Below are 57671 nucleotides of genomic sequence, written 5' to 3'. Positions count from 1 at the left end.
CCGTCACCCGCTGGCTCAAGAGCATCGGCGACACCGTCGAGGTCGACGAGCCGCTGCTTGAGGTGTCCACCGACAAGGTCGATACCGAGATCCCGTCACCGGTCGCCGGCACCCTGCAGGAAATCCGTGTCGCCGAGGACGAAACGGCCGAGGTCGGATCTGTCCTCGCCGTGATTGGTTCCGGCGCGGCGGCCCCCGCGGCGGCTCCCGCCAAGGAAGCCCCGAAGGAAACGGCAGCAGCTCCGAAGCACGACGCTGCTCCGGCTGAGGCACCCAAGCAGGAGGCACCCAAGCAGGAGGCACCCAAGCAGGAGGCCCCCGCAGCGGCGAAGGAAGCCGCCCCGTCTGCGTCCGCTGCTGCTGCCCCGGCCGCCGCGCCCGCGGAGTCCGCGGAGTCCGGCTACGTCACCCCGCTCGTCCGCAAGCTGGCCAACCAGCATGGCGTGGACATCTCCACGCTGGCCGGCACGGGCGTCGGCGGCCGCATCCGCAAGCAGGACGTGCTGGCGGCGGCAGAGGCCAAGGCCGCTCCGGCGCCCGCCGCGGCTGCCCCGGCTCCGTCCGCTGCACCGGCCGCTGCACCGGCCGCACGTCCCTCCGCTGACCAGTCCTCGCTGCGCGGCACCGTGCAGAAGGCCCCGCGGATCCGCCAGGTCATTGCACGCCGGATGCGCGAGTCGCTGGACATCTCCGCCCAGCTGACCCAGGTGCACGAGGTCGACATGACCAAGGTCGCCAAGCTGCGCGCCAAGGCCAAGGACTCCTTCCAGGCACAGAACGGCTCCAAGCTGACCTTCCTGCCCTTCATCGCCAAGGCCGTGGCCGAGGCCCTCAAGCAGCACCCGAAGGTCAACGCCTCCTACGACGAGGACAAGCAGGAGATCACCTACCACAACGCCGAGCACCTGGCGATTGCGGTGGACACGGACAAGGGCCTGCTGGTTCCGGTCATTGCCGACGCCGGCAACCTCAACCTGGCCGGCCTGGCCGGCAGGATCGCCGACGTCGCGGACCGCACCCGCAAGGGCAAGATCGGCCCGGACGAGCTCTCCGGCGGAACCTTCAGCATCACCAACATCGGTTCCGTGGGTGCCCTGTTCGACACGCCGGTCATCAACCAGCCGCAGGTTGCCATCCTCGGCACCGGGGCGATCGTCAAGCGGGCCGTCGTGGTCCCGGACGAGAACGGCGATGACTCGCTGGCCATCCGCTCGATGATGTACCTCTCCATGACGTACGACCACCGGCTGGTCGACGGCGCGGACGCAGGACGCTTCCTGCAGACGCTGAAGGCACGCCTTGAGGAAGGCGCCTTCGAAGCCGACCTGGGGCTCTAGCCGCCAACGGCACAGAACACCGACGGCGACGGCGGTGCGGACACCGGTGGGAAACCACCGGAACCCGCACCGCCGTCGCCGTTTCGTTGGTTAGTGGGGCTCGTCCCCGGACCGGGCGGGTCTTACTACGGCACGTAGAATCTTCTGGCTAGACTGGGGCCATGCAAATTGTCTATAACATCGTGGTCTTCCTGCACATCGTCGGCGCCGCCATGATCGTGGGCATCTGGATCGGCCAGATGAAACAGCCCACCGTGCACCCCCGCCAGTTCGACGGTGCGATGCTCCAGCTCCTCACCGGCGTCGCCCTGATGGGGCTGATCCCGGCCCTTGACATCGATGCCGACTACGCCAAGCTCGGCGTCAAGCTTGCCGTGGCGTTAGCCGTGGGCGTCCTGGCCTTCATCGGCCGCCGCAAGTACAAGAAGGGCGAGGACGTCGGCGCGGGCCTCGCACACGCTGTCGGCGGGCTGGCCCTCCTCAACGTGGCCGTCGCCACCCTCTGGAAGTAGCCCTCCCTTAAGCGACGACGGCGACGCACCCCGCACGGGGTGCGTCGCCGTTCCCGTTCGGGCCCTGGTCACAATCCTCCGAGAGCGGACACCGGTGCGCCGGGGGCGCCGGATCCCTAGGATGGGACACGGCATGATCCGGCTTCGCCGGGTCTGCGGGATTTCAACAAACTTGAGGAGTGGACATGGCAGCTACACGCACCGCACACACTGTATGGAATGGCGACCTGATGACGGGCGCAGGCAACACAACGCTGGACAGCTCCGGCCTGGGCAACTTCGATGTCACCTGGAAGGCGCGGGCCGAGGCCTCCGAGGGCAAGACCAGCCCCGAAGAGCTCATCGCCGCAGCACACTCGGCCTGTTTCTCCATGGCTTTCAGCCTCGCCGTCGCCCAGGCCGGCCACACACCCGAGGAAGTCAACACCAAGGCCGATGTCACCTTCGTGCCCGGTACCGGCATCACGGACAGCCACCTGACAGTCAGCGCGCGGATCCCCGGGATCACGGAGGACGAATTCCAGCGGATCGCCGAGGAAGCCAAGGTGGGCTGCCCCGTCTCGGCCGCCCTGGCCGGCATCAAGATCACCCTGGACGCCACCCTGGCCTCCTAGCATCTGACGCGCCCACGGCGAAGGCCCCCGTTCCCTGAGCAAGGGAACGGGGGCCTTCGCCGTGGGCGGCCGCGCCGGGCGCTGCGGCCCAGGCCGGGCGCTGCGGCCTAGGTGGCCGGCTGGCGGGCCGGCAACGGGGCGGGCCGGACCTGGCGGTAGCCCTCGCGCAGGGGCGGCCGGTCGGTGGGCAGCTCCTGGATCATTTCCTTGAGGGCGCCGATGCCGTATTCCAGCTGCGGGTCGGTGCCGGCGGCGTACGCGTGCGGCGGGAAGGCCACTTCGATGTCCGGGGCGACGCCGAAGTTCTCGACCCCCCAGCCCACGCCGCCGGAGAACCAGGTGGCGTAGCGCGGCTGGGTCACGCCGGTCCCGTCGGCCAGGGCAAAGCGGTTGTCGATGCCAACGACGCCGCCCCACGTCCGGGTGCCGATGACCGGCCCGATCCCCCGCAGCTTGGAGACCTGGGTGATGATGTCCCCGTCGGATCCGGCGAATTCGTCGGTCAGGATGATGACGGGTCCGCGCGGCGCGTGGTGCGGGTATGTCCGCGGACGCTCCCCGCGCGGCATGCTCCAGCCGGTGACCTTGCGGCCGATGAGCTCCGCAACGAGCTGGGAGGTGTGTCCTCCCCGGTTGCGGCGGACGTCAACGATCAGACCGTCAAGGGCCGTTTCGGTGTCGAGGTCGCGGTGCAGCTGGGCCCAGCCGTTGGCCATCATGTCCGGGATGTGCAGGTAGCCGAAGGTTCCCGTCGAGGCCTGCCGGACAGTCCGGCGGTTCGCGGCCACCCATTCCTGGTACCGCAGCCGCTCCTCGTCCTTGACCGGGACCACGGCCACACGCCGCTGCTTCCCGGCCTGGCTTCCGTGCCCGGCACCGTTGCGCAGCGTGAGCTCGACGGCGCGTCCGGCGGCGCCGACCAGCTGCATGGCGGGCGTGCGCGCTTCGGTCAGCTCGACGCCGTCGATTGCCAGCAGCACGTCACCGGCCTTTGCGTCAGCGCCCGGACGGGTCAGCGGTGAGGTGGCGAGCGGGTCGGAGGACTCCCCCGCGAGGATCCGGGTGATCTCCCAGCCCCCGCCGGTGAAGACAAGATCCGCGCCGAGGCGGCCCTGGCCGTTGCTGCCGTTCTCGGTGACAGCAGCGGGACGGACGTAGGCGTGGGAGGTGCCCAGTTCGCCGTGGAGCTCCCACAGCAGGTCCACCAGGTCATCGTGCGAGCCGAGCCGGTCCACGATCGGACGGTAGCGTGCGTGCACCGAGTCCCAGTCCTGCCCGGCCATGTCCTCCGTCCAGAAGAAGTCGCGCTGGAGCCGCCAGGCCTCGTCGAAGGCCTGTCCCCAGACGCTGAGCGGATCGAGCTGCACGCGGATGCGGCTGAGGTCGACCTTGACCAGCTGCCCGGACTCCTCGTCCGCCTTGGCGCTGGCAGGCGAGACCCGGATCTGCCTGTCCTGCAGGACCACGACCTTCTCGCCGTCGCCGGAGAGCCGGTAGCTGTCCAGGGCGTCCACGATGGTCGTGGACTTGCGCCGGGCCAGGTCGAAACGGACCAGGCAGGGCGCCGCGTTCTTGTCCTCGAGGCTGGCACGGCCCTCGCCGGTGACGCCGAAAAGCTCGTGGTCGAGCCACAGCAGGGCCCCGTCGGTCGCGGTCAGGTCCGAGTAGTTGCCCTGCGGGACCGGCACGCTGATGACGCGGTGGGCCAGCCCTTCGGCGTCGACCCGGACCGAGGGCACCTGGTCCTGGCCGGCACCCTCGGCGGCGTCGCCGGTGCCTGCGCTGTCCTGCAGGTCAACGCTGGGGTCCTGCCGGTCAACGCTGGGGCCAAAGGGCGAGGGGGTGTCCGCGGCGAGAGCCACGAGGTAGGGCTTGATCGGGCTCGGGAAGGACAGGTCGAAGGAGTGACCGTCGTAGACCGGGTCGAAGCTGCGGTTGGAGAGGAACGCCAGGTACTTCCCGTCAGGAGTGAACGACGGCGATTCGTCGCGGAAGCGCCCGTCGGTGACGTCCATGATGGTGCGCAACCCGTCCGCTGCGGTGCCGGTGGCATCCACGCCGGTGATGCGCAGGCGGCTGCGGGAGCCGAAGGACGTGACCGGCTCGGACCAGCCCAGCCAGGCCGAGTCCGGGGACCAGCTGAAGCCTTCGATGCTGCCCTCGCCGATGCTGCTCACAAGGGACAGGGCACCGGTCCGGGTGTCGGCCAGGTAGATGTCGCCGAAGGCGGTGCCGACGGCGAGCCAGTTGCCGTCCGGGCTCGCCTCGATGGCGCTGGCCCTGGTCGGCTTGGGAAAATCGATCCTGGTCAGGCGGCCGGAGGGTTCCTGCTGTGCCGGGACATCGCCGTCCGCAGGCCCGGCGGTGTCGGCAGCGTCGCCGGCAGCGGTGGCCGGGATGGCCGGGCCCGCGGCCACCGCGCCCGGCCGGGTGAGGGCTGCCGCCGGGACCGGGCTGGGCAGGGCTGTGCCGGCGTCGGAATCCCCGCCCGGACGGGCTGCCCTCTGCTGCGCCGCATCCAGGGACCAGGTCTCCAGGGGTGCCGCGATCGCCTTCAGGTACAGGGCCTCGACGCCGTTATGATCGGCCACGTAGGCGATCCGGCCCGCGCCGAACGGGCGCGGCAGGCGGGCCCGGACGCCGGGGGTGGCTTCCAGAACGCGCGAGGGCCCGTCCTTGTGCCGCAGCCAGTGCAGGGTGCCGTGGGCCTCCACTGCGCTGGAGCCGCCGGTGCGGTCCGGAACCACATCGCCGAGGTGCCGCGAGGGCTTCAGCGGAACGCTGCGGCGGGCCTGGGACGCGGATCCCAGGGAAATGTCGAGTTTGACGGCCTCCGAGCCGAGGTCCGGCAGCAGCCACAGCTCACCGGCTGATTCGAAAATGACACGCTGGCCGTCGGTGGCGGCGTGCCGGACGTAGAAGTCCTCGTGGTCCGTGTGGCGGCGCAGTCCGGAGCCGTTGGGCTGCACGGAGTAGAGGTTGCCGTAGCCCTCGTGGTCGGAGAGGAAGACGATCCGGCCGTCCACCCACATCGGATCGGTCAGGTTGCCGTCCAGTTCGGCGGCGAGGCGTTCGAATTCGCCGTTTCCGTCGGCGTCGATCCAGAGCTTGCCGGCAGCGCCGCCCCGGTAGCGCTTCCACCACGCCGGTTCCCGGGAGAGCACACTGGCGAGGACCACGGGGCGTTCGTCTCCGACCACCGGTCCGAAGGCAACGGACTCCACCGGGCCCAGCGGGAGTTCGGCCGCCCAGCCGCCGGTGACGGGCAGGCTGTAGGCGTGCGTGTGGCGGCTGTCGGCCTGGCGGAAGGCGCTCGTGACCAGGACGTCGCCGCCGGGGGTGAAGCCCTTGACTTTGGTAGTGGCGTGGCCGAAGTAGCTCAACTGCCGGTAGCCGCCGCCGTCGACGTCCGCGGTGACAACTTCAGGGGCCGTACCCTGAACAACCGTCCACACCAGGCGCTTGCCGTCCGGGGTGAAGCGGGGGTTGCGGGCGGGCAGCTGCAGCGAGGAAACCCGCCAGGCGCGGCCTCCGGCAAGTGGCGCGATCCAGACGTCGTCCTCGGCCACGAAAGTGACCAGCTCGCCGTGCAGATGCGGGAAACGGAAGTAACTCGAAGAGGCCATCGTTAGATCATAGTCACGACGGGCCGTCCGCCCGGGAGGTATCCCAGCCGTGCCGGGCATGATGAGATGGACCATGCGAATCATTCTTGCCGGAGCCTCAGGGCCGATCGGAACCGCCATTTCCAGCACCCTGCGCAACGCCGGGCACGACGTCGGAACCCTGGTCAGGCGGGTGCCCGCCACTCCGTCCGAGTTCCAGTGGAACCCTGCGGAGGGCAGCATCGACGACACCGCACTGACGGGTGCCGACGCCGTCATCAACCTCTCCGGCGCCGGCATCGGAGACCGCCCCTGGACCCGCTCCCGCATTAACGAACTCCGCAGCTCGAGGCTCGGAGCGACTTCGACCCTGACGGCGGCGATGGGGCGCCTGGACACTCCACCGGCAGTCTTCCTGAGCCAGTCGGGCTCCGGCTACTACGGCAACGCCGGCACGGCTGTGCTCCGGGAGAACGCCCCCGCCGGCAGCGGTGTGCTCGCCCGGATCTGCGTCGAGTGGGAAGCGGCCGCACACGAGGCTCCGGCCGGCGTCCGGGTGGTCACGCCGCGCACCGGCGTCGTGCTGAGCCGATCGGGTGGCGCCTTGGGACGGCTCATGCCGCTGCTGCGCCTGGGCGTGGGCGGACCGCTGGGCAACGGCCGGCAGTACTGGCCGTGGGTCACGCTCCCTGATGTTGCCGGCGCCTTTGGTTTTCTGCTGACCAGCCCGCTGTCCGGGCCGGTGAACCTCTGTGCCCCGGAGGAAGCCGACGTGAACTCGCTGATCGCGGCGCTGGCCGCGGCCCTGCACCGACCGGCGGTGCTCCGCGTCCCCGCCCCGGTGCTGCGACTGGTGATGGGCAAGCTTGCCGATGAGTTGCTGCTCTCCAGCCAGCGGATGGAACCGGCTCTCCTGAGCGGGGCGGGCTTTCACTGGCAGCACCCTTCGCTCGCCGAGGCCGCTGCCTGGGTGGTGGAACGCGGCCCGACGTCCTGAGACCCCGGCGGCGGGGGCTTTCCTCGCGGCAGGGGCTCAGGCGGCGGGAAGGATGTCCTGGATCCGCCAGCGTCCCTCGACCGTCGCCAGGACGAGCCGCAGGTGCTGGTCCGGCGCGGACGCGGCGTCCGCCACCACCGCCCCGCTGGCGTCACGTTCCTGGTAGGCGGAGGTGCTCGCGGTGACGGCCACGACGGCCAGGGACGGGCCGCTGTCACCCGTCTGTGCCACGTCATGGGACACGCGGGTCAGGAGGGTTGTGAATCCCGCCAGCACCAGGCCCGAATCCTTAAGTCTGGCGCTGATCCGTCCGTCCGCCTCGGCTGCCGCCGACGCCGGGACGTTGACCTGATCCAGCAGGCCGAAGTCCCCCGAGCTGAACGCCAGGGAGCGGAGCCGGGCCAGTCCGTGGACCGCTTCACCGGGGTCCGGCGACGCGAGCTGTGCCTGCAGCCCGGGCGGAAGGGCCGCGGCAGCCGCGGCCGTGCCGCCAGGAGCCGGCGGCGCGGGCGCCGGGGCGGACTCCCTGACGGACCCGGCGTCGTTGACGGAAAATCCCGGGAACGACGCCGGGAACCCGGCCCGGGCGAACCCCCATGCGGCGGCAACGACAGCCATGAGGGCCAGGCCCCCGGCCACCGTTCGGATGCCCCGGCGGTAAGGCCGTACCGGGCGGGAGGCAGAAGGCCGGTCGGAACCGGTCCGGAAGGAGCGCCGGCCCGTGGTGCCCCCGCGGGAAGGGTGGCGCGCGGACAGGCCGGCTGCCCCGCGCCCGGCGCCCGGACGGCCGGAAAGGCGAACCCCGGCAGCAGGCGGTGCGGAGCCTGGCAGGGGGGCGTCCGCGCGCGGCTTGCGGAACCGGCCCGGCAGGGACCGGAGTTTCTCGACCCGGCGCTCCCGTGCCGTGCCGGGCAGGGTGCGCCGGGTCAGCAGCTGCGGAATGACCGTCGGGTGGACCGACACCGAGAGGTCCACCGGTGCAGCCCCTGCGCTGCGATGAACGGCGGAGGCCAGCTCGGCGGCAGAGGGCCGGAGCCTGCGGTCCTCGTGAAGTCCGGATTCCAGCGCTGCAGCCAGTTCAGGCGGAATCCCGGGAACCAGCAGCGGCAGCGGCGGCCGCTGCGCGCCCGGCTCGGGCGCGCGCCCGGTCAGGCAGTACCAGCCCAGGGCCGCCAGCGAATACACATCGCGTTCCGGTTGCAGCCCGGCCCGGACGGCGTCCACTGGCGCCGGATCCCGGAAGCCCTCGGTACCGGCGTCGGGCACCGCCGTGGCGTCAGCCACCATGCGGGCCACGCCCAGATCGGCCAGAAGCGGTTTGCCGTGGGCGGTGAACAGTACATTCCCGGGCGAGACGTCGCCGTGGGTGAAGCCGTGACCGTGCAGGTAGGCGAGGGCCTGGGCGATCGGCGTCAGGACGGTCACGGTTTCCCCCGGCCCCAGGCTCCCCCTGCCGGCCAGGAGCTGGCCCAGCGAGCCGCCCGCGGCGTAATCCATAATCAGCCCGAGGCTCCCGGCCCGCGGCCCGTCAAAGCCACCGTCGCGTTCGCCGCCACCGGTGCCGGTGCCGGTGGCGGCACGCCAGTGGCCTCCTGACAGGCGGAACACCGCGCGGGCCTGCACCAGATGGTCGTGGTCGAGCGTGGACAGGATCTGCACCTCGCGCCGGATCGCTTCCTCCGCTTCGCCGCGGTCGGTGCCGTCGCTTGCAACGAAACACTTCAAGGCGTACTCGCGGCCGGTCGACTGTTCGGTCACCAGCCAGACAGTGGCGCCGCCGCCGTACCCGAGGCAGCGGCCGACGTCGTATCCGGGAACCTCGGGCCCGGCGGTGCCGGAGGGTGCGTGATCATCCATAACCAAGGAATAGCGGATCCCACGGAATCCCGCAGAAGTTATCCACAGGCGGTGAGAGCTTTGCCACAGAATCAGCCGCTGCGACAGCCGGGGTCTAAGCTGGATGCCATGACTCTTGAGTTCTCCCGGCTGGGGTTCGACCCGGAATTCGTCGATTACACGCGCGGCTGGGATATCCAGCGCGGACTCCATAAGAGGGTCCTCGCCGGCGCCGCCCCCAGCACGGTCCTGCTGCTGGAACACGCCGCCGTCTACACGGCGGGCAAGCGCACCGAAGACCACGAACGCCCCTTTGACGGCACTCCCGTGGTCCCGGTGGACCGTGGCGGCAAGCTCACCTGGCACGGCCCCGGACAGCTGGTCGGCTACCCCATCATCAAGCTCAGGAACCCGGCGGGGATCCGCGACTACGTGGAGCGGCTGGAAGCCGTTATCATCGCTGTGCTGGCCGACTACGGCATCGAGGCGGTCCGGATCAAGGGCCGTGCCGGCGTCTGGATCGACCAGGACCAGAAGGGCCCGGCGCGCAAGATTGCCGCGATCGGCATCCGCGTCCACGAGGGCGTCACCATGCACGGCTTCGCGATCAACTGCAACAACGACCTTGGGCCGTACGCCCAGATCATCGCCTGCGGCATCACCGACGCCGGCGTCACCACCATCTCGCAGGAGACGGGCCGGGACGTCACCCCCGCCAACCTCGTGTCGCGGATTATTGAAGAACTGCGCAACAATGAAGAAGCGCTAGTTGCAACCCATGAAGGAGCTCTACTGTGACCCTGGCACCAGAAGGCCGGAAAATGCTGCGTATCGAGCAGCGCAATGCGGCCACCCCGGTGGAACGCAAGCCTGAATGGATCAAGGCGAAGGTCCAGATGGGTCCGGAGTTCGTGCAGCTCAAGAAACTCGTCAAAAAGGAAGGCCTCCACACCGTGTGTGAAGAGGCTGGCTGCCCCAATATTTTCGAATGCTGGGAAGACAAGGAAGCCACCTTCCTGATCGGCGGCTCCGAATGCACCCGGCGTTGCGATTTCTGCCAGATCGACACCGGCAAGCCCTCCCCCGTGGACGTCTTCGAACCCACGAAGGTGGCACGCTCGGTCCAGGCGATGCAGCTCCGTTACGCCACCGTCACCGGTGTGGCCCGCGATGACCTGGCCGACGAGGGTGTCTGGCTCTACGCCGAAACGGTCCGCAAGATCCACGAACTCAACCCGGGCACCGGCGTCGAGCTCCTGATTCCCGACTTCTCCGGCAAGCCGGAACACATCGAAGCGATCTGCGAATCCAAGCCTGAGGTGTTCGCGCACAACGTCGAGACCGTCCCGCGGATCTTCAAGCGCATCCGTCCGGCCTTCCGCTATGAGCGGTCGCTGGATGTCATCACGCAGGGCCGCAACCTCGGTATGGTCACGAAGTCCAACCTGATCCTGGGCATGGGCGAGACCCGCGAGGAAATCTCCGAGGCGCTCCGGGACCTGCACGACGCCGGCTGCGACCTGATCACCATCACCCAGTACCTGCGCCCGAGCGAGCGGCACCTGCCGGTTGACCGCTGGGTCAAGCCGCAGGAGTTCGTGGACCTGCAGCACGAAGCCGACGAGATCGGTTTCCTCGGTGTCATGAGCGGTCCGCTGGTGCGTTCGTCCTACCGCGCGGGCCGGCTCTGGGCCACCGCGATGCGCAAGAAAGGCTGGGAAATCCCCGCCCAGCTCGCCCACATCGAAAGCTCGGGCAGCACGCGCCAGGAAGCCAGTTCGCTGCTCGCGGCGCGCTCCTGAACCCCGTTGTAACGATTGCCGCGAAGGGCCGGCACCGGAGGAATCCGGCGTCCGGCCCTTCGCGGTCCATCACGTAGAATTAAGGCACTATGGCGAATTCCCCTGATTCCAGCAACTCCACTCCGGCTTCTGACGCTCCGAAGCGCGGTCTCTTTTCCCGAAAGCCCAAGGTGGCCAAGGTCAAGAAGCCGAGCCGTCTGAAGCAGATCCGCGAAGTCTTCCAGATGACCCGCCGGCACGATCCGATGGTCCCCTGGCTTATGCTGCTGGCGTTCCTCGGTGTCGTGGCTGTCAGCTTCGTCATCGGATTCCTGCTGGATAACTGGATCACGGGCCTGATCATCGGTCTCCCGCTGGGTGTTCTCGCGGCCACGCTGATTCTGTCCCGCCGCGCCGAGCGGGCCGCCTTCGCCCGGATTGAGAACCAGCCCGGAGCCTCGGGCGCTGCGCTGGGCACACTCAAGCGCGGCTGGATCGTCGAAGAGCAGCCCGTCGCGGTAAACCCCCGCACCCAGGACGCCGTTTTCCGTGCCATCGGCCGTCCCGGCGTTGTCCTGGTCAGCGAGGGCCCCAGCCACCGGGTGAAGCCGCTGCTCGACGCCGAACGCAAGCGGCTCGCCCGCATCCTGCCGAACGTCACCATCCACGTGATTGAAAGCGGCCGGGGCGAGGGACAGGTTCCCATCAGCCAGGTCTCCAAGAAGATGACCAAAATGAAGAACGAACTGACCAAGCTCGAGGTCAGCACGGTTTCCAAGCGCATCTCCTCGCTCGGAAGCCGCCTCCCCATCCCCAAGGGCATCGATCCCTACAAGGCCCGCCCGGACCGCAAGGCGGCCCGCGGACGCTAGGCCACACGCCTGACCGCAGGAACGCCCCGGCACCCGCCTTTCAGGCCGCAGCCGGGGCGTTTCCTTTGCCCAGCTCATATCGTCCCCTCGGGACAGAACCCGGAGACTCCGCCATGAAACTCCCATCCACTTCTGCCGTGATCCGCATCTTCCGGGTCCTGGCCATCGCCGAGGGCTTCAGCTGGGCCGCCCTCTTGGTCGGAATGTTCCTCAAGTGGGTCACCCGGACCACGGAGCTCGGGGTGGAGATCGCGGGCCCGATCCACGGCGCGTTGTTCATCGGCTACGGGATAGCAGCACTGAGCTTGTGGGGCATGCAGCGCTGGCCGTTCCGGGTGGCCCTGTTCGCGGGGATTTCGGCGGTCTTCCCGTTCGCCACGGTCTGGTTTGAGCGCTGGGCAGGCCGCCACGGCTACCTGACGGCCAAGGACGGACAGTATGCTGCGCAGCCTGCGCAGGAGCCGGCCGGCGAGACCGCCGGGGTCTAGCACCGGTTACGCTCGGGGTTCCGCCCCGCGAGGTGCACAAGAACCGGCACGGCGTCCACCGGGGTGACGCAAATGGCCGCTGTACCGGGAGGTTTAGCGGCCATCCGTGGCAAACGGACGAGGTTGCGGCGCATCCTGGCAGCCGGGCTGGCCACGGCTGCCGTCATGCGGAAGCTACATGCGGATCAGGACGGTGTTCATCGCCTTGTCGTGGAGCCCGCGGTGGTCCGGATCGAAGATGACGGCGGGGATGACGAGGCACAGCAGGAGGCTGCGGACCAGTGCCGGCACGGGGCCGGCGGGGCCGCCGCCGAGCCGGACGACGTGGATCCCCACAATGCGGTGGCCGATGCTGTAGCCGAGGGTGCCGACCAGCAGCGCCTGCTCGGCCGCGAACACGGCCAGGGTCGCCCAGGGATCGCCGGCGAAGGCGTAGTTGCTGATCATCAGCGCGATGGCCCAGTCCACGCAGATGGCGACGATGCGCCGGCCGGCACGGGCAATGGATCCCGGTCCGGACTCGGGCAGGCCAAGCCGCTCCCCCGGGTACTTCGAAATGCCGGACGTGTCCGGCCCGCTGAGCCATGAACCTATGTCTTTACGATCAACCACCCTCCAAGACTATCGGCAATGGATGCCTCCCGGCGCTGTTCAGAGTGTGGACATTCCGGGGCCACACTCTGGTCACGGATAGGCCACGTTGTGGACAGCGACTACCGTTTACCTGTCAGGGCGTTCTGTAACCTGCCGGAAACAAAGCGGACACAGCGGGGAAATCCCGTGTCCCTAGGGTGGTAACAGTTGCTAGCGGCATAGGAGTGGGGAGACCTTTGTGTTTTCTCCGCTGCCGGACTGCGCTGGACCACACGGCCTGACGGCCAGATCTTTCATATGTATAAGGAGCCTAGATGTTCAAGACTGCGGACGAAGTCCTCAAGTTCATCAAAGACGAAGACGTTAAGTTCGTCGATATTCGCTTCACCGATCTCCCTGGCATTCAGCAGCACTTCAACGTGCCCGCCAAGAGCGTTGACGCGGACTTCTTCGTCAACGGCCAACTCTTCGACGGATCGTCGATCCGGGGTTTCCAGGGCATCGCCGAGTCGGACATGCAGCTCATTCCGGACGTCACGACGGCGTTCCTCGACACGTTCCGCATGGAGAAGACCCTCGCGCTGAACTTCTCGATCGTGAACCCGCGCACCGGTGACCCGTACCACCGCGATCCGCGCGGCGTGGCCGAGAAGGCCGAGGCCTACCTGGCGTCCACCGGCATCGCCGACACGGCATTCTTTGCATCCGAGGCCGAGTTCTTCGTCTTCGACAACGTGCAGTACCAGTCCTCCCCGCAGGGCAGCTTCTACAAGATCGATTCCGAGGAAGCGCACTGGAACACCGGCCGCGAAGAAGAGGGCGGAAACCTCGGCTACAAGACCCCGGTCAAGGGCGGCTACTTCCCGGTCTCCCCCACCGACAAGCAGGCGGACCTGCGCGACGCCATGTGCGTCGCTTTGGACGAGGCCGGCCTTGAGGTCGAGCGCAGCCACCACGAAGTCGGTTCCGCCGGCCAGGCTGAGATCAACTACAAGTTCACCACGCTGACCCACGCGGCTGATGACCTGCAGAAGTTCAAGTATGTCGTCAAGAACACCGCCGATGCCTGGGGCAAGTCGGTCACCTTCATGCCGAAGCCGGTCTTCGGTGACAACGGCTCGGGCATGCACTGCCACCAGTCGCTGTGGAACGGTGGCGAGCCGCTGTTCTACGACGAAAAGGGCTACGCGGGGCTGTCCGACCTGGCACGCTGGTACATCGGGGGCCTGCTGAAGCACTCCTCCGCCGTGCTGGCGTTCACCAACCCGACGGTGAACTCTTACCGCCGCCTGGTCAAGGGCTTCGAAGCTCCGGTCAACATGGTCTACTCGCAGGGCAACCGCTCCGCCGGTATCCGCATCCCCATCACGGGTTCCAACCCGAAGGCCAAGCGCCTTGAGTTCCGCGCTCCGGACCCCTCCTCCAACCCGTACCTGGCCTTCGCTGCCCAGCTGATGGCCGGCATTGACGGCATCCGCAACCGCATCGAACCGCCCGCTCCGATCGACAAGGACCTCTACGAGCTCCCCGCCGAGGAAGCCAAGGACATCCCCAAGGCTCCCGGCACGCTCGAAGAGGCCCTGGATGCCCTGGCCGAGGACAACGAGTTCCTCCAGGCCGGCGGCGTCTTCACCCAGGACCTGATCGACACCTGGATCGAGTACAAGTACGAGAACGAGATCCGTCCGCTCTCGCTGCGCCCGAACCCGTACGAATTTGAGCTGTACTACGGCGTCTAACCGAAGGCTGTCCCTTAAGGGATTGCACGAAGCGGCCCCCACCTCCCGGTGGGGGCCGCTTCGCTTTAAGCTATTGCCGCCCGCAGTCCGGTGCAGCGCATCCCGTACTGCCCCGGCGGATCAGAACGGCGGATCAGAACGGCGGATCAGAACGGCCGGTACAGGGTCCGCTGCGGGCCGGCGTCGCCGCCCAGATACTGGCCGCGGTCTTCGAACCCGGCCTTCCGGTAGGCTGCCTGCCCGGCGGGGTTTTGTTCGTTGACCGAGAGCACGACGCCGGCCTGACCGCCGCCGAGGGCTGCCGTCATTTTCCCGGCGGCCCGCACGGCGGCCTCCGCTGCCAGCGTGCCCAGGCCCTTGCCCTGCTGCCTGCGGTCGATCAGGAAACCACGCAGCAGCCAGACCGAGTCGTCATCCGCCCAGCCGGCCAGGGTCGCGGCTCCGGTCTGCAGCGTCAGGACCCCGACAGCGGATCCGTTAGCATCTATCGCAAGGGGGTGCCGGGAGTCCTCTTCCAGCCCGATCAGGACCATCCGCAGCGGCTCGCCGACGAACCTCCGCTGGTCTGCTGCGACGTCGAGTTCGGCAATCTCCCCCAGCTTGATGGCGCGCGCGTCGTCGTCGAGGTCCTTCAGCGGCAGCAGCCACACGTGTTCAGCCATGTAAGAAGCCTACCCACGCGGGCGGGCGCCCGCCTCCGGTGCCTCGGTCAGCTCAGAGTGCCGCGTCCTTGGGCGGTCCGGCCGGGTCCATCCAGAAAACTTCCCACAGATGGCCGTCCGGGTCCTGGAAGCTGTGGGTGTACATAAAGCCGTAGTCCTGGGCTTCCTCGGACGGGGTCCCGCCGGCGGTGAGGGCCGTCCTGACCAGTTCGTCCACAGCTTCGCGGCTGTCCAGGGAAAAGGACATGATCGCCTCGGTCGTGCTGCGGGCGTCAGCGACGGGTTTGGACGTGAAGGTCTTGAAGTAGTTCTCCACCAGCAGCATCACAAACGCGTCCTCGTTGATGATCATGCAGGTGGCGTTCTCATCAGTGAAGTCGGGATTGAAGGAAAACCCCAGCGCGGTGAAGAATCCGACCGATGTGTCGAGGTCCCGCACGGGGAGATTCAGGAACATTTGCTTGGCCATGGCCCAAAAGTAGCACCGGCGCCAGGCCTGTGCCAGCCCCTGACGGGCACTGCCTGACCCCGGCGGACAACGTTACTGGCCGTAGAAAACCCGCTCGAACACGCTGCGGGCCCGGCGGCTGAGCCGCAGGTAGTCCTCCTCGAGGGCCGCGGCGTTGCCCAGCCCGTAGCCGCACCAGCGGGCCACCGCCTCCAGGTCCCGGCGGGAGGACGGCAGCACATCCGAGGCCCGGCCGGTCCAGATCACGTTGGCCGACCGGATCCGGCTCGCCAGCCGCCAGGCGCGGAGCAGGATCACCACGTCCCCTGCGTCGAGGAGCCCTACGGCGGCGGCCGCCTCGAGCGCCTCGACGGTGGAGGTGGTCCGCAGCCCGGGGTGCGCTCCGGCATGCTGCAGCTGGAGCAGCTGGGCAAGCCATTCGACGTCGCTCAGGCCCCCGCGGCCCAGCTTCAGGTGCCGGGCCGGATCCGCGCCGCGGGGCAGCCGCTCCGCTTCCACCCGGGCCTTGACGCGCCGGACCTCGCGCGTGTCCTGCTCGGAGAGCGACTCGGGGTAGCGGATCGTGTTGATCAGCGCCACGAACCCGGCGGCCAGCCCGTCGTCGCCGGCCATCGGGCGGGCACGCAGCAGCGCCTGCGCCTCCCACACGAGCGACCACCGGCGGTAATACTCGGCGTAGGACTCCAGCGACCGCACCATCGGCCCGCTCTTGCCCTCCGGCCGCAGGTCGGCGTCCACCATCAGCACACGCTCGGCGAGGATGGCGGGCTTGAGCGGCTGGGTCAGCAGGTTGGAGAGCCTGCTGACGATCTGCAGGGCCTGCTGCTGGGCCTCATCCTCCGGGACTCCGGGAAGCCCGCGGTGCACGTACATGACGTCCGCGTCCGAGCCGTAGCCGATCTCCCGGCCGCCCTGCCGCCCCATGGCGACCACCAGCACATGGGTCTTGAGCGCCTCGTCTGCGGTGACCACGGTTTCCGCAACACGCAGTGCGCCCAATACCGCGGCCCGGTCAGTGTCGGCCAGCGCCGCCCCGACCTGGTCCTGGTCCAGCAGACCCGCGCTGTCCGCGATCGCAATCCGCAGGATCTCGCGGCGCCGGATCAGCCGGATGAGGCGCATCGCGCTTTCGGGCTCCGCGTGCCGGGACATCTTCGAGGCGATCTCAAGCCACTGCGCCTCGAAGGTTAACGGCACCAGATCCTTGTCCGAGCCCAGCCAGGCCACGGATTCGGGTGAGACTTCCAGCAGGTCGGCGATCAGGCGGGAGTTGGACAGCACATGGCAGAGCCGCTCGGCCGCCGCCGTCGAGTCCCGGAGCAAGCCCAGATACCAGTGTGTGGTGCCGAGTGCTTCGCTGACCCGCCGGAAGGCCAGCAGGCCGGCGTCGGGGTCCACGCCCTCCGCGAACCATCCGAGCAGGACCGGCAGGAGCTGGCGCTGAAGCGCGGCGCGCCGGCTGACTCCGCCGGTGAGGGCTTCGATGTGGCGCATGGCGCCGGACGGATCGAGGTAGCCCAGGGCGGCGAGTCGCCCCTGCGCAGCTTCCGGGCTAAGCCTGGCTTCCTCGCTGCTGAGCGCCGCCGCAGTGTTGAGCAGCGGGCGGTAAAAGATGCGTTCGTGCAGCTCACGGACGGAGCGTTTGGTCTTGCGCCAGGCCTCGACCAGGGCGTCGGGTTTGGGCCGTTCGCTGGAGAAGGGCCCGAGCACGGACTTGCCGAGGGCCCGCAGCGTGGCTTCCTTGACCGGCATGAGGTGGGTACGGCGCATCTGGAAGAGCTGGACGCGGTGTTCGAGCAGCCGGAGGTAGCGGTAGTCGCGGTCGAACTCGGCAGCATCGGAGCGGCCGATGTATCCGCCCGCGGACAACGCGGCGATGGCCGAGGTGGTGTCGCGGCAGCGCAGCGTCTCGTCGGCTTTGCCGTGCACCAGCTGCAGCAGCTGGACGGTGAATTCGACGTCGCGCAGGCCTCCCCGGCCCAGCTTGATCTGCCGCTGCTCCTCCTCGGCGGGGATGTGTTCGGTGACGCGGCGGCGCATCGAGCGGACGGACTCCACGAACCCTTCCCGGCCCGCGGAGGACCAGATCAGCGGCGCGACGGCGGCTTCGTAGCGGGCGCCGAGCCCGGTGTCCCCGGCGATGGTCCGGGCCTTGAGCAGGGCCTGGAATTCCCAGCTCTCGGCCCAGCGGGCGTAGTAGCTCTCGTGCGAGGCCAGGGTCCTGACCAGCGGCCCGGACTTGCCCTCCGGGCGCAGGTTGGCGTCCACTTCCCACAGCCCGGGTTCGCGGCCGATTGACATGATGGCCCGGGAAATGCCGGAGGCCAGGGCCGTGCCGATGGTGTTGGCGCGCGAATCGTCGAGCTCGCCGGACTCGATCACGTAGATCACGTCGACGTCGGAAATGTAGTTGAGTTCGCGGGCACCGCACTTGCCCATGCCGATGACCGCCAGCGCGACGTCGGCCACCTCGGCGGCGCTGAAGTGCTCGGCAGCCTCGGCCCGCGAGACGGCCAGGGCAGCCTCGATCGCGGCGCCGGCGAGATCCGCCAGTTCCGCGCCGGCGGCGGGCATGAAGTCCAGCGGATCGGCGGCGCACAGGTCCTTGACGGCGAGCTCGACGAGGCCGCGCCGGTACTCCGTGCGGAGCGCCACGTAGCCTTCCTGCCCGGTCACCGCCGCGACCGGTCGGGCGGATTTCGGATCGGCATGCACGGAACGAAGCAGCCGGGCGCGCAGTTCTGCGGCGTCCGCGGCCCGCGGTTCCGGGCTGGCGGTCACCTCGAAGGCATCAAGGTGCTCAGGGTGGCGGATCAGGAACTCACCCAGCGCTTCAGAGGCGCCCAGCACCCGGTACAGGGGTTCGCTGCGTTCCGTTTCCGCGACCGCCAGCTTCCGCAGGTCCGGGTGCTTTTCGATCAGCCGGACCAGCGACTGCAGCGCCGTATCGGGGTTCGCGGCCAGCTGCAGCCCGGAGAGGAGGATGTCCTGATCCAGGCCCTCCAGTTCCGGGGCGGCCAGCCAGCGTGCGCCGTTCTCCAGGTCGCTGAAACCGGCGGCAATGAGGCGTCGTGCCAGGCTCACCGGGGCCGCCTAGAGGATGCCGAGGTTGCGTTGCAGCTCGTAGGGCGTGACCTGGAGACGGTAGTCCTGCCACTCGGCACGCTTGTTGCGAAGGAAGTTTTCGAACACCTGCTCACCCAGGATCTGCGGCATGAGTTCGGAGTCCTCCATCGAGCGGACGGCCTCGTGCAGGCTGGCCGGGAGCGGGTCGTGGCCCATCGCACGGCGCTCGGCCGAGCTCAGCGACCAGATGTCGTCCTCGGCGGCGGCGGGAAGCTGGTAGCCCTCCTCGATGCCCTTGAGCCCGGCGCCCAGCAGCACGGCGTAGGCGAGGTAGGGGTTGGCTGCCGAGTCGATGCCGCGGTACTCGATCCGCGCGGACTGGCCCTTGCCGGGCTTGTACAGCGGAACGCGGACCAGGGCGGAGCGGTTGTTGTGGCCCCAGCTGAGGTAGCTGGGTGCTTCTCCCCCGCCCCAGAGCCGCTTGTAGGAGTTCACGAACTGGTTGGTGACCGCGGTGAATTCCGGGGCGTGCTTAAGAATGCCGGCGATGAACTGCCGGGCCGTCTCCGACAGCTGGAACTCCGCTCCTGCCTCGTAGAAGGCATTTGTGTCACCTTCGAAGAGCGAGAAGTGGGTGTGCATGCCGGATCCCGGGTGGTCCGTGAACGGTTTCGGCATGAAGGTGGCGTACGTGCCCTGCTGGAGCGCAACCTCTTTGATCACCGTGCGGAACGTCATGATGTTGTCCGCGGTCTGCAGGGCATCCGCGTAGCGCAGGTCGATCTCGTTCTGGCCGGGGCCGGCCTCGTGGTGGCTGAACTCAACGGAGATGCCGACCGATTCCAGCATGGTCACGGCCGTGCGGCGGAAATCCTGCGCCACACCGCCCGGGACGTGGTCGAAGTAGCCGCCCTCATCCACCGGGACGGGGGCACCGTCCGGACCCGGGTGCTGGGACTTGAGCAGGTAGAACTCGATTTCGGGGTGCGTGTAGCAGGTGAAGCCCATGTCCGCGGCCTTGGCCAGGTTGCGCTTGAGGACGTTGCGCGGATCAGCAGCGGACGGTTCGCCGTCGGGAGTCAGGATGTCGCAGAACATCCGGGACGTCGCTTCCGTCTCGCCGCGCCAGGGCAGGATCTGGAAGGTGGCGGGGTCCGGCTGGGCCAGCATGTCAGATTCGAAAACGCGGGCAAGGCCCTCGATGGCGGAGCCGTCGAAGCCCAGGCCCTCCTCGAACGCACCTTCCACTTCGGCCGGGGCCAGCGCCACGGACTTCAGCGATCCCACGACGTCGGTGAACCACAGCCGCACAAACCGTACGTCGCGCTCTTCGATCGTCCGCAGGACAAACTCTTGCTGGCGGTCCATACTGGCCTCTTTCCGGTTCTTTCGTCCGTGCCCCAGGCCCGTCGTGCATGGATCCCGCAGCTGCTCACCGTTCACTTTACTAATCATTGCAACCGATTGCTGGCCCGGCTGCCCCGCGTAACACAGCGTTTGACACCGGGAGCCCCGAATTCGACGCTCCCGGCCCGCCCCAGGTCGCCCTTCCGGCGACCGTGTGATGTGATTCACGCGCCCACTGGCTGGAGGCCGTTGGCTAGGACGCGCGGTATCGCACTACGCTCGTGCCATGGCCTCAAGCACAAGCCCCGATTCCAGCATGCCCGCAGAACTAGCCGCCCCCTATGGCGCCGGCCCGGCCGCGGGCTCGACGGCGGGCTCGACGGCGGAACCCAGCGCCCGGAAGCCGGTGGCGAAGATCCGCACCCACCATCTGCATCAGGCCAAGCTCAGCGGTGAGCGCTTTGCCATGCTGACCGCGTACGACCAGTACACGGCGGAAATCTTCGACCAGGCCGGCATCGAGGTCCTCCTCGTGGGCGACTCTGCCTCCAACAATGTCTTCGGCAACGAAACCAGCCTGCCGGTCACCGTGGATGAACTGCTCCCCCTGTGCCGCGCCGTCACCCGATCGGCCAAACGCGCCCTCGTCGTGGCTGACCTTCCCTTTGGCAGCTACGAGGTCTCCGCCCAGCAGGCGGTGGCCACCGGCGTCCGGTTCCTCAAGGAAGGACTCGCCCATGCGGTCAAGATCGAGGGCGGGAAGTTCTATGCCGAGACCGTCCGGGCCATGGTCCAGGCCGGTATTCCGGTGATGGCGCATATCGGTTTCACCCCGCAAAGCGAGCACGCCCTCGGCGGCTACCGGGTGCAGGGCCGCGGCGACGACGCCCAGCGGCTGATCGACGACGCCGTCGCCCTCGCCGACGCAGGCGCGTTCTGCGTCCTGATGGAAATGGTTCCGGCGTCGACGGCGGCTGCCGTGGACGCCGCCGTCGGCGTGCCCACCATCGGCATCGGCGCCGGCAACGCGACCACCGGCCAGGTGCTGGTGTGGCAGGACATGGCGGGCCTGCGTGGCGGCAGGATGGCCAAGTTCGTCAAGCAGTACGCGGACCTGCGCACCTCACTCAGCGACGCCGCGAAGGCCTACGGCGAGGACGTGCGCTCCGGCCAGTTCCCCGGCCCCGAGCACTCCTTTTAGGCGGCCGCCGCAGGCTGACCTGCCATTGCGCCGCCGCGGGTTTGCGGGGCCACCTCATCCTTAACGAACGATGCGGTGTTCCGCCCGTCCGGGCAGGCTGGCCTTAAGGGCCTGCATCAGGTCCCAGCAAATGTTCCGCCGTCCCCAACGGATTCGTGTGAGACGCGACGGGCCAGACACCGGCGGGCACTAGTGGAGGAGTAGCCATGTACTCGATTTCGACTGACTTCTGGGACATCCTGCTGTGGAGCTTCTGGTTCTTCATCTGGATCTCCGCCCTGATGATCTGGTTCCGCTGCCTGTTTGACTTGTTCGGTGACCGCACCATGAGCGGCTGGGGTAAAGCCGGCTGGGTGATGCTGCTGGTCTTCGTGCCCTGGCTTGGCGCAATCATCTATCTGATCGCCCGGGGCCGCAGCATGACCGAGCGGCAGATGGCCGCCCTGGCCGAACAACAGGCCGCCCAGCAGGAGTACATCCAGCAGGTGGCAGGCAAGTCGGCCAGCCCGGCCAGCCAGATCGCCGATGCCAAGACCCTGCTCGACTCCGGAGCAATCAGCCAGACCGAGTTTGATTCCCTCAAGGCAAAGGCCATGGCCTGACCGGAGATGACGGGCTTCGCCCGGGGCGGGGCGCTCTCATTGCGGTGCATGACCGGCCAGCCCCACCTGGGGCTGCCATGACAACCCTCGTGAAGGAGATCGACTATGTCCGCTCAGAGTGAGAACCCGGTTCTGGAGACCATCGGCGCCATTACTGACGCCGCCCTGGGACGCTCCGGCCTGCCGGCTGATGCGCTGCTGATGATTCGCATCGCCGCCCTGGCCGCCGTCGATGCCCGGCCCATCTCCTACCTTGCCCATATGGGCCCCGCGGTCGAGTCAGGGGTTACGGCCAAGGATGTTCAAAACGTGCTCGTGGCCGTGGCCCCCATCATAGGAACGGCCCGGACGATGTCGGCTGCGATCAACATCACCGAAGCGCCTGGATTCGCGATCGCCGTCGTGGAGGACGAGACGGAATGACGCAGGTCCCGGCATGAGACTCACCTGGCTGGGTCACTCCTCGGTGGTCCTGGATCTCGACGGGGTTCGGGTCCTGACTGACCCACTGCTTCGCCCTCATGCCGGGCTGCTGCGGCGGCTGGCACCCCGTCCGGACCCGGCGTCGTGGAGCCGGCCCGACGTCGTGCTCCTCTCCCACCTGCACCACGACCACGCCGAGCTGCGCTCCCTCCGTATGCTCCCCGGGTCTACCCTGATGAGTGCCCCGGCGAACGCCGCGTGGCTGCGCGGTCGCACATTGCTGAACACCGTCGCCCTGGGGGACGGCTGGACCCCGGTCGGCCGCGGCGTCGAGATACGCCAGGTCCCTGCGGAGCATCATCACCGCCCGATGCCGCACCGTCCCAACGACGCCCATGGCCAACTGGTCCGCGGTCCGTCGGGGACCGCATGGATCGCGGGTGACACGGGGTTGTTTCCGGAGATGGCCGGGCTTCCCGCCATGGCGGGCGGCCCCATCGATATCGCCGTGGTGCCGGTCTGGGGGTGGGGACCGCGGCTCTCTGCAGGACACCTGTCCCCCGAGACCGCCGCCCGGGCAGTCGCACTGAGCGGCGCGCGGTTCGCCCTGCCGGTGCACTGGGGAACGCTGCACCCGCCCTTCGTCACACACTTTGCACGGAGCTGGCTCGAGCTGCCCGGGCTCCGGTTTGCGGACGCCGTGGCCGAGCAGGCTCCCGGCTGCACGGCCGTCGTCCTCTCCCCCGGCCAGTCATGGGTCGCGCCAGGGTGATCCGGGGGTCCGTGCCCTGGCCTGCGCGCCAGGCCCACCGCAATGGTCCTGTCACTCACCGCTGGTTGCGCACCGCGTGACTCACCGCGGGAACGCCGTCGTGGCGCGCTGGCCACAGGCCTCGAGCATCGCCACCAACACCCGGTGGAGCTCATCGGCACCCTCGATCCGCTCGGGAAGACCGGCCATGAGATCGGCGGGACCGAGGAGTACGGCGCGGTCCTGCCAGCCGCCGAGGCCCCCATGGGATCCGACCAGGCCCTCGAAGGCCGCGACGTCGTTGGTCACCGGATCGACCATGCTGTTGACGTAAAGATCCGGCGCCTCGGGGTCCATCAGCGCACGTCGGAGCACCCGCGCCGCGTGCGACCCGAAGCCTGCCAACGGGTCAGTGCCCTCCACCGCCCCGCTCGTCAGGTTGAGGCGACCGCCGCTCCCGATCGCCCATTCCCGGCCGGCTTCATCGATGCCGGCGACGAACCCGATCCCGGGATGTCCTGCCAGGCCGGGGACCAGGGCAGGCCACTTCGTCTCGAGGCCCTCGAGCGTCCAGCGCCGGTCGCCCCGCACGTAGACCAGGCCCAGGTTGCCCGAGCCCAGCACGACCACCGGATCCTCGGCGGCGTTGCCGGGATCCGGTGTCTGCTGTGCCTTGGTCAGCCCCACGTTGGCGCGGGCGGCGAGCTTTCCGGTCATCCCCCCGGCCGCGATGTCGCCGGCAATGGAGTCGGCGCGACCCAGCCCTTCGACGGACGCGTCCACAGTCTGAACGTGTTCCTGCATGAGTTCGGCACACAGATCACCGAGCGTCTGTCCGTAGCGGTCGGCGAAGGGAGTGCCCTGGGACTGGCCGTGGTCCGAGAGGACGACCAGCCGGTAGCGGCGGGGAGCGGAACCGGCCAGCCGGGCCAGAGATCCCAGCGTTCGGTCCAGGCCATCCAGGGCGGCGAGCGACTCAGGCCGGAATACGCCTGCGTGGTGGGCGATCTCGTCGTAGTCCACATAGTCGACGTAGATGCACTTTGTGCCGAGACGCAATTCCTCGGCCACCAGAGCCGTGTTCAGGTCACGAAGGAGGCTGTTGGTCACTGCCCGGAGCAGGGCGAAGGTCCAGTCCCGGTGCACCCGGGGGTCGAAGTCACGCTTGACCTGCCGTCGGGCCTGCCACCGCTCCTTGAAGACCTCCCCCACGGTCCGCGTGAAGCTGCGCATGAACCCGTTCGGTGAGGTGAAGAACCAGGCGAACGCACGGCGCGTCTGAGTGGAGCCGCGCCGGACCTCCACCCGGCTCATCGTCAGGAGCGATCGGGGTGCGTCACCGGTGAACAGGTTCGAGATGGAGACCCCGTCGTCGCAAAGCAGACCTTGCCCGGTGCTGTGCTTTTCCTCGATCACCCGGGCGTCTGCCGGACGGTTGGCGACCAGGACCCGTTTGAGCTCCCGGTCGTACCACCGGAAGGCGGGGATCCCGTCAACGGTGCCATGCAGAATGCCCATCTGGCTGGCCGGGGTGGTGCATGGCAGTTGCGGAGTCCACTCGCGGCACGTGTAATCCCCCGAGGACAGCCAGCGCCGGATATGCGGTACCGCGCCGGACTGGACGGCCCACTGCAGCACCGGGAAAGGGACACCGTCAAGCTGCACGAACAGGACGCCGTCAACCTCCGGGTCAGTGACTGTGTTCTGCCGGCGTGCCCTGCCGGCCAGGGAGGTGATCAGTCCGTCATCAGTGCCGGCCGTGGTGGCCCACGAAATGAGGGTGGCCACGACGGCACTGATCCAGGTTGCTGCGAGGGCGGTCCACGCCGTCGACTCAATGCCCGGCACGAGGCGGATTGCGAGATACATGATTAGGGCTTGACCGACAACAGCGGTCAGAAGCACCGCCAGCCAGCCCGCCCTGGCCGAGATTTCCACCAGCGCGGGGCGGAGGACAAGACCGACGACGCCGGCCGCTGCTGCCACGGCGGCGTAGTCCCACCAACTGGATGCAGAGAACCCCGGCAGCAGCGCGCCGGTGACGATGAGGGCTGCCGTCGAGGCGGCCCAGGCCGCGGCCAGCCTAGCCAGGTCGGTGACTCGGACGCCAAAGGTGCGCGTATCGCTCGTCGGCATTTTCCCAGTATGGCCCGCCACAAGCGGCGCTCACTCATCCGCACCGGGTGAGAAAGTCCAGTCCCCGGGAGCGACGCCCACGCCGCGGACTGCCCGCACGACCTCCAGCTCCAGTGTGGTGACCGGCCCTAGTCGTCCTCGTTGCCCTTTTCCCAGGATTCATTGCGGGCCTTGACCTTCTCAAGGGCGTGTTCAGCCTCTTCCCGCGTCTTGTACGGGCCAATCAGCTGGCTCCAATCGGACAAGGCGTCCTCTTCAACCTCGTGCGTGTTGACGTTGTACCAGTACTCCGGCATGGATGCTCCTCAGCTGATATTTCTTGGCCGTTGTTTATTGCCTCCGGCCGTGCCTTATATGATCAATGTATGCCTTCTCTAGCCTCGACTGCACCCACCGGCACCCTGGTCCCGGGAGCCGTCAGTCCGCAGCTTCCCGTTCCGGCGTCGATCCCGCGTCCCGAATACGTGGGCAAGCCCGCACCGGCCAAGTTCACCGGCTCCGAGGTCAAATCGGCGGAGACCATCGAGAAGATCCGGATCGCCTCCCGGATCGCCGCTCAGGCGATCGTGGAGGTCGGGAGGCATATCCAGCCCGGCGTCACCACGGACCAGCTGGACCGGGTGGGCCACGAGTTCCTGCTCGACCACCAGGCGTATCCGTCCACCCTCGGCTACCGCGGCTTTCCCAAGTCCCTGTGCTCGTCGTTGAACGAAGTCATCTGCCACGGCATCCCCGACAGCACGGTCGTCCGGGACGGGGACATCATCAACATCGACATCACGGCCTTCATAGCCGGCGTGCACGGCGACACCAACTACACCTTCCTGGCCGGGGACGTCGACGAGGAATCCCGGCTGCTCGTCGAGCGCACGCAGGAGTCCCTGAACCGCGCCATCCGCGCCGTGGCCCCGGGCCGCGAAATCAACGTGATCGGCCGGACCATCGAGTCCTACGCCCGGCGCTTCGGCTACGGCGTCGTCCGCGATTTCACCGGCCACGGCGTGGGCGAGGCTTTTCACACCGGCCTGATCATCCCGCACTATGATGCCGCTCCCGCCTACAACACCGTCATGGAAGCCGGGATGGTCTTCACGATCGAACCCATGCTGACGCTCGGCACCGTGGACTGGGACATGTGGGCCGATGACTGGACCGTCGTGACCCGCGACCGCAAACGCACCGCACAGTTCGAGCACACCCTGCTTGTCACGGAGTCCGGCGCCGAAGTCCTGACGCTCCCCTGAGCTCCGCCCCACCAGAAGATCCCGGTCTTCGCCCGTCGGCCCTGGGCCGCACCCTCCTGCCCCCCTCCTGCCCCGCACCCTGCCACGAACGGACCCACATTGGCCCCGAAGAACGAGAAGTCGAAGAAGAACGCCCCGCTGATCGGCATCGACATCGGCGGCACCGGGATCAAGGGCGGCATCGTGGACCTGAAGAAGGGCAAACTGGTCGGTGACCGCATTCGCATCCCCACCCCGAAGCCTTCGACCCCCGAGTCCGTGGCCGAGGTCGTGGCCCAGGTTGTCGACGGGCTGTCCGCCCGGCCCGACGCTCCGGCACCCGACTCTCCCGTGGGCGTCACCTTCCCCGGCATCATCCAGCACGGCGTGGTCCACTCCGCCGCCAATGTGGACAAGTCCTGGCTGGAAATGGACATCGACGCCCTGCTGACCAACCGCCTGGGCCGGCCCGTGGAGGTCATCAACGACGCCGACGCCGCCGGCCTCGCGGAGGCACGCTACGGCGCCGGCGAATTCGTGGAGGGCACGGTGCTGGTCATCACGCTCGGCACCGGCATCGGTTCCGCCTTCATCTTCGACGGCAAGCTTGTCCCCAACGCCGAACTCGGACACCTGGAAATTGACGGATTCGACGCCGAAAGCAAGGCCTCGGCGGTGGCCCGTGAGCGGGACGGCCTGAGCTGGGAAGAGTACAGCGTGCTGCTGCAGCGCTACCTGTCCCACGTGGAGTTCCTCTTCTCCCCGGAACTGTTCATCATCGGCGGCGGCATCTCCAAGCGCGCCGACGAATACCTGCCGCGGCTGCAGCTGCGCACACCCATCGTTCCGGCCGAGCTGAAGAACGAAGCCGGCATCGTCGGCGCAGCCCTCGAGATCGCGCTCAAGCACAAGCTGGCCAAGTAGCGAAAAGAGCTATCACTCCGGGTCGTTCTGGACGCTGGGAACGACCCGGAGTGATAGCTCTTTTGATGTGGTGCCGGTGGTGGCCGCGGCTTCCCCTCAGCTGCCACCACCGGAGTCTGTGAGCCGGCGCCCCTGGAACAGTCCTAGAGCGGGCTCTTCTGCTGGCTCGTGCCCTCGCGGCCCTTGGTCTCGGCCTCATGCCGGAGCAGCGAAATGGCGGCTTCGAAGTCCTCGAGGGACTCAAAGCCCTGGTAGACGCTCGCGAAGCGCAGGTAGGCGACCTCGTCGAGGCGCTGGAGCGGGTTGAGGATGGCGAGGCCGACTTCATGCGCTTCGATTTCCGCGGCGCCGGAGGCACGGATGGCCTCTTCGACCTCCTGGGCCAGCATCGCGAGGTCATCCTCGGTGACGGGACGGCCCTGGCAGGCCTTGCGGACGCCGTTGATGACCTTGCTGCGGCTGAACGGCTCGCCCACACCCGACCGCTTGATCACGGTGAGGCTGGTGGTCTCGACAGTGGTGAAACGGCGGCCGCACTCGGGACACTGCCGGCGGCGCCGGATGGCTGAACCGTCGTCGGCGATCCGGCTGTCCACCACCCGCGAATCAGGGTTACGGCAGAACGGGCAATACATGTCGTTTCCTCCCCTGTCGCACACGGATGGCCAACTGCAGGTCATCCAGAGACGACCACCCGAAACTCGCCGGAGCGGTTGGCCCCGCCATCAGTTTACGACTGGATGTAGCTGAATAACAAGCCTGTAATTACTACATGTTGTGGTCAGGCGCCCTGCGGGAAGCGGGCCGTGACTGCCTCGCCGTGCGCCGGCAGATCCTCCGCCCCGGACAGGCTCACGATGTGTCCGCTCACCTCAGCCAGGGCGGCGCGGGTGTAGTTGACCACCTGGATGGCGCGCAGGAACGTGGTCACGTTCAGCCCCGAGGAGAACGCTGCGGTGCCGCTGGTCGGCAGCACGTGGTTGGAGCCGGCGCAGTAGTCGCCGAGGCTGACGGGGCTGTAGTCCCCGACAAAGATCGCCCCGGCGCTGCGGATCCGGCCCGCGACGCCTGCCGCGTCCGCCGTCATGATTTCCAGGTGTTCGGCGGCGTAGGCATTGCACGCCGCAATGCCCTGGTCCAGGTTGTCCACCAGGACGACGCCGGACTGCGGGCCTGAGAGGGCCTCGCGGACCCGCGCACTGTGCTTGGTCGCTGCCGCCTGGCGCTCCAGTTCCACCCGGACGGCGGCGGCGAGGTCCCCGGAATCCGTGATCAGCACGGACGCCGCTTTGGGGTCGTGCTCGGCCTGGCTGATCAGGTCAGCCGCGACCAGGTCCGGCTGTGCCGTGGCGTCGGCCAGGATGGCGATCTCGGTGGTGCCGGCCTCGGAATCGATGCCGACGACGCCCTTGACGAGGCGCTTCGCTGTGGCGACGAAGACGTTGCCCGGGCCGGTGACGACGTCCACCGGGTCCAGTCCGGCCTGGTTCTCCGCGGCGGGGATGCCGTAGGCGAAGGCCGCGATGGCCTGGGCGCCGCCGATCGCGTAGACCTCGTCGATTCCGAGCAGGCACGCCGCGGCCAGGATCGTGGGGTGCGGGAGCCCGCCGAAGTCCTTCTGCGGCGGCGATGCCAGGGCGATGGATTCGACGCCCGCGGCGAGGGCCGGGACGACGTTCATGATCACGGAGGAAGGGTAGACCGCCAGGCCGCCGGGGACGTAGAGGCCCACGCGCGCCACGGGGACCCATTTCTGGCTGACCACCGCGCCTTCGCCGAGCTCGACGTCGGTGTCCGCCGGCCGCTGGGCGTTGGCGAAGAGCCGCGCGCGCCTGATGGACTCTTCCAGTGCCGCCCGTACGGCGGGATCGAGGCCGGCCAGGGCTGCCGTCAGCGCGTCGGCGGGGACCCGGGGGTGCGACTGCTCCACGCCGTCGAAGGTCCGGGCGAGCTCGCCGAGCGCTTCGAAACCCCGGGTGCGGACGGCGTCGATGATGTCCAGGACTTTGTGCTCGGCATCAGCCATGGTGCCGGCCTGTGCCCGGGGCACCGCGGCGCGGAGCCCCGGGAGGGTCAGCCGCTGGCCGCGGAGGTCGACGGTGCGGAAGTTAAGGTCGGCGGGAACCGGGGTCGCAGTAGCGGCGGGCACGGAGCTGTCAGCTGAAGGGGTCACCTCTTCATTTTACGGGCAGCCCCGGCGGGTACCGCGCCTGTTACGTCGGGCCTGCCGGTTCTGGGGCTGCTGAGCGGCCGTGTGGTCAGGCCGCAGGGTCAGGCCCCGGGGTCGGCTTCCGGCGCCGGTGTGCTGAAGACTGTGTTCAGGAAGATGGTCAGTGCGGCGGCGGCCGGCCAGATCGCGAGGACGGCGAAGGACCGCAGTGAGAAGGCAGTACTGGCACTGGCCGCGGTGTCTTCGGGCGTTCCCCACCAGAGTCCACACGCCACGCCGGTCCCCCAGGCACCGAGGGCGCCCAGTGCGCCGGCACCCACGGCGAGGACAACGTCCCGGCCGGACGGCGCGTTGTGCTTGCTGCCTGAGGCGACCGCGCCCGAAATACAGCCGGCGAGCAGGAACAGGCCCGCAAGCACCAGGTCCCGCGGCAGCCACCCTTCCGTGTTGCCGCCGCTGCGCAGCTCCGGATCACCCGAGAGCAGGTTCAGCCCGGAGGGCGCCAGGAGCCACCAGAGCAGCCCCACCGGGATGCCGGCGGCGGCAATGACGGCGGCCTGCCGCCACGATGAGGCGCGGACTCCGGCCTCGCGGACCGGCCGGCCGGACGCAGGGTCCTGCCCGGAACCCGGGGGCGGGAACCGGGGAGTGTCCTGCGGGGCATCCTGCGGGACCTGGCCGTACACTGCGGGCTGTGTCATGCAACAAACCTTAACAAGGTTTCCGCCGGCCGGGCACCTGACACCGGGCACCTGACACCGGGCGTCCCCGGGTTGGCGTTCCAGATGACGCCTGCGGGTAAACAAGTACCGCCGCCGTTCGCTGGCGCCATACGCTGGCAGGTAGGAACATCACACACGTGCAGCAGGGAGATGGATCGCAGTGGCCACAGAGGACCAAGCCTTCGAGGGAACCTTCAAGGAAATGTTCCGCCGGCATGCTGCCGGCGTGGCCATTATTACCGCCAACCTCAACGGTGTCCCCTTTGGTTTTACGGCAACCTCCGTGGCCTCGTTGTCGGCGAAGCCGCCCCGGTTCACGTTCAACATGGCCCGCACGTCCAGCTCCTGGCCGGCCGTGGCCAACGCCACGTACGTCGGCGTCCACATGCTGGGGCTGGAGAACCAGGCGCTGGCTGACCGCTTTGCCCGGACCAGCAACCGCTTCGAGGGCGACCACTGGGCGCTCGGACCCCATGAGGTGCCGATCCTCAATGACGTGGCCGGCTGGCTGATCGGCAAGGTCCAGATGCGGCTCTCCTTCGAGAACAACGCCGTGGTGGTCGTGGAGGTCGTGGAAGGTGAGGTGGGCGCGGACGGCGTTCCCCTGCTCTACCACTCCGGTGCCTACGGCCAGCCCGCGCCGCTCGATTACGAGATCTGACCGGCTGCTTCGCCTCGCGAGGTGACACTTGATGCCGATGTCTTTGAGCGGCATGGGCCTTAACTGTCACCTCGAGGTTGCGCAGCCTGACCCGGAACCGCGAACCCCTGCATATCAGCTGTCCAGGCAGGTCGGGCCGAGCAGCACCTTCAGGTCCCCGAACAGTGAGGGGCTGGGGTTCACCCGCAGGTGCACGGGCAGGCCCATGATCTCCACTCTGGAGTCGCCCTGCAGGTGCAGCCGGACTTCGGACTTGCCGCGGTGGGTGCGCAGCACATCTCCGAGCTCGGTCACGACCGCTTCGGTTGCCTTGTGGGTCTGCATGGTGATCACCAGCGGGCCGTTGAGGCCCTCGCTGAGGTCCGGGACGGACAGTTCCATGCAGTTGAGGGCGACGGCGCCGTCGTCGCGGCGCTGCAGCCTTCCCTTGACCACCACGATCAGGTCTTCGGCAAGCACGGAGGCGATGGGTCCGTAGACCTGGCCGAAGAACATGACCTCGACAGATCCGCCCAGGTCCTCGATTTCCGCGCGGGCGTAGGCGTTGCCGCTGGCTTTCGCGATCCGCCGGCTCAGTGAGGTGATCATGCCGGCGATGGTAACAATGGTGCCGTCGTGCGGGCCGTCCTCGGCGATGAGCGAGGTGATGGACTGGTCGGCGTGCTGGCTCAGTACACCCTCGAGCCCCTGCAGCGGGTGGTCGGAGACGTACAGGCCGAGCATGTCCCGTTCGAAGGAGAGCTTGTCCTTTTTCTCCCATTCGGGAAGGTCCGGGATTTCGATGCTCAGCGAGGCCTCGGATTCGGCTTCGTCGAAACCGGCGAAGAGGTCGAACTGGCCGATCGCCTCGTTGCGCTTGAGCGTGATGACGGAGTCGATCGCTTCTTCATGGATCATGGCCAGGGCGCGCCGGTGGTGGCCGAGGGAATCGAACGCGCCGGCCTTGATCAGGGATTCAATCGTGCGTTTGTTGCACACCACGGCCGGGACCTTCACCAGGTAGTCCTTGAAGGACGTGTAGGCGCCTTCCTTGTCCCGGGCCGCCACCATGGCTTCGACGACGTTGACGCCGACGTTGCGGATGGCCCCCATGCCGAAGCGGATGTCGGTGCCGACGGGGGTGAAGTTCAGTGCGGACTCGTTGACGTCCGGCGGCAGCACGGTGATGCCCATGCGCCGGCATTCGTTGAGGTAGATCGCCGATTTGTCCTTGTCGTCCCCGACGCTGGTGAGCAGGGCGGCCATGTACTCGGGCGCATAGTGGGCCTTGAGGTACGCGGTCCAGTAGGAGATCACGCCGTAGGCGGCCGAGTGCGCCTTGTTGAAGGCGTAGTCGGAGAAGGGCAGCAGGATGTCCCAGAGGGTTTTGACAGCGGCCATGGAGTAGCCGTTGTCCTGCATGCCCTGGGAGAACCCGGCGAACTGCTTGTCCAGCTCGGATTTTTTCTTCTTGCCCATGGCGCGGCGCAGGATGTCGGCCTGGCCCAGCGTGTAGCCGGCGAGCTTCTGCGCCACGGCCATCACCTGCTCCTGGTACACGATCAGGCCGTAGGTGCCACCAAGGATTTCGGAGAGGGGTTCCTCCAGCTCCGGGTGGATCGGGATGACCTCCTGGATGCCGTTCTTGCGCAGGGCGTAGTCGGTGTGCGCGTTGGCGCCCATGGGGCCGGGCCGGTAGAGGGCCAGCACGGCGGAGATGTCTTCGAAGTTGTCAGGCTTCATGAGCTTGAGCAGGGAGCGCATCGGGCCGCCGTCGAGCTGGAACACACCCAGGGTGTCGCCCCGGGCCAGCAGCTCGTAGGACGCGGCGTCGTCCAGGGCCAGTGCCTCCAGGTCCAGCTCCTCGCCGCGGTTCATCGTGATGTTCTCGAGGGCGTCGGAAATGATCGTGAGGTTCCGCAGCCCGAGGAAGTCCATCTTGATCAGTCCGAGGCCCTCGGACGTGGGGTAGTCGAACTGGGTGATGACCTGGCCGTCCTGGAAACGGCGCATCACCGGGATGACGTCGATGATCGGGTCCGAGGACATGATGACGCCGGCCGCGTGGACGCCCCACTGGCGTTTCAGGCCCTCGATGCCGAGCGCCGTTTCGAACACCTTGGCGGCTTCCGGGTCCGTGGCGATCAGCTGCCGGAAGTCACCGGCCTCGCTGTAGCGCTTGGAGTCCTTGTTCTGGATGTCCGCCAGCGGGATGTCCTTGGCCATCACGGCCGGCGGAAGGGCCTTGGTCAGCTGCTCGCCCATGCTGAACGGATAGCCCAGCACGCGCGAGGAGTCCTTGAGCGCCTGCTTGGTCTTGATGGTGCCGTAGGTGACGATCATCGCGACACGTTCGTCGCCGTATTTGCGTGTGACGTAGTCGATGACTTCGGAGCGGCGCCGGTCATCGAAGTCGACGTCGAAGTCAGGCATGGAGACGCGGTCCGGGTTGAGGAAGCGCTCGAAGATCAGGCCGTGGTGCAGCGGATCGAGGTCGGTGATACGCATGGCGTAGGCCACCATGGACCCGGCGCCCGAACCACGTCCCGGACCCACCCGGATGCCGTTGTTCTTGGCCCAGTTGATGAAGTCGGCCACCACGAGGAAGTAGCCCGGGAAACCCATGGACGTGATGACGCCGAGTTCGTAGTCGGCCTGGGTGCGCACCTTGTCCGGGATGCCCTTGGGATAGCGGTATTGGAGTCCCTTGTCGACTTCCTTAACCAGCCAGGACGTTTCATCCTCCCCCTCCGGGCAGGGGAACCGGGGCATGTAGTTGGCGCCGGTGTTGAAGGAAACCTCGCAGCGCTCGGCGATCAGGAGGGTGTTGTCGCACGCCTCCGGGTGGTCGCGGAAGAGCTCCCGCATTTCCTGCGGCGACTTCAGGTAGTAGCCGCTGCCCGAGAAGGCAAAGCGCGACCCGCCGTTGTCGTACGTCGGCTCCAGAAGGGTGGAGCCTGACTGGATGGCCAGCAGGGCCTCGTGCGCCTTCGCGTCGTGCTCGTGGGTGTAGTGCAGGTCGTTGGTGGCCACCAGCGGCAGGTTCAGTTCCTTGGCCAGACGCAGCAGGTCACCCGTGACGCGCCGCTCGATGTCCAGGCCATGGTCCATGAGTTCGCAGAAGTAGTTCTCGGCGCCGAAAATGTCGCGGAACTCGGCGGCCGCCTCGACGGCTTCCCGGTACTGCCCGAGCCGGAGCCTCGTCTGGACCTCACCGGACGGGCAGCCGGTGGTGGCAATCAAGCCTTCGGAGTAGGTGTTCAGCAGCTCGCGGTCCAGCCGGGGCCACTTGCCGAAGACCGAGTCCAGGGAGGCGATCGACGAGGCACGGAACAAGTTCCGCATGCCCACGTTGTTGTAGCTGAGCAGCGTCATGTGGGTGTAGGCGCCGCCGCCGGAGATGTCATCCTTGCGCTGGCTCTCCTCGCCCCAGCGGACGCGGGTCTTGTCCGTGCGCGCCGTGCCCGGCGTGACATAGGCCTCGACGCCGATGATCGGCTTGATGCCCTGGTCCGTGGCCCGTTTCCAGAAGTCGAAGGCGCCGAACAGGTAGCCGTGGTCCGTGGTGGCCAGGGCCGGCATGCCCAGCCGCTCGGTTTCGTCGAACAGCTCCCCCAGCCGGGCGGCGCCGTCCAGCATCGAGTACTCAGTGTGGTTGTGGAGATGGACAAACGAGTCGTTGCTGGAAGTCACCGGACCATTCTAGTGCCGCGCACCGACCTTTCGGCGCGGCACTCCGGCCGCCGCCCGATTGGCCAGGACACATCGGGCGGCGGCCGGCCTGTCAGGCCTCTCCGGACTCCAGGACCTCCAGCGCGTACCGCAGGTCCTGCGGGTACTCGCTGGTCACCGTGACGCGTTCCCCCGTCCGGGGGTGGTCGAAGCCCAACTGCCGGGCGTGCAGCCACTGCCGGGTGAGTCCCAGCGTGGCGGCCAGGCGCGGGTCCGCGCCGTAGGTCAGGTCTCCGGCGCAGGGGTGGCGCAGCGCGGCGAAATGGACCCGGATCTGGTGGGTGCGGCCGGTCTCGAGGTGGACTTCCACGAGCGAGGCCTTCCCGAATGCCTCAAGAACCTCGTAGTGCGTGATGGAGTCCCGGCCGTCCTCGATCACGGCGAAACGCCAGTCATGGCCCGGGTGGCGGCCAATCGGCGCGTCAATGGTGCCGGCCAGCGGATCCGGAAGGCCCTGGACCACAGCGTGGTAGACCTTGTCCACGGTGCGTTCCTTGAAGGCACGCTTGAGCGCGGTGTACGCCTCTTCGGTCTTGGCGACCACCATCACACCGGACGTCCCGACGTCGAGCCGGTGGACGATGCCCTTGCGTTCCGGGGAGCCGGACGTGGTGATCCGGTAGCCGAGACCGGCCAGGCCGCCCACGACCGTGGGTCCCACCCAGCCGGGTGAGGGATGCGCGGCCACGCCGACCGGTTTGTCGATGACGACGAACTCGTCATCGTCCAGCAGGATGAACAGGCCTTCCACTACTTCCTCCACAATTTCCAGGGGGTCCCGGCGTGCCGGGACGGTGACGTCGAGCACGGCGCCGGGGGCAAGCTTGAGCGACTTTCCGACCGCTTTGTCCTTGCTGACGACGTTGCCCTCCGCGATCAGTGCGGCGGCCTGTGAGCGGGAAATGTCCATGAGTTTCGCCAGCCCGGCATCCACCCGGCATCCCGCGAGTTCGTCCGGCACCACGAAGCGAAAGGATGACGCGGCCGCAGCCGAGGCGGCCACGTCGCCGGCGTCGACGTCGTCGATCTCTTCGGGCAGGATGTCCTCCGACCGGGCCCCGGCCGGGGCCAGGTCCTCCGGTGCCAGGTCCTCCGGTGCCAGGTCCTCGGGCGTATGGTGTTCCGGCGCAGTGTGCTCAGGAGTCATGTTTTACTGGGTCCTTCGTCAGGTGGGACCCGTCCAGGGAGATCCCGCGCAGCGTCAGCAGGCAGATGATCACCACGGAGGACACCACGGCCGAGTCGGCGATGTTGAAGATCGCGAAGTTGGGGAGCTGGATAAAATCCACGACATGGCCCATGGCAAACGAGGGCTCGCGGAACAGCCGGTCCGTGAGGTTGCCAAGCGCGCCGCCGAGCAGCAACCCGAGCGCCAGGGCCCACCAGAGCGACCCCAGCTTGCGAAGCTGCAACAGGATGGCGATGGAGACCACTGTCATGATGATGGTGAACACCCATGTGATGTTCTCGCCGATCGAGAAGGCAGCGCCGGAGTTGCGGATGTAGTACCAGTGCAGCAGCGGGGGCAGCACGGGGATCCTCTCCCCCTCGGTCATGTTCCCGGTAACCCACAGTTTGGTCAGCTGGTCGAAGACGTAGGCGAACACCGCCAGGCCAAAGAAGACGGACAGCAGCAGTGCACGCCGCGGCCGAGGCCTGGTGGGGACCGTGTGGGCCGGCTCAGCGGGCTGCGTGGCGTCGGGTGATGGTGCGTCAGTCATAAGGCTTTCGTTCGCGGGCCAGTGCGGGGACTGGGAGCTGGGTGCTTGGTCACAGCCGCCGGGTGACCGGAGGTTAATGCCGGAAGCCGGCAGCCGAGGAATCCTCAGCCACCGGCTTTCAGAATACTTGCTTGTCGCCCTAGCTGTTGGCTTCGACCTCAGGGGCCGCGACGGAGCCGCGGGCATCCAGGTCACGCAGCTGGCCTTCGATGTAGGCCTTCAGGCGTGAACGGTAGTCACGCTCGAAGCCGCGGAGCTGCTCGACCTTGCGTTCCAGCACGGAGCGCTGCTGCTCAAGGGCGCCGAGGATCTTGCGGGACTTCTCCTGTGCGTCGTTGACGAGGCTGCTGGCCTCGATCTGCGCTTCGGCGATGATCTTGCCGCGCTTCTGCTCACCGTCGGCGACGTGATTGTCGTGCATCTGCTGCGCCATGGCCAGCAGGCCTGCAGCGGACTCGGCTGCCGGGGTGGCCACGGTGGGCGCGGGGGCGGCTGCCTGCCCGGCTTCCTTCGTCGTGTCAGCGTCGGCAGTCCTGGCAGCGTCGGCGGTCCTGGCAGCGTCAGCGGTCTTGGCCTCGGCTTCTGCCTTGGTGCGGTCTTCCTTGTCGGCCTTGACGGGTGCCGGAACCTTTTCCACGACGGGAGCCGCGGCGGCGGAGCTGGCAGGCGTGCCGGCGCCGAGTTCGGCGAGCTTCTTGCGAAGCTCCTCGTTCTCCTGGTTCAGGCGTCGCAGTTCGACGACGATCTCGTCCAGGAAGTCATCAACTTCATCCTGGTCGTAGCCTTCGCGGAACTTGGTCGGCTGAAAGCGCTTGTTGACAACGTCTTCTGGCGTCAAAGCCATCTGGTCACCTCGTTGGTCTAGTTAGTCAGTAGGCCTTTCGGCCGTCAAACTACGGTACCTAAATATGGTCTGGTTACTCCAATTCAACACCGCAGTGTCAAACCGGCGTTTCTATCCGTTGGTGGCTGTGAACAAGGTCAGCGGCCCGGCTACGCCACGATGGGCTGGGAGAACACCAGGAACTTGGCGACCGACATGGCAATGGTGACTGCCACAAAGAGCAGCAGGAAGCCGAGGTCCAGGGATATTCCGCCCAGCCGCAGCGGCGGGATGAGCCGCCGGAGCAGCTTGAGCGGCCTGTCCGTGACCGAATACACCGCGTGTGCGGTGACGAGGGCCGCGCCGCGCGGCCGCCAGCTCCGCGCAAACATCTGCACCCAGTCAAAGACCAGCCGGATGATGAGGGCAACAAAGAACAGCAGCAGGGCGATATAGACAAGTCCGAAAACAATTCCCATGAGTTAACTCATATCTCCGTGTTCATTCCGGATACCGCAGTGTCCTCTTGATAGTTACGCCTCTATTTCAACACGGATAATTCAGCAAGGATGCCAGACAAGGTGTCCTTGCCTGGCATCCGTTGGAATTCCCGAACTAGCTCTGGTTGAAGAAGGCCGCCTGCGTCTCGCTGACCTTCTTGTCATCGCCGATGACTTCAACGTACGACGGCGACAGCAGGAAGACCTTGCTGGTGACCCGCTCGATGCTGCCGCGGAGGCCAAAGACCAGCCCGGCGGAAAAGTCGACGAGTCGCTTGGCATCTGCTTCACCCATGTCTGTGACGTTCATGATGACGGGGATGCCGTCCCTGAAGCTTTCACCGATGAGTTTGGCGTCATTGTAGGACCGCGGGTGGATCGTGGTGATCTGGCGGAGTCCGGTGTGCTCTTCACGGCTCGATGCCGCTCGCTTGATGGGTGTCACAGGTGCGCGATATTCCTCTTCAGCGGCGTAGGGCTCTTCCTTGGGGACCTCGCGGACAGGCGCCGGTGCACGACGTTCCTCGCGGTCACGATCCATGGAATTGTCCTCATCCTTGTGTGATGTTTGGTGCTCGGACTCATAGTGGTCGTCGCCATCGGCGAGCCCAAGATAGATCATTGTCTTGCGCAGAGCGCCTGCCATGGTCGACTCCTAATCGTGTCCGTCAGCGGGCCATCGGTGACTGAGCAGCCTTGGAATTCCCGCCGTTACCTTCCAATACGTTGAACCTACCCCAACGCCGGACGCGGACCGAGAATATCGGAGCCAACGCGTAGGTGTGTCGCCCCGAACCGGACGGCCTGTTCCAGGTCCTGGCTCATGCCAGCGGAGATGCCCGTGGCGCCGGGATGGACAGCGGCCAGGCGGGCGGAAAGCTCCGCGAGCTTCTCGAATGCCGGGACCGGATCCGCGCCGAAGGGGGCGACCGCCATCACGCCGGCCAGGCGGAGTCCCTCCGCGGCGGCCAGCTGGTCCGCCAGCGCCGGAACCTCTGCCGGAAGGGCGCCGCCGCGGTGGGCGCCCGCGTCGTCGTCGAGGCTGACCTGGATGAAGCACTCCAGCGGCGCCCGCCCGGTTCGTCCCTGTTCGGCGGCCATGGCCTTGGCCAGGGCACCGGCCAGCTGCGGCCGGTCCACGGAGTGCACGGAGTGGGCGTATTTGACGACGGACTTGGCCTTGTTGCTCTGGAGCTGGCCTATGAAGTGCCAGCGGAGCTGCAGCCCGGCCAGTGCGGCGGCCTTCTCCGCGGCCTCCTGGTCCCGGTTCTCGCCGACGTCGGTGATGCCGAGCGCGGCGAGCCGCCGGACGTCGTCGGCGGGGTGGAATTTGGTGACCACAATCAGTTGGGGCGGCCGTTCCTGCCGGCCGGCTGCTGCGACGGCGGTGTCGATGCGCTGCCGGACGGCTGACAGCCGCTCGCGGAGCTGGTCCAGCCGGGGATCATCCTGCCCGGGTGCGGGCTCGTGTTCAGTCATTCGCTCATCCACTCATGTGCGTTCGCCCTGCGGGTCCCCGCCGAAGTGCCCGGCGCCGGTCCACACAAGTCCCGCGAAACGTCCGGTGTTCCGGTCACGGCGGTAGGAGAACAGGTTGTTGTCTTCCAGGGTGCAGCCCCCGGAGTATTCGACCCTGACGCCGGCGTCCTGCAGCTGGCTGCGGACGGCGGCCGGCAGGTCCAGGCCAGGGGTACCGCGGGAGGTGGTGGACCGGGCGGCGGGAACCCGGGCGGCCACGTTCTCGCGCATGTCCGCGGGGACCTCGTAGCAGCGCCCGCAGACGGACGGGCCGATCCAGGCGCCCAGCCCCGCCGCGCCCAGCTCGTGCATGCGCGCCACCGCCGCCGGAACGACGCCGGACGCGACCCCGGGACGTCCGGCGTGCACCACCGCGAGGACGGGTGCTTTCCCGCCGGCCCTGTCCCCCACCAGGACAATCGGCACACAGTCCGCCACCATCACGGCCAGAGGTTCGCCGAACGACACCATGGCGTCGGCAGTCGGGGCGCCGGCAGTCGGGGCGCCGGCAGCCCGGGCACCAGAGCCGGCCGCCGTGGCGGCGCCAATGCCGGCGACGTCGTTGCCGTGGACCTGGTTCATGTACTGGAAGGGCCGGCCGGCGAGTCCGAGCGCCGCTTCTATCCTCCGGCGCCTGCGCCCGACCTCGGCAGGGTCGTCGCCGACATGGAGCGCAAGGTTGCCGGCGGCAGCGTCGGTGAAAGCCACCCACACGCCGGGCCGGACTTCCGCCTGCCACGAGAACACTCAGAACACCGCCCCAACTTGTTTGCAGAACTTCGATCCTACGAGAAAGCACCATGGCACTGCCATCCGGCAGTGCCATGGTGCTTCAGGATCTACTTCAGGAAGTCAGGGACATCCAGGTCGTCGGAGCGGCGGCCGGACAGGTCCGGCTCCACGACGGAGGGCAGGTCCACGTCGAAGCCGGAGTCTGCCGGGACCGCGGACGGGCGCTGCTGGCCCCAGCCGCCGTAACCGGAGGCGCCGACCGTGGCGTGCAGCGGCTGGACCCGGGCCGAGGCCGGAGCCTGGGACGGGGCTGCAACCGGCGCTGCCGGACGCTGCGGCGCCGACTGCGGAAGGGACTGGTCCATGGACGGCGAGGTGGCCTTGACGTCGTCGAAGCCGGCCGCGATGACCGTGACACGGGCCTCGTCGCCGAGGGCGTCGTCGATGACCGCACCGAAGATGATGTTGGCCTCGGGGTGGGCGACTTCCTGGACCAGGCGGGCAGCCTCGTTGATTTCGAAGAGTCCGAGGTCCGAGCCGCCCTGGATGGACAGCAGCACGCCGTGGGCTCCGTCGATTGATGCCTCCAGCAGCGGGGAGGCGATGGCGAGTTCCGCAGCCTTGACCGCGCGGTCTTCGCCGCGGGCCGAGCCGATGCCCATCAGTGCCGAGCCGGCGCCCTGCATCACGGACTTGACGTCGGCGAAGTCGAGGTTGATCAGGCCCGGGGTCGTGATCAGGTCGGTGATGCCCTGGACGCCGGAGAGCAGGACCTGGTCGGCGGAACGGAACGCGTCAAGCACAGAGACGTTGCGGTCGCTGATGGAGAGCAGGCGGTCGTTCGGGATGACGATCAGGGTGTCGACTTCGTCGCGGAGGGCGTCGATGCCGGCTTCGGCGGAGCCGGCTCGGCGGCGGCCTTCGAAGGTGAAGGGGCGGGTGACCACGCCGATGGTCAGCGCGCCGAGCGATCGGGCGATGCGGGCGACGACGGGCGCGCCGCCGGTGCCGGTGCCGCCACCCTCGCCGGCGGTGACGAAGACCATGTCCGCGCCGCGCATGACTTCTTCGATTTCCTCGGCGTGGTCTTCGGCAGCCTGCCGGCCGACGTCCGGGTTTGCACCGGCTCCCAGGCCGCGCGTCAACTCACGCCCGATGTCCAGCTTGACGTCTGCATCGGACATCAATAATGCCTGCGCGTCGGTGTTGACGGCGATGAATTCGACGCCTCGAAGACCGACCTCGATCATGCGGTTGACTGCGTTCACGCCACCGCCGCCGATGCCGACGACCTTGATGACGGCCAAGTAATTCTGCGGAGCTGCCACGTTACGTGTCCCTTGTTCGTGTTCTATTGCGAAAACTGATGGAGTCGGGCTTGAAGCATTGAACCTTAACCTTCGAGTTGAGGGTTATAGTTATGTCAAGTAACTCATGTTCTGACGGTATTTCCTATGCCGGGGACATTCAAATACCGGCGCCGCGTGTCGCGGTATTCCCGGTGAAATAGCCCGGTAAGTGATCGGCGGCTATCGGGTGACCGGGTGCCGCGGCACGCTGACATCGTAGATCCGCACCGGATTTTTTGGGTCCGCGGGCGCCTTCAACAAGGCCTCGAGGACCTTTGCCTTGAGCTCCTTCTCCCCCGCGTTGCCCCAGACAATCGTCTGGCCGTCCACGAGCTTGAGCTCAACGGCGTCCACTGACTTCGCCGAGGCGTTCGAGAGCCTGGCCAGCACATCGGCAGGCAGGGCCCCCAGGACTTCGGTGATCGCCTGGAACAGGTCCTTGGGCAGGGTGCCGTCTCCGCCGTCAATGACCGGAAGCGGAACGGACTCCGGGTCGGCGGTGTCGCTGAGCTTCACACCGTCGACGTCGACCAGCTGGTGTGCCTCGCCCTGTTTGAGCAAAGCCACCGGCACGCGTTCGGTCACCGTGACCTGCAGCGTCGACGGCGGGCGGGCCTCGGTGGTGACCTTCTTGATCTGGAGGAACGGCTGCAGGAGGGCTGTCACGTCGTTGTCGCTGATCTGTGGCAGCGGTTTGCCCTGCAGCGGCGCGAGGGCCGTCCGGACCTGGTCCGGCGTCAGCAGCTTGGTCCCCTCCACGGTGACGCTCTGGAGGGCGAGGACCGGCGAGTAGACGGCGGCGGCAAGGATGCCCGCGACCAGCACCGCCAGGGCCGCGATGGTGCCCTGCAGGATGCGCCTGCGGCGTCTGGATTTGGGTTCCGGGAAGGACAGCACGTTGTCCCGGCCCGGCTGGGCCGCCGGTGCGGTGGCGGCGCCGTTTGCCGGGCTGTCCTTGGAGGCGGAGATGACGTCGGAAGACCCCGGCTCCCCGCGCGCAGCGGAGGGCCGGCGTGGGCCCGCCTTGTAGCCGGGGCGGCGGGTGCTAGGCACTGTGGACACCCCTGTTCAGGGCCGCGACGATCAGCGGCCCGTAGTCGGTGACGTCGCCGGCTCCGACCGTGAGCACAATGTCCCCCGGCGCCGCGGCGGAGACGACGGACTGCACCGCCTCACCCGGTCCGACGAGCCGGCCGCCGGCGCCAAGGTGCGCCGTGATCAGCTGGCTGCTGACGCCCGGAATCGGATCTTCGCGGGCGGGGTAGATGTCCAGGACCAGTGCGGTGTCGGCGGTGTTGAGCGCCGCGGCGAACTCTTCGGCGAATTCCCGGGTCCGGGAGAACAGGTGCGGCTGGAAGAGGACGTGCAGCTTGTGGCCCCCGGCCACCGACCGGGCTGCGGACAGGGCTGCCCGCACTTCGGTGGGGTGGTGGGCGTAGTCGTCGAAGACCCGGACCCCGCGGCCCGAGCCCTTGAATTCGAAGCGCCGGGACGCCCCCGTGAAGCGGGCCAGGGCCGCGGCGGCCAGCCCGGGGTCCACTCCGAGTTCCAGGGCGACGGCGAAGGCGGCCGCCGCGTTCAGGGCGTTATGCCGCCCGGGAACGTGCAGCTCGAGGGGGAATCGGCCGGCGGGGGTGGTGATCGCGACGTCCCCCGGGCCGCCGTCGTGCAGCACAATCTGGGCGTCATCGCCGGTGCCGTAGAGCACGACGCGTGTGTTGCCGCGCTCCAGGGTCCGCATGGCAAGGGCCCGGGCGCCGGCGTCGTCCGCGCAGGCAACCAGCACGCCGTCGGCCGGGAGCAGGGCGGCGAAGCGGTCGAAGGAGGCGTAGACGGCCTCGGCGGTGCCGTAGTAGTCGAGGTGGTCCGGCTCCACGTTGGTCACGACGGCGATCTGCGGGCGGTAGTTCAGGAAGGAGCCGTCGGATTCGTCGGCTTCCGCGACGAAGACCGGCGAGCTGCCGCTGGCGGCGTTCACGCCCAGCGCCGGGACGTTCGCGCCGATGGCGAAGGACGGGTCCAGGCCGGCGCCCTGCAGGAGGACGGTGATCATCGACGTCGTGGTGGATTTGCCATGGGTGCCTGCCACGGTGACGGCGGTGTCCTCTGCCATCGCGGCCGCCAGGGCCTCGGAGCGGTGCAGCACGGGCAGTCCGGCGGCCCGGGCCGCGACCAGTTCGGGATTGTCCGGACGGATGGCTGAACCGGCGACCACGCTTTGCGCGTCGCCCAGATGGGCAGCATCGTAGCCGACGCAGATCCGGGCGCCGGCGGCGGCCAGGTCCGCCATGACCGGCAGGTCCTTGGCGTCGGAGCCGCTGACCGGCAGGCCGCGGGCCACCAGGATGCGGGCCACGGCGGACATCCCGACGCCGCCGATGCCGATGAAGTGCACCCGGCCGAGGTCTTCCCCGGAGCGGGCCGCCGCGGGGGCGTGCTGGTGTTCGGGCTGTCTCATTCCGTTACCGCTTCCTGCTGTGCTGCTTCGAGGGCTTTGCTTTCAACGACGGGGCTTTTGACGACCGGGCGTTCAACTGCTTCGCGGATACCGGGGCCGCCGTTTCGAGGACGAGGCCGGCCATGCGGCGGTCAGCGTCGCGGATGCCGAGCTTTTCGGCGCTGGCCGCCATCCGGGCGAGCCTGTCGGGGTCCTGGAGCAGCGGGATGATGTGCTCGCGGACCCAGCCGGGCGAAAACGTGCTGTCCCCCACCAGCAGGGCACCTCCCGCTGCGACGAGTCCGGCGGCGTTGAGCGCCTGTTCGCCGTTGCCGATCGGCAGTGGAACGAAGACGGCGGGCAGGCCGACGGCGGCGACCTCGCAGACCGTCGCAGCCCCGGAGCGGGCCAGCAGCAGGTCTGCCGCGGCGTACACAGTTTCCATGCCGTCGACGTACTCGCGCTGCTGGTAGCCGGGTGCCGCGAGCGGCTTGCCGTCGGCGTCGTGGACCGCCTTGCCGCGCCCGGTGAGGTGCAGGGTCTGGATGCCGGCCTCCGAGAGGAGGCCGGCCGATGCGGCGATGGTGCGGTTGATGCTTTGGGCGCCCGAGGAGCCGCCGGTGACAATGAGGGCCGGACGGTCCGGGTCCAGGCCGAGGGCTGCCCGGGCCGCGGTCCGGGCTGCGGTCCGGTCAAGGCCGGAGATTTCCTGCCGCATCGGCATGCCGACGTGCCGGGAGGCGCCCAGCCTGGTGGCGGCAAAGGCCACGGCGACGTGTCCGCCCAGCCGGGCGCCCACGCGGTTCGCCAGTCCCGGGCGGGCGTTCGCCTCGTGGATGACGATGGGGATCTTCCGGCGCCAGGCGGCGAGGTACATCGGTGTGCAGACGTAGCCGCCGACGCCGACCAGGACGTCCGCTTTGGCCTCGTCAAGGATGACACCGGCCTGTTTCACCGCGCCGGCCAGCCGGCCGGGGAGCCGCAGCAGGTCCATTGAGGGTCTGCGCGGGAAGGGGACCCGGCTGACGGTGGCAAGGTCCAGCCCAGCGGCCGGGACCAGCCGGGCTTCCATCCCGCCGGGTGTTCCGACGGCCAGGAGCCGCACACCGGGGCGGGCCTCCCGGAGTGCGTTCGCGATGGCCAGGAGCGGGCTGATGTGCCCGGCTGTTCCGCCGCCGGCGAGGACGACGGACAAAGATGACTCGGGGTTCATGGAGGCCTATTTACGCTTTCGTGCGGGATTGCCGGGGGCGGGCGTTCTTGCGGTCCGTGGTCCGGCATCCGGCGGTCCGGTTTCCGGTGTTGCGGAGGTGGCCTTTCGGGGCCAGGCGGCCCTGGCCGCCGGATCATTGCCGGGTTTGGCTGGGTTTCCGGGTTTGGCCGGGTTTCCGGGTTTGGCCGGGTTTCCGGGTTTGGCGGGTTTGGCGGGTTTCGCGTCTGCGGCGCGCGCCGCGGTCCGCTTCCGCAGGGACACCGCAAGTCCGGACGGGCCGAACCTGAACAGCCGCTCCGGCTGCAGGCCGGGTGCCATCTGGGCCCGGGCCAGTGACAAGACGACGCCGATGGCGCACAACGACATAAGCAGCGCCGAGCCGCCGTAGGAAATGAACGGGAGCGGGATTCCCACCACGGGCGCCAGCCCGGTGACCACGGCCATGTTGACCGTCGCCTGCCCGAGCAGCCAGACCATGATGGTGCCGGCCAGGACCCGGTGGAACATGTCCTTCTGGGCCACCACAACGCGGTAGATGGCGGTGCCGAGAATGGCGAAGAGAACGAGCACCACGAAGGTGCCGACGAGTCCGAGCTCCTCGCCGATGATGGCGAAGATGAAGTCGTTGTGGGCTTCCGGGATCCAGCTGTACTTCTGCCGGCTTTGGCCCAGCCCCACACCGAACCATCCCCCGGAGGCGAGCCCGTAGAGGCCGTTGGTGGACTGGTAGTTCAGGTCGGAGCCGTCCGCGCAGGTCTGCCCGGACCAGGACAGGATGCGGCACATACGGTTGGGGCTCGTAATGGCCAGCACGGCGGTGCCCGCGGCGAGGACGATCCCGGCGATGCCGAACAGGTACAGCCGCACTCCGGCGAAGAACAGGGCGGCGGCCGTGATCATCATGACGATCATGGCGGTGCCGAGGTCGTTGCCCAGGAGGATGAGCACGATCACTCCGGCGGCGCCCGGGAGCACGACGGGGATCAGGGCATGCTTGGCCTGGGACAGCAGCTTGGCCTTGCGGTCCAGGACCGTGGCCATCCACAGGGCAAGCGCCAGCTTGGACGCCTCGGAGGGCTGGAAGGTGAAGGGTCCGATGTCGATCCAGTTCTGGTTGCCGAGGGCGCTGCGGCCGACGAGCAGCACGAGCACCAGCAGCACGAACGCCACCAGAATGGCGATCCAGGCGCCGCGCTTGAGCCAGACGACATTGACCCGCGAGAGCACAAACATGCCGAACAGGCCGATCCCGGCGAACATCCCCTGTTTGAGGGCGGCGGTGTAGGGGGACTCCCCTGCCGCGATGGATTCGACGCTGGATGCGGAAAGCACCATCATGATGCCGATGGCCGTGAGCGCGAGGGTGGATCCCAGGATCAGGTAGTAGGTGGAGCCGTTGCGGGACTTCCCGGTTCCCTCCAGGGCGGACCAGAATGCCCGGTACCAGCCCTGGACTTTCCGGGCGGCCGCCTGCGGGCCTGCTGCTGCCCCGGGCGCTGCTGCTTTCGCTGCCGGTGACTTCGCGCCGCGTGCCTTGGGTGCGGCCGGTGCGGCCGCGGGGTGACGTGTGGGCGTGCTGACCATTGTTACTCCTCGCTGGTCTGAGCCTGCTTTTCCACGAGCTCGCGGACAGCTTCGATGAAGGCGTTGCCGCGGTGAGCGTAGGAAGAGAACTGATCCATGGATGCTGCCGCCGGGGCCAGGAGCACGGTGTCCCCCGGGGCGGCCAGCTGCGCCGCCGACGCAACGGCCCGGGCCATCACAGTCCCACCGGAAACCGGCGGGGGTCCTGCCACGGCGCCGGCCGTCCCGGCAGACTGCACCTCTTCATTTTCGCCCTTCCCCGCAACGATCACGGGGACATCGGGTGCGTGTCGCTGCAGCGCGGAGCGCAGATCGCTGGAGTCGGCCCCGATCAGGACCACGGCCTTGAGCCGCCGGGCGTGCTCCTGGACCAGCGGCTCATAGTTGACGCCCTTGGACAGTCCGCCTGCTATCCAGACGACGTTCTCGAACGCGGAGAGCGAGGCGGCGGCGGCATGCGGGTTGGTGGCTTTGGAGTCGTTGACCCAGAGGACACCGTCGTGGCGGGCGACCAGCTGGATGCGGTGGTCCCCGGGCAGGTAGTTCAGCAGGCCTTTGCGGACGGCGGCCGGCTCGACGCCGTAGGCCCGGACGAGGGCAGCGGCGGCCAGGGCATTGGCCACCATGTGGCGCGGAGCCGCCGGGCCGAGGTCCGACACCGAGGCCAGTTCGGCCGCGCTGTCCTTGCGCCCGGCGATGAAGGCGCGGTCCACCAGGAGTCCTTCGACGACGCCGAGCATGCTGACGGCCGGCGTGAGCGTGGTGAACGCCACCGCACGGCAGCCTTCGACGACGTCGGCGTCCTCGACCATGCGTTCGGTTTCGATCTGCTCGGCGTTGTAGATGCACGCCTTCTGGGTGTGTTCGTAGATCTTGGCCTTGTCCGCCAGGTAGGAGGCATAGGAGCCATGCCAGTCGACGTGGTCCTCGGCGACGTTGAGGCAGACGCTCGCCACCGGTGAGACGGAGTCTGACCAGTGCAGCTGGAAGCTGGAGAGCTCGACGGCGAAGACGTCGTAGTCCACCGGATCGCGCAGGGCGTCCAGGATCGGTGTGCCGACGTTGCCGACGGCGATGGCCTTGAGCCCGGCCGCCTGCAGCATCGACTCGGTCAGCCCGACGGTGGTGGTCTTGCCGTTGGTGCCGGTGATGGTCAGCCAGTCGGCGGTTTTGCGGCCCTTGCGTTCGCGGAGGCGCCACGCGAGTTCGACGTCGCCCCAGACCGGGATGTGGGCCCGGGCCGCGGCGGCAAGAAGTGCCTGGTCGGGCCGCCAGCCCGGGGAGGTGACGATCAGGTCCGGCCTGGCACCGTCGATTTTGGGAACGGTCTCCACGGCGTCCTCGCCCAGCAGGACGTCCGCGGCGCCGACGATCCGGAGGGTGTCCGCCTGGGCCTGTGCTGTGGGGCCGGTGGCGGCGTCCACCACGACCACGCGGGCGCCGAGCTCGATCAGCGTGTCGGCGGCGGCGAAGCCGGAGATCCCGATGCCGGTGACGACGACCCGCAGCCCTGCCCAGTCGGAGTCCCAGCTGAGAAGGTCATGAAGCCTGGGTGAGTCGGTGAGGGGTACGGGAATCGGACCGGTCACAGGAGTACCACCCATTCGGCGTAGAAGATGCCCATCCCGGCGGCGACGAAGAGTCCGCACAGAATCCAGAAACGGACGACGACGGTGACCTCGGCCCAGCCTTTGAGTTCAAAGTGGTGCTGGAGCGGGGCCATCTTGAAGAACCGTTTGCCCTTGGTGATCTTGAAGTAGCCGACCTGGATGATCACCGAGAGCGTGATCAGGACGAAGAGGCCGCCGATGAAGGCGAGCAGCAGTTCGGTCCGGGACAGGATGGCGAAGCCGGCGACGGCGCCGCCGATTGCCAGCGAACCGGTGTCTCCCATGAAGATCTTGGCCGGTGAGGTGTTCCACCACAGGAAACCGACCAGCGCCGCGCTGAGGATGGCGGCGAGCAGGGCCAGGTCCAGCGGGTCGCGGACGGTGTAGCAGCCGGAGCCGGCCTGCCGCGGCGAACCGCAGGCCTGGTTGCTCTGCCAGATCCCCATCAGGGTGTAGGCACCGAAGACCATGATCGAGGCACCGGCGGCGAGGCCGTCGAGGCCGTCCGTGAGGTTCACGCCGTTGGTGGCGGCGGTAATGATCAGGTTCGACCACAGCACGAAGAGGATGGCGCCGATGAGGGTGCCGGCGAAGGCCAGGTTGAGCCACGGGATATCGCGGACCAGGGAGATCTGGTAGGACGCGGGCGTCACGCCGTTCTCGTCCGGGAACTGCAGGGCCAAAACGGCGAAGATGATGCCCACGGCGGCCTGCAGGATCAGCTTGGCCTTGGCGTTCAGGCCCAGGCTCCGCTGCTTGGAGATCTTGATGAAGTCATCCAGGAAGCCGACCAGCCCCATGCCGACCATGAGGAACAGCAGCAGCAGGGCCGAGGCGGACGGGCCCGGAGATGCCGGGTTGATCATCCACATGACAAGATGCGTGATGCCGTAGCTGGCGAGCACCGCCAGGACCACGACGGTGCCTCCCATGGTGGGGGTGCCGCGCTTGGTGTGGTGCGTGGTGGGTCCGTCATCCCGGATGAATTGCCCGTAGCTCTTGCGGACCAGGAAGCGGATAAAGACCGGGGTGCCCAGGAAGGAAAACAGCAGGGCCAGCCCAGCGCCCATCAGCAGTGCAATCACAGCAGCGCACTCCCTTCAGTGGCGGTTCCGACAGTGTTTCCGGCAGTGTTTCCGGCAGTGTTTCCGGCAGCCCTTCCCTCGGCGGGACCGGCTGCGGTCCCGGGGGTCTGTGGGGGTAATGCTATCCGATCGCCCAAGTGGCGCAGCCCGATGCTGTTGGAGGATTTGAAGAGCACCAGGTCACCGGGCTCAAGCTCGGCCTGCAGGAGGTCGTAGGCTTCTTCCGGGGTCTCGGCGAAGACGCATTCGTCTCCCCAGGACCCCTCGTTGACGGCCGAGACATACAACGACCGGGCCTCGCGTCCGACGACGACGAGCCGGGAGATGTTGAGCCGGACCACCTGGGTGCCGACAGCCATGTGTTCACGGATGGAGTCGGGGCCCAGTTCCAGCATTGCCCCGAGCACGGCCCAGGTCCGGCGGCCCCTGCCGAGGTCGGCGAGGGTGCGCAGCGCGGCGCGCATGGATTCCGGGTTGGCGTTGTACGCATCGTTGATGACGGTGACGCCGTCGGGCCGTTCGGTGCGTTCCATCCGCCACCGGCTGGCGGCGGTCTGGGTGCTCAGCGAGGCCGCGATGCGTGCGGCGGGGACGCCGGCGGCGTGGGCCGCTGCCGCCGCTGCCAGCAGGTTGGTGATGTGGTGGGCCCCGATCAGCTGGGCGGCGACGTGGTACCCGGTGCTTTCGCCCGGCAGGAACAGGTCGAATTCGGGGCTGCCACCGGCCGTCAGCTCGAGGTTCCCGGCAGTGACCTGCTCTGCACCGGCAGGCTTTGTTCCGACTGTGTTTGCAGCGACTGCGTCGAACAGGCCGTCGCGGGCGGAGCAGCCGAGTACGGTGGCCCGGGTGCGCGCGGCCATGGCGGCGACGCGGGCGTCGTCGAGGTTGAGGACGGCGGTGCCGGTGGCCGGCAGGGCCTCAACGAGCTCGCCCTTGGCGAGGGCGATGTTGTCCACGCCGCCGAATTCGCCGGCGTGTGCCGTGCCGACACCAAGGACCACCCCGATATCGGGGCGGACCATCCCGGCGAGGTAGCTGATGTGCCCGACGCCCGTGGCGCCCATCTCGATCACGAGGTAGCGGGTGTCGTCCCCGGCCCTGAAGACGGTGAGCGGGACCCCGACTTCGCCGTTGAAGGAACCCTGCGGGGCAATGGTGTTGCCTTCCGCGGCCAGGATCCCGGCCAGCAGGTCCTTGGTGGTGGTCTTGCCCGCGGAACCGGTGATGCCAATCACGGTCAGCGGCTCGCCGGCGGCAGCGCGGCTGGCGCGGATCCGTCGGACGGTTTCGGCGGCCAGGGCGCCCATCGCGAGGACCGAGTCCTGGACCACAATGGCGGGGTGGCTGCGGCCGGCGGCGTCAACGACGTCGTGTTCGACCAGGGCCAGTACGGCGCCCCGTTCGAAGGCAGCGGCGACGAAGTCGTGGCCGTCGGCCGTCTCGCCCGGCTTGGCCACGTAGAGGGAACCCGGCGTGGCTTCCCGGGAGTCGGTGACCACGGAGCCGGGGGTGATCCCCGGTTCGGCGGCCAGCCGGCCGTTGGTTATGTCGGCGATTTCCGCCGCAGTAAATGCAATCATCTCGGTTTAGGACTCTATCCGCTGGTCTTCGAGAACGGTGAATCCCCGAGCTGTCAAAGCAGAGCGGAGCTCCACCCTGTCGTCCAGGGCGAGGTTGACGCCCTTGACTTCCTGCCAAATTTCGTGTCCGCGTCCCGCGACGAGGATGGTGTCGGCCGGACCTGCGAGTTCCGCGGCCCTGCGGATGGCGGCATCGCGGGGAAAGACCTCGAGGATGCTGCAGTCCAGGCCCTCGTGTTCCTTGGCCTGAAGCGCGCCCGCCAGGACGTCGGCGCGGATCGCAGCGGCGTCCTCGTCGTGCGGGTCGTCGTCGCTGACAATGACGATGTCGGCGAGGCGCGCGGCGATGGCACCCATGGCGGGGCGCTTGCCCTGGTCCCGCTGTCCGGTGGCGCCAAAGACGATGATCACACGGGACCCCGGTTCCGGGGAGCGGACGGCCTCCAGTGCGCGGGCCAGGGCGTCGGGGTTGTGCGCAAAGTCGACCACCGCGGCGGGTGCGGTGGAGACGAGCTGCATGCGGCCGGGGACGGCGACGGTGAAGGGGTCGCCGGCGTTGAGGGCGGCCTGGACCGCGGAGGCATCGTGGCCGCCCGCGAGCACCATGACGGTGGCCAGCGCGGCGTTGGCCACATTGAAGCTTCCGGGCAGCCCGGTGTGGACGCGCAGTTCCGAGCCGTCGCGGTGGCGGAGGGTGAAGACCGTGCCGAGGCCGCGCGGGACCGGATGGAGGACCGTCCAGTCCGCGGGCATCCCGGTCACCCCGCCGGTGACGTGCGTGGCCAGTGTGGTCACCGGGATGCCGGCGGCTGCGGCGAGCTTCACGCCCCAGTCGTCGTCGACCGTCACGACGGCGCTCCGGGCCCGCCCGGGGGTAAAGAGCCGCGCCTTGGTCTGAAAGTACTCGTCCATGCTGCCGTGCAGGTCGAGGTGGTCCTGGGTGAGGTTGGTGAAGCCGGCGACGTCGAACCCGACCCCGTCCACGCGGTGGAAGGCGACGGCGTGCGAGGAGACCTCCATCGAGGCGGCGTCGAGGCGGCGTTCGCGCATCAGGGCCAGCAGGGCGTGGACGTCGGTGGACTCCGGGGTGGTGAGGAGGCTGGGGATCGGCTCCCCGCCGGCCAGGATCTCGATGGTGCCGATAAGTCCTGTCTTCTGCCCGAGGGCCTGCAGCAGGGCGTTGATGAAGTAGGTGGTGGTGGTCTTGCCGTTGGTGCCCGTGACGCCGTAGAGGGCCGGAGCGGGCTCATCCTGCGGCCGGCTCCGGTAGATCAGGGCGGACAGCCTGCCGACGAGGCTGCGGGGTTCCTCGGCCAGCAGCACCGGCACGGCGATGTCGTGGGAGAACGCCAGCAGGCGTGCGCCGGCGTCGTCGGTCAGCACGGCGGCCGCTCCGGCCGCCAGGGCCTGCGGGACGAAGTCGGCCCCGTGCCGGCTCGCGCCGGGCAGGGCGACGTAGAGGTCGCCGGGCTGGACGGCGCGGGAATTCAAGGAGATCCCGGTGACGGCGACGGAGCCGGACGCCCCGGGGACAATAACGCCGATCGCCTCGCCGATGGTGGCCAGCGGCACGGCGGCTACCGCAGTGGGCCGGAAGCCCGGGGCGGACCCCGGGCCGGACGGCGCGGCGGAAGCGCCGGGGGCATTCTGGTCTGACACGTGAATCTCCGTTGGTGGTGCTGGTGGATCTGGCGCTGCACACGGAGGATTGCTCCGGCCGGCAGGATCAGTTTCCCGGTACAGGTTGGTGGCGGACGTGCGTGCTGGTCGTTCCCGCGCGGGTGCTACTTGACGTACTGCGGCAGCCGGACGGGTTCTCCGGTGGACGGCGGGACATTGTACGTCCGCAGCGCCTGGCTCATCACGGACCGGAAGACCGGTCCGTTCGAGATGCCGTAGATATCGCCCTTGGGCCGTTGCAGGACCACTTCAACAATAAACCGTGGATCGTCCATCGGCGCCATCCCCACCATCGACGCCGTGAAGCCGCAGAAGCCGGCGGTGCCGTCGTCACAGGGCGACTGCGAGGTGCCTGTCTTCGCCCCGACCCGGTAGCCGTCCAGGCCGGCTTCCTTGATCCGGCCCTCCGTGACGGCGCTCTCGAGAATGTCCCGCACCTGCCGGGCGGTGTCCGGGCTGACTATCTGCCGCGGAGGCTGGGCCTGCACCTTTTCCTCGGTGCCGTCCGGGTTGATGTAGCTGTCGATCAGCCGCGGCTGGAGCATCACCCCGTTGTTGCCGACGCTTTGAAAGGCACGGACGGTCTGGAGCGTGGACTGCGAGACGCCCTGGCCGAACAGGACGGTGTACTGCTGGCGGCCGTCCCATTGCTCGTGGGGGGTCAGGATGCCCGTGGCCTCGGCTGGCAGTCCGATGTCCGGCGCCTCCCCGATGCCGAACTTCTTGAGCCAGTCGTAGCGCTGCTCCTTGCTGAGCCGCTGGCCGGCCATGACCGTGCCGGTGTTCATCGACCAGCCAAGAATGCCGGCCAGGGTCCGGTCCTCGGTGCCGTGCGAGAAGGCATCGCTGAACGTCTGCCCGTCCACGGTGTACGAGGACGGGACGGTGAACTTGTCCAGCGGGAATGACTTGCCTTCCTCGATCAGGGCGGCGGCCGTGATCATCTTCTGCACCGATCCCGGTTCGTAGGCCGCCGTCACGGCCCGCACGCCGCGGTCCTGGGCATCGGACTTGCCCGGGTCGTTGGGGTCCGGGGAGTTCGTGTCCGCCATAGCGATGATGTCACCGGTCTTGATGTCCTGGACGATGACGACGCCCCACTCGGCGTTCATTTTGTCCCGCTGGCTCTGGATGGCCTGCTGGGCGAAGTACTGGAGGTCCGAGTTCAGGGTGAGCTTGATGTCCTTGCCGTTGACGGCCGGGGTCAGCTGGTCGACGCCGACCGGGATGCGCAGCCCGTCTGCGCCGATCTCGAAGAGCCGTTTGCCCGCGGTTCCCCTGAGGATCCCGTCCTGGGTCTGCTCGAGGCCGGCCTGGCCTGTAGCGCCGTCCTTCAGGAAGCCGACGATCCCGCCGGCCACCGAGCCGTTGGGGTACACCCGCTTGCTGGTGCCTTCTGTGACGATGCCCGGGATCTGGAGCTTGGCGATGCGGTCCTCGACGTCGGGCTTCAGGTCCTTGGCCACGATGTAGTAGCGCTGGTCCCCCGTCAGTGCGTCCTTAAGGGTGTCCTTGGCCATTCCGAGCACCGTTGCGAGTTCGCTGATGCCCCGGTCCCGGGAGACCTTGACGAGCTCTTCGTTGCCGTCCACCTGCTCCAGCCGGCGGAACTCCTCGGTCTTGGTGTTGACGGTCTGGTCGACAACGAGGTTGTAGCGGATCACGCTGCTGGCCAGGACAGTGCCGTTGGTGTCCAGGATGCTGCCGCGCTCGGCGGGCAGTTCAATGGGCGTGAGCCGGTTCTGGAGGGCGGCTTCGGCCATGCCGCCGACGTCGAGGCCCTGGACCAGGAAGAGTTTTCCGCCTACGACGAGCAGGAGCGTCAGCATGACGCCGAGGCCCAGCCGCAGCCGCCGGGTCGCGCTCGGCGCTTTCGCCTTGCGTGCCTTGCCGGTGTTCTGCGCCACGATGTTTCCTTGCTTCTTGCCTGGCTGGTGGTCCGTTCTGCGTTACTGTCCCGGAACCTTCTGCGCGGGGGCGGGAACGGAGCCTCCGTGGAGTTCAACCGCCGGTACGGCCGGCGGGACCGGCACGGCCTCGGCCGCAGGCGCGGCGGCCTCGGCTGGGGCGGCTTCGGGTTTGCGGTTCGCGAGTGGCTCCTTCACGGTGGCCGGCGGAACGACGCTGAGTTGTCCGGCCACGGCCGGAGCGGCAATGACGGCGCCGGGGGCGTCACCCTTCACCGCAGGTTTGGCTTTGCCCGTGACGGTCAGGGTGGACAGGTCGATCTGGCCGTTGGCGCTGGAAGCCACCAGGCCCAGCTCGGTGGCCTTGGCGGCCAGGTTCTGCGGGGCGTCAAAGTTCTGCACCTGCTGGGTCAGGTCCTGGTTCTGTTTCGTCAGCGTGGACTGCTCGCTCCGCAACTGCACCAGCTGGTACTGCGCGGTGGAAACGGAGATGTTGAGGACCAGGACGGCCATCAGGGCTACTGCGAGGAGGCCAAAACAGAGGACAACGAAGGGCGCACGGCGCTTCTGCGGGGTTGACCGGACCAGGGAGAGCGGGGTGCGCGCTTTCCGGGAGGGGCCGGTGCCGGGAGTGATCCCGGGCAGGGCTCGGGCTGTCGCGTCTGTGGCAACGGGGAAGCTGTTGACAGCGGCAGTGCTCATGCGGCTCTCCTGGTTTTGATGCGTTCCACGGCGCGGAGCCTGGCGGAAGCGGCACGTGGGTTTTCGGCGATTTCGGCGGCGGAGGGCACTTCGGTGCCCTTCGTCAGGGTTTTCAGCTCAGCCTTATGCTCTTCGAGTTCCACGGGGAAGCCGAGCGGTGCGGAGGATTTGGATCCTGCCTGGAAGAAGCCCTTGACGATTTTGTCTTCCAGCGAGTGGTACGACATGACGACGACGCGGCCGCCGACGGCGATGGCGTTGATGGCCGCGGGGATGGCGCGTTCCAGGACATCGAGTTCTTCGTTGACCTCGATCCGGAGTGCCTGGAAGGTGCGCTTCGCCGGATGTCCGCCCGATTTCGCGGCGCCGGAGGGGACTACATCGCGGATCTGATCGACGAGTTCCCCCGTTGTCGTGAAGGGCTTCCCGGCGCGTGCGGTGACGATCCGGTTGGCGATGCGGCCAGCGAACTTCTCCTCGCCCCATTTCCGGATGATCCTGACCAGGTCCTCTTCGCTGTAGTTGTTGACGACGTCGGCGGCGGTCTGGCCGCGGCTCGTGTCCATGCGCATGTCCAGCGGGGCGTCGAAGGAGTAGGCGAAGCCGCGTTCCCGCTCGTCCAGCTGGAGCGAGGAGACCCCGAGGTCCATCAGGACCCCGTGGACCTCCGCGAAGCCGAGGTCCACAAGGATGTCGGGGATTTCGTCGTACACGGCGTGCACAAGGTCGATCCGGCCGGCGAAGGGCCGGAGCCGCTCCCCCGCGAGGGCCAGGGCTTCCTCGTCACGGTCGATGCCGATCAGGTGCAGGTCCGGAAACCGCTGCAGCATGGCCTCCGCATGGCCGCCCATGCCCAGGGTGGCGTCAATGACCACGGGGGTCTCTCCGCGGCTGCGCGCCGCCTCGAACCCTGGTGCCAACAAAGTGATGCACCGGTCCTTGAGGACCGGTACATGGCGTTTGGACGTGGGCTTCGACTGGTCAGGGTCCGTCATGCCTGCGTCCTTTCGTTGTCCGGGTGATTCCTGGAGTGCGGTTGCTGGCAGCGCGTGCCGCTTCTTAATCCAGATCCCCATCCGCGCCTACCCGGCGTCTGCCTGGCTCCGGGGAAGTGAGCCAGGAAAACAGCCGGATGGGCGGCTGGAGATCTCGGTCAAGAATCGTGCAGTGCTGCCTGGTTCCTGTGGGGCTTCAGAGAATCCCCGGTATTGCGTCGTCGGTCTCCGAGAAGGCCGTTTCCTTTTCTGCGAGGTACTCGTTCCAAGCCTGGGCATCCCAGATCTCCGCACGGGTTCCTGCACCAATAACGGCGAGTTCCCTGCCGAGCCCTGCGTATTCCCGGAGCGCGGGAGGTATCGTTACGCGCCCCTGCTTGTCAGGTACCTCGTCGGAGGCTCCAGAGAGAAAGACACGGATGTAGTCACGAGCCTGCTTGCTGGAGATTGGAGCTTCCCGCATTTGCTCGTGAACCCGGCCGAATTCCGCCTCACTGAAAACGTAGATGCAGCGTTCCTGCCCCCTTGTGAGAACCAGTCCGCCGGCAAGCTCCTCGCGGAACTTCGCCGGAAGGATGATTCGACCCTTTTCGTCCAGACGCGGCGAATGTGTGCCGAGAAACACGGCCCACCCCTGTCTGTCCGCAGGAAGCCCAACGTCCCCTGTGCTGCCACTACTCTCTTACGTCCTCCACAATACTCCACATCCCTCCACAGTCAACGACACGCCGCATGATTCGGCCTCAATTTATGGGAACCGGCGGTGCCCTCGTCCCTGTCATGGTTGGGAATCGTGGCCGGTGGGGCGCGGTGGAGGGAATTTGCCCGTCCGCGACGGTCCGCGTCCGGCGGCGCTGCCGCGGCTAGGTATCTGCGCCAGGTGCCCCTGACAGCCCTGGTTAACGACAAAAGACCCGCCGGAGCGGGTCTTTTGTGCCACCAGGGTTTCCCTGTGGTGGAAAGTGGAGATCGGACTGGAGGTTCGGTGAACCCGCCGGAGGTTAGGGTTCCCCGCGGTGCCTCTCGTCCCAGCGTTCCTCAAGATTGCTCATAAACGAACTCCGGGGCTTCCCGGACTTCCGGGCCGTACCTGCGGCCTTGGCCTTGCCGGCCGCAGCACCGCGCATGGTGGCGTAGTAGACCCCTGCCCCCATGACCACAAAGCCGAGGACTCCGACGAAGATGTTTTGGATCGTCACGCCAAAGAGCAGGAGCACGACGCCGGCCAGGGTGGCCAGGACGCCGATCACCAGATGGCGGGTTGACCATGAACGTCCCGCGTCCGAGCCCATCGAGCTGGCGAACTTTGGGTCGTCCTCATGCAACTGCTTCTCAAGTTGCTCCAGCAACTTCTGTTCGTGCTCCGAGAGCGGCACCACGACCTCCTTAAGTGGGCCGACGCCCAGTCTGACGCGGCCAGTGTCCCTAAACCCACAACGTGTGGGATTCGCGCGTGGTTCCCATTCGCCGCCTTTGGCCGAATGGGGTTCTCCACGGCCCCTTCCGGGGAGTTCAACTGGTCCTGCATTAGCCCGAACGCTCGATCCAGTCGTTCCAAACCTACGTATAAATAGGATAGTTTGTTGCGCCCTGTTCTGATAGATGCCGAACGTCCCCTTGACTTCAATAAGTGCCGATTGACAGCCCAGGGATCATCCCGGGTTGCTCCCGGGGTCCAGGAGCCTGGCCGGAAGCACGGATTTGGTGCCGAACTTCCGGGTCACCTGGTCCAGGGCCTGCTCCGCGGCGCGCCAGTTATCGACCCGGCGGTCAAGGCTGAGTTGCAGGGGCG

50 protein-coding genes and 1 pseudogene (2 of these 51 cut by a window edge) are annotated in these 57671 nt (G+C 67.9%); 16 read left to right on the top strand and 35 right to left on the bottom strand.

The annotated features are described in order from the left end of the window. From sucB to ACZYX4_RS10940, 3 genes are all read left to right on the top strand, one after another. Positions 1-1337, top strand: the 3' portion of a protein-coding gene (gene sucB, locus ACZYX4_RS10950; protein WP_463875742.1) for a 2-oxoglutarate dehydrogenase, E2 component, dihydrolipoamide succinyltransferase. The gene continues 463 nt to the left of window position 1, outside the view; 1337 of the gene's 1800 nt are visible here — the last part of the coding sequence; its start codon lies off the left edge, out of view; it ends in the stop codon at positions 1335-1337. Positions 1338-1498: 161 nt separating this feature from the next. Further along, positions 1499-1849 (top strand): hypothetical protein, encoded by a 351-nt coding sequence (locus ACZYX4_RS10945; protein ID WP_463875740.1) that lies wholly within the window; start codon positions 1499-1501, stop codon positions 1847-1849. 185 nt (positions 1850-2034) lie between these two features. Continuing rightward, positions 2035-2463 carry an OsmC family protein gene (locus ACZYX4_RS10940; protein ID WP_463875738.1) on the top strand — a complete coding sequence of 143 codons (429 nt, stop codon included), beginning with the start codon at positions 2035-2037 and terminating at the stop codon, positions 2461-2463. 107 nt (positions 2464-2570) lie between these two features. Here ACZYX4_RS10940 and ACZYX4_RS10935 read toward each other — a convergent pair whose 3' ends face one another. After that, positions 2571-6089, bottom strand: coding sequence for a S41 family peptidase (locus tag ACZYX4_RS10935; protein WP_463875736.1), 3519 nt, complete (start codon positions 6087-6089; stop codon positions 2571-2573). Positions 6090-6162: 73 nt separating this feature from the next. Here ACZYX4_RS10935 and ACZYX4_RS10930 point away from each other — a divergent pair, with 73 nt between their 5' ends. Beyond that, positions 6163-7065 (top strand): TIGR01777 family oxidoreductase, encoded by a 903-nt coding sequence (locus ACZYX4_RS10930; protein WP_463875734.1) that lies wholly within the window; start codon positions 6163-6165, stop codon positions 7063-7065. A 36-nt stretch (positions 7066-7101) separates the two neighbouring features. Here ACZYX4_RS10930 and ACZYX4_RS10925 read toward each other — a convergent pair whose 3' ends face one another. Beyond that, positions 7102-8922, bottom strand: coding sequence for a serine/threonine-protein kinase (locus ACZYX4_RS10925; protein WP_463875732.1), 1821 nt, complete (start codon positions 8920-8922; stop codon positions 7102-7104). A gap of 108 nt (positions 8923-9030) precedes the next feature. Here ACZYX4_RS10925 and lipB point away from each other — a divergent pair, with 108 nt between their 5' ends. The 4 genes from lipB to ACZYX4_RS10905 all read left to right on the top strand — a co-directional run bounded on the left by lipB (position 9031) and on the right by ACZYX4_RS10905 (position 12042). After that, positions 9031-9699 (top strand): lipoyl(octanoyl) transferase LipB, encoded by a 669-nt coding sequence (gene lipB, locus ACZYX4_RS10920; protein WP_463875730.1) that lies wholly within the window; start codon positions 9031-9033, stop codon positions 9697-9699. Continuing rightward, positions 9696-10703: a lipoyl synthase gene (gene lipA / locus ACZYX4_RS10915; protein WP_463875728.1), complete on the top strand. Its 1008-nt coding sequence runs from the start codon at positions 9696-9698 to the stop codon at positions 10701-10703. Before lipB ends, lipA begins: the two co-directional genes overlap by 4 nt. Before the next feature lie 89 nt (positions 10704-10792). Then, complete coding sequence (locus ACZYX4_RS10910; RefSeq protein ID WP_463875726.1) at positions 10793-11554, top strand: DUF4191 domain-containing protein; 762 nt, start codon at positions 10793-10795, stop codon at positions 11552-11554. A 113-nt stretch (positions 11555-11667) separates the two neighbouring features. Beyond that, complete coding sequence (locus tag ACZYX4_RS10905) at positions 11668-12042, top strand: DUF3817 domain-containing protein (protein ID WP_463875724.1); 375 nt, start codon at positions 11668-11670, stop codon at positions 12040-12042. 174 nt (positions 12043-12216) lie between these two features. On the opposite strand, the gene ACZYX4_RS10900 is transcribed toward ACZYX4_RS10905, so the two are convergent. Next, on the bottom strand, positions 12217-12654 hold the full coding sequence (locus ACZYX4_RS10900) for an RDD family protein (RefSeq protein ID WP_463875722.1): 438 nt from the start codon (positions 12652-12654) through the stop codon (positions 12217-12219). 296 nt (positions 12655-12950) lie between these two features. On the opposite strand from ACZYX4_RS10900, the gene glnA (ACZYX4_RS10895) reads away from it, so the two are divergent. Continuing rightward, positions 12951-14375 carry a type I glutamate--ammonia ligase gene (gene glnA / locus ACZYX4_RS10895; protein ID WP_463875720.1) on the top strand — a complete coding sequence of 475 codons (1425 nt, stop codon included), beginning with the start codon at positions 12951-12953 and terminating at the stop codon, positions 14373-14375. Positions 14376-14521: 146 nt separating this feature from the next. Here the strand turns inward: glnA (ACZYX4_RS10895) and ACZYX4_RS10890 are convergent, their stop codons facing one another. The 4 genes from ACZYX4_RS10890 to glnA (ACZYX4_RS10875) form a co-directional block, all read right to left on the bottom strand. Next, positions 14522-15037, bottom strand: a complete 516-nt coding sequence (locus tag ACZYX4_RS10890) for a GNAT family N-acetyltransferase (RefSeq protein WP_463875718.1) — start codon at positions 15035-15037, stop codon at positions 14522-14524. A 52-nt stretch (positions 15038-15089) separates the two neighbouring features. Then, positions 15090-15506, bottom strand: coding sequence for a VOC family protein (locus ACZYX4_RS10885; RefSeq protein WP_463875716.1), 417 nt, complete (start codon positions 15504-15506; stop codon positions 15090-15092). A 72-nt stretch (positions 15507-15578) separates the two neighbouring features. Beyond that, entirely contained in the window at positions 15579-18590 is a 3012-nt protein-coding gene (locus ACZYX4_RS10880) for a bifunctional [glutamine synthetase] adenylyltransferase/[glutamine synthetase]-adenylyl-L-tyrosine phosphorylase (protein WP_463875714.1), read from the bottom strand. A 9-nt stretch (positions 18591-18599) separates the two neighbouring features. Next, positions 18600-19940 (bottom strand): type I glutamate--ammonia ligase, encoded by a 1341-nt coding sequence (glnA, locus tag ACZYX4_RS10875; protein WP_463875712.1) that lies wholly within the window; start codon positions 19938-19940, stop codon positions 18600-18602. Between the two features lie 265 nt (positions 19941-20205). Here glnA (ACZYX4_RS10875) and panB point away from each other — a divergent pair, with 265 nt between their 5' ends. The 4 genes from panB (at position 20206) to ACZYX4_RS10855 (ending at position 22917) form a co-directional block, all read left to right on the top strand. Then, positions 20206-21120: a 3-methyl-2-oxobutanoate hydroxymethyltransferase gene (panB, locus tag ACZYX4_RS10870; protein ID WP_463875710.1), complete on the top strand. Its 915-nt coding sequence runs from the start codon at positions 20206-20208 to the stop codon at positions 21118-21120. A 206-nt stretch (positions 21121-21326) separates the two neighbouring features. Further along, on the top strand, positions 21327-21722 hold the full coding sequence (locus ACZYX4_RS10865; RefSeq protein WP_463875708.1) for an SHOCT domain-containing protein: 396 nt from the start codon (positions 21327-21329) through the stop codon (positions 21720-21722). Between the two features lie 105 nt (positions 21723-21827). Continuing rightward, positions 21828-22145 (top strand): carboxymuconolactone decarboxylase family protein, encoded by a 318-nt coding sequence (locus ACZYX4_RS10860; RefSeq protein WP_463875706.1) that lies wholly within the window; start codon positions 21828-21830, stop codon positions 22143-22145. 13 nt (positions 22146-22158) lie between these two features. Further along, a complete protein-coding gene (locus tag ACZYX4_RS10855; protein ID WP_463875704.1) occupies positions 22159-22917 on the top strand; it encodes an MBL fold metallo-hydrolase in 759 nt (252 codons plus the stop codon). Positions 22918-22998: 81 nt separating this feature from the next. Here the strand turns inward: ACZYX4_RS10855 and ACZYX4_RS10850 are convergent, their stop codons facing one another. Both ACZYX4_RS10850 and ACZYX4_RS10845 read right to left on the bottom strand, forming a co-directional pair. After that, positions 22999-25032, bottom strand: a complete 2034-nt coding sequence (locus ACZYX4_RS10850) for an alkaline phosphatase family protein (protein ID WP_463875702.1) — start codon at positions 25030-25032, stop codon at positions 22999-23001. Between the two features lie 128 nt (positions 25033-25160). Further along, positions 25161-25328, bottom strand: coding sequence for an SPOR domain-containing protein (locus ACZYX4_RS10845; protein WP_463875700.1), 168 nt, complete (start codon positions 25326-25328; stop codon positions 25161-25163). A gap of 69 nt (positions 25329-25397) precedes the next feature. Here ACZYX4_RS10845 and map point away from each other — a divergent pair, with 69 nt between their 5' ends. Then, entirely contained in the window at positions 25398-26276 is an 879-nt protein-coding gene (gene map, locus ACZYX4_RS10840; protein WP_463875698.1) for a type I methionyl aminopeptidase, read from the top strand. Positions 26277-26375: 99 nt separating this feature from the next. After that, complete coding sequence (gene ppgK, locus ACZYX4_RS10835; RefSeq protein ID WP_463875697.1) at positions 26376-27179, top strand: polyphosphate--glucose phosphotransferase; 804 nt, start codon at positions 26376-26378, stop codon at positions 27177-27179. Positions 27180-27322: 143 nt separating this feature from the next. Here ppgK and nrdR read toward each other — a convergent pair whose 3' ends face one another. The 3 genes from nrdR to ACZYX4_RS10820 all read right to left on the bottom strand — a co-directional run bounded on the left by nrdR (position 27323) and on the right by ACZYX4_RS10820 (position 30050). Continuing rightward, on the bottom strand, positions 27323-27814 hold the full coding sequence (gene nrdR, locus ACZYX4_RS10830; protein ID WP_463875695.1) for a transcriptional regulator NrdR: 492 nt from the start codon (positions 27812-27814) through the stop codon (positions 27323-27325). A gap of 146 nt (positions 27815-27960) precedes the next feature. Next, a complete protein-coding gene (gene hisD / locus ACZYX4_RS10825) occupies positions 27961-29352 on the bottom strand; it encodes a histidinol dehydrogenase (protein WP_463875694.1) in 1392 nt (463 codons plus the stop codon). A gap of 98 nt (positions 29353-29450) precedes the next feature. Continuing rightward, positions 29451-30050 (bottom strand): hypothetical protein, encoded by a 600-nt coding sequence (locus tag ACZYX4_RS10820; protein WP_463875693.1) that lies wholly within the window; start codon positions 30048-30050, stop codon positions 29451-29453. A gap of 223 nt (positions 30051-30273) precedes the next feature. Between ACZYX4_RS10820 and ACZYX4_RS10815 the strand changes: the two genes are divergently transcribed. Beyond that, positions 30274-30732 carry a flavin reductase family protein gene (locus ACZYX4_RS10815; protein WP_463875855.1) on the top strand — a complete coding sequence of 153 codons (459 nt, stop codon included), beginning with the start codon at positions 30274-30276 and terminating at the stop codon, positions 30730-30732. 114 nt (positions 30733-30846) lie between these two features. Here the strand turns inward: ACZYX4_RS10815 and dnaE are convergent, their stop codons facing one another. The 23 genes and pseudogenes from dnaE to dinB all read right to left on the bottom strand — a co-directional run. Next, complete coding sequence (gene dnaE / locus ACZYX4_RS10810) at positions 30847-34404, bottom strand: DNA polymerase III subunit alpha (protein ID WP_463875691.1); 3558 nt, start codon at positions 34402-34404, stop codon at positions 30847-30849. Between the two features lie 91 nt (positions 34405-34495). Further along, positions 34496-35590, bottom strand: coding sequence for an RluA family pseudouridine synthase (locus ACZYX4_RS10805; protein ID WP_463875689.1), 1095 nt, complete (start codon positions 35588-35590; stop codon positions 34496-34498). Beyond that, on the bottom strand, positions 35580-36164 hold the full coding sequence (lspA, locus tag ACZYX4_RS10800) for a signal peptidase II (RefSeq protein WP_463875687.1): 585 nt from the start codon (positions 36162-36164) through the stop codon (positions 35580-35582). Before lspA ends, ACZYX4_RS10805 begins: the two co-directional genes overlap by 11 nt. A gap of 139 nt (positions 36165-36303) precedes the next feature. Further along, the gene (locus ACZYX4_RS10795; RefSeq protein WP_463875686.1) at positions 36304-37008 is read right to left on the bottom strand and encodes a DivIVA domain-containing protein; all 705 of its coding nucleotides are present in this window, start codon (positions 37006-37008) and stop codon (positions 36304-36306) included. Positions 37009-37157: 149 nt separating this feature from the next. After that, the gene (locus tag ACZYX4_RS10790; RefSeq protein ID WP_463875685.1) at positions 37158-37466 is read right to left on the bottom strand and encodes a YggT family protein; all 309 of its coding nucleotides are present in this window, start codon (positions 37464-37466) and stop codon (positions 37158-37160) included. 136 nt (positions 37467-37602) lie between these two features. After that, positions 37603-38133: a cell division protein SepF gene (locus ACZYX4_RS10785; RefSeq protein ID WP_463875684.1), complete on the bottom strand. Its 531-nt coding sequence runs from the start codon at positions 38131-38133 to the stop codon at positions 37603-37605. An 86-nt stretch (positions 38134-38219) separates the two neighbouring features. Further along, positions 38220-38966, bottom strand: a complete 747-nt coding sequence (locus ACZYX4_RS10780; RefSeq protein ID WP_463875682.1) for a YggS family pyridoxal phosphate-dependent enzyme — start codon at positions 38964-38966, stop codon at positions 38220-38222. Positions 38967-38978: 12 nt separating this feature from the next. Further along, the gene (locus ACZYX4_RS10775) at positions 38979-39752 is read right to left on the bottom strand and encodes a purine nucleoside phosphorylase YfiH/LACC1 family protein (protein ID WP_463875681.1); all 774 of its coding nucleotides are present in this window, start codon (positions 39750-39752) and stop codon (positions 38979-38981) included. 92 nt (positions 39753-39844) lie between these two features. Continuing rightward, positions 39845-41065, bottom strand: a complete 1221-nt coding sequence (gene ftsZ, locus ACZYX4_RS10770; protein ID WP_463875679.1) for a cell division protein FtsZ — start codon at positions 41063-41065, stop codon at positions 39845-39847. Between the two features lie 201 nt (positions 41066-41266). Continuing rightward, entirely contained in the window at positions 41267-42139 is an 873-nt protein-coding gene (locus ACZYX4_RS10765; RefSeq protein WP_463875678.1) for a cell division protein FtsQ/DivIB, read from the bottom strand. Continuing rightward, positions 42132-43544, bottom strand: coding sequence for a UDP-N-acetylmuramate--L-alanine ligase (gene murC / locus ACZYX4_RS10760; RefSeq protein WP_463875676.1), 1413 nt, complete (start codon positions 43542-43544; stop codon positions 42132-42134). The genes ACZYX4_RS10765 and murC overlap by 8 nt, the downstream gene beginning before the upstream one ends. Before the next feature lie 4 nt (positions 43545-43548). Further along, positions 43549-44736, bottom strand: coding sequence for an undecaprenyldiphospho-muramoylpentapeptide beta-N-acetylglucosaminyltransferase (murG, locus tag ACZYX4_RS10755; RefSeq protein ID WP_463875674.1), 1188 nt, complete (start codon positions 44734-44736; stop codon positions 43549-43551). Positions 44737-44976: 240 nt separating this feature from the next. Further along, positions 44977-46320 (bottom strand): annotated as a pseudogene (ftsW, locus tag ACZYX4_RS10750) (putative lipid II flippase FtsW); the annotation flags it as partial. A 2-nt stretch (positions 46321-46322) separates the two neighbouring features. Further along, complete coding sequence (gene murD, locus ACZYX4_RS10745; protein ID WP_463875672.1) at positions 46323-47924, bottom strand: UDP-N-acetylmuramoyl-L-alanine--D-glutamate ligase; 1602 nt, start codon at positions 47922-47924, stop codon at positions 46323-46325. Continuing rightward, the gene (mraY, locus tag ACZYX4_RS10740) at positions 47906-49015 is read right to left on the bottom strand and encodes a phospho-N-acetylmuramoyl-pentapeptide-transferase (protein WP_463875670.1); all 1110 of its coding nucleotides are present in this window, start codon (positions 49013-49015) and stop codon (positions 47906-47908) included. Before mraY ends, murD begins: the two co-directional genes overlap by 19 nt. Continuing rightward, the gene (locus tag ACZYX4_RS10735) at positions 49012-50595 is read right to left on the bottom strand and encodes a UDP-N-acetylmuramoyl-tripeptide--D-alanyl-D-alanine ligase (RefSeq protein WP_463875669.1); all 1584 of its coding nucleotides are present in this window, start codon (positions 50593-50595) and stop codon (positions 49012-49014) included. The genes mraY and ACZYX4_RS10735 overlap by 4 nt, the downstream gene beginning before the upstream one ends. Before the next feature lie 6 nt (positions 50596-50601). After that, on the bottom strand, positions 50602-52254 hold the full coding sequence (locus ACZYX4_RS10730) for a UDP-N-acetylmuramoyl-L-alanyl-D-glutamate--2,6-diaminopimelate ligase (protein WP_463875667.1): 1653 nt from the start codon (positions 52252-52254) through the stop codon (positions 50602-50604). Positions 52255-52379: 125 nt separating this feature from the next. Continuing rightward, the gene (locus ACZYX4_RS10725; protein ID WP_463875666.1) at positions 52380-54182 is read right to left on the bottom strand and encodes a peptidoglycan D,D-transpeptidase FtsI family protein; all 1803 of its coding nucleotides are present in this window, start codon (positions 54180-54182) and stop codon (positions 52380-52382) included. Positions 54183-54224: 42 nt separating this feature from the next. Next, positions 54225-54884, bottom strand: a complete 660-nt coding sequence (gene ftsL, locus ACZYX4_RS10720; RefSeq protein ID WP_463875664.1) for a cell division protein FtsL — start codon at positions 54882-54884, stop codon at positions 54225-54227. Beyond that, complete coding sequence (gene rsmH, locus ACZYX4_RS10715; RefSeq protein ID WP_463875662.1) at positions 54881-55879, bottom strand: 16S rRNA (cytosine(1402)-N(4))-methyltransferase RsmH; 999 nt, start codon at positions 55877-55879, stop codon at positions 54881-54883. The genes ftsL and rsmH overlap by 4 nt, the downstream gene beginning before the upstream one ends. Before the next feature lie 196 nt (positions 55880-56075). Then, the gene (gene mraZ / locus ACZYX4_RS10710) at positions 56076-56504 is read right to left on the bottom strand and encodes a division/cell wall cluster transcriptional repressor MraZ (RefSeq protein ID WP_160666519.1); all 429 of its coding nucleotides are present in this window, start codon (positions 56502-56504) and stop codon (positions 56076-56078) included. A gap of 376 nt (positions 56505-56880) precedes the next feature. Then, the gene (locus tag ACZYX4_RS10705; protein WP_463875660.1) at positions 56881-57255 is read right to left on the bottom strand and encodes a DUF3040 domain-containing protein; all 375 of its coding nucleotides are present in this window, start codon (positions 57253-57255) and stop codon (positions 56881-56883) included. 276 nt (positions 57256-57531) lie between these two features. Further along, positions 57532-57671, bottom strand: the final stretch of a protein-coding gene (gene dinB / locus ACZYX4_RS10700) for a DNA polymerase IV (RefSeq protein ID WP_463875658.1). It continues 1123 nt past the right edge of the window; the window shows 140 of its 1263 coding nt (coding positions 1124-1263); its start codon lies off the right edge, out of view — the gene reads right to left on this strand; the stop codon is at positions 57532-57534.

This window comes from Pseudarthrobacter leeuwenhoeki, assembly GCF_055412885.1.
This window is presented reverse-complemented; position numbering and strand designations above follow the sequence as displayed.

Bases quoted from the DNA above. Each gene is read 5' to 3' on its own strand.
- ACZYX4_RS10890 (WP_463875718.1), bottom strand. From the start codon at position 15,037: ATGGCTGAACACGTGTGGCTGCTGCCGCTGAAGGACCTCGACGACGAC.
- ACZYX4_RS10785 (WP_463875684.1), bottom strand. From the start codon at position 38,133: ATGGCAGGCGCTCTGCGCAAGACAATGATCTATCTTGGGCTCGCCGAT.
- ACZYX4_RS10815 (WP_463875855.1), top strand. From the start codon at position 30,274: ATGTTCCGCCGGCATGCTGCCGGCGTGGCCATTATTACCGCCAACCTC.
- glnA (WP_463875712.1), bottom strand. From the start codon at position 19,940: ATGGACCGCCAGCAAGAGTTTGTCCTGCGGACGATCGAAGAGCGCGAC.
- ACZYX4_RS10795 (WP_463875686.1), bottom strand. From the start codon at position 37,008: ATGGCTTTGACGCCAGAAGACGTTGTCAACAAGCGCTTTCAGCCGACC.
- ACZYX4_RS10850 (WP_463875702.1), bottom strand. From the start codon at position 25,032: ATGCCGACGAGCGATACGCGCACCTTTGGCGTCCGAGTCACCGACCTG.
- ACZYX4_RS10905 (WP_463875724.1), top strand. From the start codon at position 11,668: ATGAAACTCCCATCCACTTCTGCCGTGATCCGCATCTTCCGGGTCCTG.
- ACZYX4_RS10860 (WP_463875706.1), top strand. From the start codon at position 21,828: ATGTCCGCTCAGAGTGAGAACCCGGTTCTGGAGACCATCGGCGCCATT.
- ACZYX4_RS10790 (WP_463875685.1), bottom strand. From the start codon at position 37,466: ATGGGAATTGTTTTCGGACTTGTCTATATCGCCCTGCTGCTGTTCTTT.
- ACZYX4_RS10805 (WP_463875689.1), bottom strand. From the start codon at position 35,590: ATGACTCCTGAGCACACTGCGCCGGAACACCATACGCCCGAGGACCTG.
- ACZYX4_RS10930 (WP_463875734.1), top strand. From the start codon at position 6,163: ATGCGAATCATTCTTGCCGGAGCCTCAGGGCCGATCGGAACCGCCATT.
- ACZYX4_RS10910 (WP_463875726.1), top strand. From the start codon at position 10,793: ATGGCGAATTCCCCTGATTCCAGCAACTCCACTCCGGCTTCTGACGCT.
- murC (WP_463875676.1), bottom strand. From the start codon at position 43,544: ATGAGACAGCCCGAACACCAGCACGCCCCCGCGGCGGCCCGCTCCGGG.
- ACZYX4_RS10855 (WP_463875704.1), top strand. From the start codon at position 22,159: ATGAGACTCACCTGGCTGGGTCACTCCTCGGTGGTCCTGGATCTCGAC.
- murG (WP_463875674.1), bottom strand. From the start codon at position 44,736: ATGAACCCCGAGTCATCTTTGTCCGTCGTCCTCGCCGGCGGCGGAACA.
- lspA (WP_463875687.1), bottom strand. From the start codon at position 36,164: ATGACTGACGCACCATCACCCGACGCCACGCAGCCCGCTGAGCCGGCC.
- ACZYX4_RS10935 (WP_463875736.1), bottom strand. From the start codon at position 6,089: ATGGCCTCTTCGAGTTACTTCCGTTTCCCGCATCTGCACGGCGAGCTG.
- nrdR (WP_463875695.1), bottom strand. From the start codon at position 27,814: ATGTATTGCCCGTTCTGCCGTAACCCTGATTCGCGGGTGGTGGACAGC.
- ACZYX4_RS10865 (WP_463875708.1), top strand. From the start codon at position 21,327: ATGTACTCGATTTCGACTGACTTCTGGGACATCCTGCTGTGGAGCTTC.
- glnA (WP_463875720.1), top strand. From the start codon at position 12,951: ATGTTCAAGACTGCGGACGAAGTCCTCAAGTTCATCAAAGACGAAGAC.
- ACZYX4_RS10940 (WP_463875738.1), top strand. From the start codon at position 2,035: ATGGCAGCTACACGCACCGCACACACTGTATGGAATGGCGACCTGATG.
- murD (WP_463875672.1), bottom strand. From the start codon at position 47,924: ATGGGTGGTACTCCTGTGACCGGTCCGATTCCCGTACCCCTCACCGAC.
- ACZYX4_RS10820 (WP_463875693.1), bottom strand. From the start codon at position 30,050: ATGACACAGCCCGCAGTGTACGGCCAGGTCCCGCAGGATGCCCCGCAG.
- map (WP_463875698.1), top strand. From the start codon at position 25,398: ATGCCTTCTCTAGCCTCGACTGCACCCACCGGCACCCTGGTCCCGGGA.
- ftsL (WP_463875664.1), bottom strand. From the start codon at position 54,884: ATGAGCACTGCCGCTGTCAACAGCTTCCCCGTTGCCACAGACGCGACA.
- lipB (WP_463875730.1), top strand. From the start codon at position 9,031: ATGACTCTTGAGTTCTCCCGGCTGGGGTTCGACCCGGAATTCGTCGAT.
- panB (WP_463875710.1), top strand. From the start codon at position 20,206: ATGGCCTCAAGCACAAGCCCCGATTCCAGCATGCCCGCAGAACTAGCC.
- ACZYX4_RS10735 (WP_463875669.1), bottom strand. From the start codon at position 50,595: ATGATTGCATTTACTGCGGCGGAAATCGCCGACATAACCAACGGCCGG.
- ACZYX4_RS10925 (WP_463875732.1), bottom strand. From the start codon at position 8,922: ATGGATGATCACGCACCCTCCGGCACCGCCGGGCCCGAGGTTCCCGGA.
- ACZYX4_RS10885 (WP_463875716.1), bottom strand. From the start codon at position 15,506: ATGGCCAAGCAAATGTTCCTGAATCTCCCCGTGCGGGACCTCGACACA.
- ACZYX4_RS10945 (WP_463875740.1), top strand. From the start codon at position 1,499: ATGCAAATTGTCTATAACATCGTGGTCTTCCTGCACATCGTCGGCGCC.
- rsmH (WP_463875662.1), bottom strand. From the start codon at position 55,879: ATGACGGACCCTGACCAGTCGAAGCCCACGTCCAAACGCCATGTACCG.
- ACZYX4_RS10845 (WP_463875700.1), bottom strand. From the start codon at position 25,328: ATGCCGGAGTACTGGTACAACGTCAACACGCACGAGGTTGAAGAGGAC.
- ACZYX4_RS10780 (WP_463875682.1), bottom strand. From the start codon at position 38,966: ATGACTGAACACGAGCCCGCACCCGGGCAGGATGATCCCCGGCTGGAC.